This window comes from Lentzea roselyniae, assembly GCF_039537795.1.
GTDB lineage: Bacteria > Actinomycetota > Actinomycetes > Mycobacteriales > Pseudonocardiaceae > Lentzea > Lentzea atacamensis.
The window spans coordinates 281,951-338,472 of sequence record NZ_BAABBE010000007.1 but is presented as its reverse complement, the minus strand read 5'-3'; the positions used below and the strand labels follow the sequence as shown (position 1 = coordinate 338,472).

Sequence of the window (56,522 nt, the reverse complement as noted above, 5' to 3'; positions counted from 1 at the left end):
CAGGATTGCCTCAATGGTTCCGAACACGTCGCCGATACATTTTCGAGCACCGATTCCGAACGGGGTATATGCTCCGCGCGCAAACTGCTGGGCAAAGTTTGAGGCGAAGCGATCAGGCTCAAAGAGGTCGGGTTTGGGGAATAGATCGGCGCGTCGCTGCACTACGAGGGGACTGTACAAGATGACCGCACCTTGCGGCACCGGATGGCCACCGATAACAGACGGGACAGTAGTTACACGGGTATTCATCCATCCACCGGGGGTAGAGGCGGAGAGTCTCCTCAACAACGCAACGCGTCAGCTTGAGGCTCTCCAGATCCTCGTAGCAGGCGATGCGCCCACCCAGTACGGCGTCCACCTCGTTGTGTAGTCGTTCGCGGATATCTGGATGGATCGCAAGCAGGTACAACGCCCACGACAAGGTGTTAGCTACCGTCTCAATTCCGGCGACCAGGAAACTCACGAGATGGTCTGTTACCAGTTCATCCGAAAGCGCACTACCGTCATCGTCGCGCGCTGCCAGGAGCACGGACAAAAGATCTCCGCGATCGAAAACTTCGGCCCGGTACACGGCGATGAACCGCTCGGTCAGTGCGCGCAGTTCGGACTTGGCGCGGCGGAAGCGCCGGTTCGCGGGTGTGGGCAGCGTATCAGCTAGCCCACTCGGCAGGACAACGTGACGGGCCAGGCCGGCGGTGAACTGCTCAATACACCATTGAATCCGTGTTATATCCGAACGACGGAGCTGCGTCGCAAAGATGGTTCTCGCCGCGATCGTCGCTGCCATCCCATGCATCCGAGCAGGTACGTCCATGTGCTGGCCGTGCTCCCAGTGCGACATTTCTTCGGCGATCCGCGTGCCCATGATCCTTGCATATCCTGGCATCCGATCGCGTCGGAACGCCGGCTGGGTCAGGCGTCGCTGTCGACGGTGGTCCTGATGTGGGCACGACGCCAGTCGGTTTCCCACGGCCTGTCTCGCCTTATCCCAGAACGGGCCTCCTTTGTCAAAGGCGCGGTCGTCCAAGCCGACATCACGAATCAGGTCCGGATGGCACAGTACATAGGCGCACCAGGGCCCCAGCTTGATCTTCACGAGGTCTGCATACTGTGGGAGCGAGGCCAGGAAACGAACCGGGTCGCGGGCTAGGGCCAACGCGTGGCCGATAGCGACCAGCCGCCCTGGTGCCGTAGCCAACGTATAGGACCGAGCGGAATCCTGGAGAGAGGACCGGCCGTCGTTCATGACTCTCGCCATCCAACATAGCGCGCGGTGGCCTCCAGCGACCAATCGCGACAACCGCTCATCCAGTTCTCAAGGCTCTGCACGTGGACGCGTTGCGCCTTGGTCATTCGAGGCGAGATCTCGTCGCGGTGGCGGACGAATTCAGCGGCCTCCTCTGCCGCCTCGTTGGCAGTTCTGCGCAGCGCTTCTTCGGGGGTGGCGTCGGCTGCAACGTAGATGGCGGGCAGGTTCCAGAAGCTGCCTGGGTGCTTTCGTTCGGCGTGGTAAGAGAACACGTCGTTGTGCCATGCCACTACTTTGGCCGCCCTCAACCGAAGTACGGTCATGTCGGCGTCCCAGAACGTGTTCCAGTCCACGACCGCTCCTGCAGAGGCGTCTATGAGCACGATGCACGGGATCGAGCACACCGAATACCGACGCATCGTGCGGTAAACAGCGGCGGCTGGCGGCGTACCGTCGATCCGCATCGCGTTCTGCATCACCATCGAGGCGAACCACAAACGCATCTGGTCCGCCCACCGCGCCCACTGTTCGGGTAGCAGGACGCGGCGCAAAGAGTTCACAACCTCGGTGAAGGCAGCTTCCATCTGTGTACCGGCGAAGCCGCTAGGGCGGCGGAAGTCCAGTATGTCCAGGATGGAACAGACGGCCGGGATCGACGTAGGATCGTCGGCGGGCACATCATCAATGAAGACATCGTCGAACCAGAATCCCCAACTTAGAAACCGCGCGTATGCATTGATCAGGTCATCTGAGGCTTCGAAGTGGACAGTACGTGCGACGATCCGCCCAGGCCGAGCCCGCGCGACGTGCGCCACCATCCGTGGCTCGGCGAATTGTGCCAACCATTCGACGGCACGCTTTTCTATTTTGTCGATGTCAGGGTGACAGACAGCGCGGAACGGGAGCGACATATCCGGCAATACCGATTCTAGCACGTTGTCCTCTTGAAGTGCGCAGGAGAGCGAGGCGTCTTTAGCTGGTTTGACATCATCGGCTACAGAAAACTACTTGTTCTTCAGCGAAGAGGAGTGTCGCCGGTCCGAGATTTGTTTGCAGACGGTCGGCAGGTGGTCACGCGCCCAGGTACCGGCGGCGGTGATGCGCTGCAGGGTGGTGAGGTTTCAGAGCCGGGCGGGTGGCGTGAAGAGCGGCGGCGCTCAGTCCGTGTATGGCGGATAAGATAGTGGTGTCCCACATGCCGTAATGGAAGCCACGGTCGGGGGCCGGTGATCCCGACCCCGTCCGGAATGAGGGTGACCGGCATCTTGTGGTGGAGGGCAATGTCCATCCCACCTGATCGAACACTCGGCTCAGCAGCGCGGCATCCACGCCGAGGACCGGGTGCAGCCCGACCATGAGCGCGCCGTTGGAGGCGCAAACGGCGTGCTGTTCGGCGATCCCCAGATCCAACACCCGGTACGGGAACTGTGCGGCGAAGGTGTGAGACTGACCGGCTGCAGCATCACCGCGGTCATGCAAGCGGTGTCCGGGCCGTTCCACCCCGATCCTGACGATCTCGTCGCCGAACACGATCGTCGACGACGGTCTGCCGTGCGTCTGTGTTTTACCGGTGGCAGGATCAAAGTCGCCAATGCCGGCCATCCGGTCCGCGGGGTTGGCCTCGGCCCGGCTGGCAGCCTCGGCCTGGTCGTCGATGGCGTGTACCACGACCGGCTCGTGCGGGGCGGACGCCCGGCGCAGCGCCAGTTACAGCTCTTGCAGGTCGTGACCGTAAACGGGACCGATGCAGGCGAACCCGAGTTTGTCGATCATCGGCTTGCGCGCGATTGGGTACATGGCAGGTAGCGATGCCAGCTTGCGACGGCACCTCCCCCGCAGCCTTTCCAGACGCGCGGCCAGGCCGTCGACGGTCCGAGCGAAGCAGCGGCCGTTGTCGTTCAACGCGGTCAGGGTCTGGCGCCTGCCGTGGTTGAAACTCAGTCGTCGCAGCGTTTCGGCCAAGAGCGTCCAGCGCGCTCTTGCCCTTCGTCGTCGTCGCTACGGGTCCGCGGCGGTCTCCGCCAGTCGCACGAGCTGTGGTCCAGCTCCGGACAGCTTCGCGCCCTGACCGGCGAGGATCACCGGCTGTCGTGCGTCTCCGCAGTGCGTTGGCGAGGCCGTCGATCGCATCTGACGCAGGCGTGGCAGGACGTGGACATGCCCTGCCTGCGAGTTCGCGCAATGCAACGCCGTCCACGGCAGTAACCGAACGCATGAGCCGGCCCTCCTGACGCCGCAATCAAACTCGACGACGGTGTGTACAAATGCACACGTCCGTGGCATCGATTGGATCACCTTGCCCAGCACCTCGACAGGTCCAACCGCGCGAGGATCCGTCAAATCTCGAAATGATCTTGACGGCCGGATGCCGTAGCGAAGCGAACGACCTGAGTTCGCTCCGTTTCCGCCAAGTCATCGTATTTGGTACATCCGGGGTGAACCATTCCCCCGCAGGTACTACAGGAGGGTCCAGTAGAATGGGACCAGCGACACCGTGATTACGGCGAATCAACACTCCTTTTCGTGGAGGGATTCAGTGGGCGTCCGCACCCCCAACGTCCGACTGCGCGCCCTACTCCTGGAAGCCGGTTGCAGCGGAGCAGAACTCGCACGAGCGGTGAACGCGGTTGCGGCGGAAAGCGGGGAACGGACCGAATACACGCGGGCTTCGGTCGCCCAATGGCTCGCGGGTACGCGCCCCCGACAACCGGTTCCGCAGTACGTCGCGGAGGCTTTGTGCCGCCGCCTTGGGCGCACCGTAACGCTGAGCGAGGCAGGCTTCCCCGAGGACGACACATCCACCGTGTACAGCGTCTCGGCCCTGTCCGTGCCGGAGTGGCCGGAAGCGTGCGCAGCGCTCACCACGCGCCCGTCCGAGCGCGCACGCGCCATCAGGTTCGGCGAAGCTGAGAGCCGCGGCAGATCAGGCAGTCGTCCGACGGCTCGTGCCACTTGCTCATCGGCGCAGGCCGACGAGCAGCGCGAGCCCGGCCGACAGTGCGATCAACCCCGAGACGACGAGCTGGTTGAGCCAAACGACCCAAACACCATCATCGTCCGCACGCAACGCCACGATGAACAGCCACACGGCGAGAGCGATCGTGATCAGCCGCAGCAACGGCACGTCCAACGGCGCCATCGCCCGCACCATGCCGACCAGCATGACGACGACCGCCAGGCCCATCGACCACCAGTAGGGCCGGAAAGCGTGCAGCGACGCGCTGAAGTGCAGGACCGGTGGCGCGGCGATCAGCCACACACCGGCCAGAAAGGCGGTGACACCGGCCCTGCTCTCGGCAGTTCGTCCGTGTAGATCCCCCACGCGGCAATTCTCACCTTCGGACGACCGGGAGGGAACACCTCATTCGTCGCGGAACGCCTTCATGTTGCGCAGCAACAGATAGGTGTCCTGCAGTTGCGCTGAGTCGCCGAGCGACCGGTAGATGCCCCATTTCGGATGCGCCTGGTCACCGCCCAGCCACGTGTCGAAACCGGACCGCGACGCGTCCACCACCGTGGTCGCCCCGTCCTTCAACGTGAAGCGCAGGCGGCCGGAGTCGGCGACCTTGAGCTCGATCGCGACGTCGATCCACTTGTTGCGCAACGGCGCCAACGGGGTGCTGCCGAGTTTCGCCTGTCCCGCACCGAAGAGCCTCATCTCGACGGTCTCCGCGGAACCGGAACGGAACAACGACATCGTCACCACGGGCGAGGCGACGGCGGTGTGCTTGACCTGGAAGATGTGCGTGAAGCTGGTGGTGCCCTTCAACGAGCTGGGGATGTACATCTGGTAGGTGAAGCGCCAGGTCTCGCCCTTCTTCATGTCGTGGCGGGTGCCGCCGGTCTGGATCGCGCGGACCTCCTGGCGCTGCCGGTCCGATCCGTCCCTGTCGGACTTGTGCATCACGAACCGGTACTGGTCCTGGTCGGCGAAGATGTGCGTGGCGGACGGGTGCGAGTTGGCGCGGTCGTCCTCGATGCCGACGAACGCCTTCAGGCCGGCCGTCGCGGGGTTCGCCGCCCACTTCTGCACGAACGCCGTGGCCCCCACGTCAGCGGACGCTACACCTGCGGCGAACGGCGTGGCCGCGATGACGAGCGCTCCTCGCATCGCCGTGCGGCGGTTGAACAACTCCATCGGTTCCTCCTCGAACCCAGAAGTTCGAGGCGGCGGTACAGACCACTCTCGGCGACAGACCTCCGATGTGTCAAGGTCCCCACATTTGTGGAGGACCCGTGCAGATCCCGTGAAGGTGTTGCGGGAAACCGAAAACCGGCCGGTCGACCAGTTCTACGGTCCAGGCATGGACACCGTGGACGTACTCGTCGTCGGCGCGGGGCTGGCCGGGCTCAACACCGCCCGCCTGCTCGCGGAAGCAGGCCTCGACGTGGCCGTGTGTGAACGCAGGACGAGCCTGGAGACCGGCATCCGCACCACCGGGATCTTCGTCCGGCGCACCCTCACCGACTACCGGTTGCCGCACCTCGGCCCGGCCGTCCGGCGCGTGCTGCTCTACCCGCCGTCGCTGAACGAGCCGGTCGAGCTCGTGAGCGCGCGCGACGAGTTCCGGGTCGGTGACATGGCGGGCATCTACGCCCAGGCCGTCAAGGACGCCGAACGAGCGGGAGCGCAGGTCAACCTCAACGCCAGTTATCCGGCCAAGGCGACGAGGGCTCGCTTCACGATCGGCGCGGACGGTGCCCGTTCCACGGTCGCGAAGCAGCTCGGCCTGGACGTCAACCGGCAGCTGATCACCGGCATCGAGGAGCTCTACCCGATCAGGACCGGTTCGACGCCGACGTTCCACTGCGTTGTCGACCCGCGGCTCGCGCCGGGCTACATCGCGTGGGTCATCGACGACGGCGAACACGCGCACGTCGGCCTGGCCGGGCGCGCCGACCGGTTCACCGCGCCGCTCCCCCAGCTGCTCCAGCGCTTCCGCGACAGCTTCCCCACGCCGGAACCCGCCGGGCCGGTCCAGCGCCGCGGCGGGCCGATTCCCGTCGGTGGGCTGCTGCGCAGGATCGTGTCGCCGCAGGGGCTGCTCGTCGGTGACGCGGCGGGCGCGGTCTCCCCGCTCACCGCGGGCGGGCTCGACCCGTGCATGCGGATGTCCGAGCTCGCCGCCTCGGTGACGTCCGACTACCTGCGCAGCGGCAACAAGTACGTCCTGGAGCACTACGACGCCGCCGCGATGCGGCGCCGCTACCTCCTCCGGTCGACGATGCGGCGCGGTCTCTCACTGGTCCGCGGGCCGGGTCTGGCCGAGTTGGCGTTCACCGGACTGCGCACACCCGTCGGCAAGGCCGTGGCCAAGCGGATTCTGTTCACCTGAGCTCCAATCGGCGGAAGCCTGGTCGCTCACGGCCAGGAGGCGCCGATCCCGGCTTGCCCGGCCCGCGCGGCGGGCCGTCAGCCGGGACGCTTCTGCTGGTCGATGTACTCCTTGATGATTGACAAGGGCGCGCCTGCGCACGACCCGGCGAAGTAGGAGGGCGACCAGAAGTGCTCCCCACAGGTACCGGCGGATGTGCGCGGAGAATTACTGCCGCAGGCGTCGAGAGGAGACGCCTTTGAGACTGTTGACCAGTGTGGACAGGGCCAGGCTGGGCGGGTGGTGCACGTGGTCGGTCTCGCCGTTGAACTCGCGCAGTTCTGCGCCCAGGCCGACGCACACGTCCCGCATGATCTCCTCGCAGCGGCGCAGGATCTGATCGGTGAACGCGCCACGCCGGTACTTTGTGACGAGGACCAGGTGGACGTGAGGGTTGTAGATGACACTGCGTCCCCTGCGTATGTCGGGGTCGGGTTTCCACCGTGGTGACATAGGCCAACGCTATGGTGATCAACGTGAAACGGGGTCGTGCAGGTGCGGTTGCTACCGACGCCCGAGCAGGCGTCGGCGCTGGGCGATACCCTGCGCGCCTGCAACACGGCAGCTTCCTGGCTGTCTGAACGGATGTACACCGACCAGGTGTTCCGGAAGTTCGACGTGCAGAAACGCCTCTATACCGAGCTGCGGGAACGGTTCGGGCTGGCAGCCCAACCGGCGATCCGGTCATCGGCAAGACCGTGGACGCCTACACGACACTGCGGGCCAACCTCAACGCAGGCAACTACGGCCCCCTGGGTCGGACCGGCGCCGAAAGGTCGAGGACACCCCGATCAGGTTCCGCCCGCAAGCGGCGCAGCCGTTCGACGCTCGCTGTCTGTCCTGGCAACTCGGTGACGCGGGCCGCGACGGGACAGTGTCGATCTGGACGGTCGCTGGTCGACTCCGCACCGTGCGGATCGTCGGAAACCCCAGGCATCTCGCCCTGCTGCGCTCCCGACCGGCGATCGGGGAAACCGATCTGCTGCACCAGAACGGGGTGTGGCTGCTGCACGCGGTCGTCGACAGTCCCGAGGCCGCCCAGTCCGAACCGGCGAACGGGTTCCTCGGAGTCGACCTGGGCATCGTCAACATCGCGACCACCTCTGACGGTGACCGGTTCTGCGGGGCGCGCCTGAACCGCTACCGCGAACGCCAGAACCGAACCCGGAAACGGTTGCAGGTCAAGAAGACATCCTCCGCGAGACGGCTGCTCAAGAAGCGCCGCCGCGAGGAGGCACGGTTCGCGGCCGACGTGAACCACCGGATCAGCGAGAACATCGTGGCCGAGGCTGAACGCACCGGACGCGGGATCGCCGTCGAGGAACTGACGGGAATCCGCGCGCGGGTACGGCTTCGCAAGCCCCAACGGGCCACGTCGCACTCCTGGGCGTTCGCCCAGCTCGGTCAGTTCCTGACCTGCAAGGCCCAGCAGGCGGGTGTGGTGGTGGTGGTGCAGGTCGATCCGGCCTACACCTCGCAGACCTGCCACGCCTGCGGGCACGTCGACAAACGCAACCGCCGCAGTCAGGCGGTGTTCCATTGCGGCCGGTGTGACTTCGTTGGGCACGCCGACTACAACGCAGCGCACAACATCGCGGCTCGCGGTGTCGTGCGCTGGGGCGAAGTCATGCGCCCAGACGCAGCGCCCATCCTGGCAGCCAGCTAGGACGGCAGCAGCAAGCCTGGAACCGCCGCTCGCGGCGATTGGCAAGCTCGTTCCTTCAGGGACGAGTTCAAGACTTAGGACTCGGCGGCGCGCTTCAAGGCGGCGTTCTCGGCCTGCATGCCGTCGCGCATCGCCTTGCCCATGAAGTGATCCGTGCCGCCGGAGAGGATGCCGTCGATCAACAGCTCGTTGGACACGAGCACGGTTCCGTCGGGCTGGGTTGTGAGGGTGCGGCAGCGCTGGCCGTAGACGAACCAGGAGTTCCAGCCCGCGTCCTTCCAGCAGAACCGCTGACCGGGCACGCCGTTGAGCACGATGTGCTTCGCGGCCATCGTCCGCGAGCCCAGGATCACGTCGACCTTCACCTCGTCGCCCGGCGAGGTGCCGCCCGCGGCCCTGACGACCCACGGGTTCCAGCTCGCATAGCCGGGGAAGTCCGTGATCAGCCCGTAGACGCGCTCCTGGGACGCCGAGATCACCGTGTCGACGCGATAGACCACCGAGTGCTCGCCGGGTGCACGAGGATCGAGCGGGGAACCGCTCGCCAGCACCGCGAGCACGAGACCTGCTGCCAGCACGTGACCACCTCGAAAGATCCACCGGGACACAGACGTGAAGAAAGTACGCGTTTGCGTCCCGGTGGACAACGACCGATCAGGCAGTCAACAGCCGCAGCCCGTAAACACGCAGAATCTCGTTGACGGGCTGGAACCAGGTGCGGCCGCCGCTGGAGCAGTTGCCGTAGCCGCCGGACGTCACGCCCTGCGCCTGGTCACCGGTGATGAACGAGCCACCGGAGTCGCCGGGCTGCGCGCACACGCTGGTGCCGACCATCTCGTAGACCGGGCCCTGCTGGTAGTTGACGGTCTCGTTGCGGCCCTGGATCACGCCGCAGTGCCAGTGCGTGGTCGAGCCGGACCGGCACACCGAGGTGCCGGGCGGGGCCTCCCACGAGCCGCGCACCAGGGCGTCGCTCACCTGGCCCCAGCCGAGCACGACCGGCACGTTCCACCAGCCGCCGCCGGTGCGGACCCAGCCGTAGTCGTTGGTGGGGAACGAGGAACCGACGAACTCACCCTGCCACGAGCGGTCCCAGCCGTAGACGTTCCAGGCACCGACGTTGCAGTGCCCGGCGGTGACGTAGCCGCCGTGCACGGAGAAGCCGATCGAGCAGCGGACGTTGCCCGTGTAGAACGGGTCACCGCCCACGGTGCCGGCCGCGAACGGCTGCGGCCGCTGGACGCCCGCGGTGTTCACGACAACATCCTTCGGCAGCCCCGAGACATCGGCTCCCGGCAACGCGTCGACCACCACGGCACCGCGCTGGACGTCGACCCGCCACCCGACGACGTCCTTGGACACCGCCCCGGCCTTAGACAGTCTGTCGATGCCTTCCTTCACCGCGGTCAGCGAGGCGTAGGTCTTCGTCCGCAGCACGGGCTCGGCACCCTTGGCGCGCACGGCGTCGGCCTTCGCCGGGTCGGTCACCGCGACGACCAGCTTGCCGCCGTCGAACCAGCTGCCGCCGTACGCGCCGGCAGCGGCCTCCTGGGCGGCCGGCGCGATCTTCAGCGCGATCTTCTCCTGGCGGATCCTGGTCAGCGCCTGCGCAGTGGTGATCCCGAAGTCGCGGCTCATGGCGTCGACGACCTCGGCGGAAGCGGCTGCGGCAGGGATGGTGATCGTGCTCAGCACGATCGCGGTCACGGAAACTATGCGTAGCAGCATGTTTTCTCCTACGGTGCCCAAGGTGAGCCCACGGCCCAGCTCACGTCTTGGAGGTACGAGGCAGGGTTGTCGTACGTGTGTGCGCCGCCGTTGGAGGCGACCCAGACCTCCTCCTGGTAGTGCCGGATGTTGGTGCCGAGCTCGTTGACCGACTCCAGCCGCACGCCACCGTCGCCCTGCTGAGCGCAGAACGTCGCGTCGTGGCGGAAGAGATCGGTGTTGTCGTTGCCGCTCAGGCGGACGCGGAAGTCCGCGTGCCGCAGGTAGCTGTTCGGGAAGTTGCGCGACTCGAGGGAGTAGCAGGTCGGATCGGCGAGTCCGCGCCTGATCACGAACGTCGCGTCCGCCTTCAGCAGGGCGTCGCTCGTGCCGGTGACCACGTCGGTGCGTGCCAGGCTGTCGCGGTGCCGCAGGTAGCGGTCCGTGAAGCCGGGCGTGGTGACCCGGAACGACCTGGCCTGGTCGAGCGGCAGGTCGGCGCCGCTGCGCCACAGCGCGACGCTCACTGCCCACGTCGTGTCCGCGGCGAACGAGTTCGACGTGTCCCAGGGGTTGGGGCCACCGGACCGTGCCAAGTAGACGTTCTCGTTGAAGTGCCGGATGAAGGAGCCGCGCAGGTTGAACGACTCCAGCGCACTGCCTCCCGAACCTTCACGGGCGCAGAACGTGGCGTCGCCGGCGTTCGGGTTCGGCGCGATGCCGATGCGTGAAGCCGCGTGCCGCAGGAAGTGCCCGGGAAAGTTGCGCGCCTCGAACGACAGGCAGGACGCGTCCGCGAGGCCGGGACGCGCGAAGAACGTCGCGTCCAGGCGACCGAGATCCGAGCCGGGGACGTCGGTGCGGGCCAGGCTGTCCCGGTGGCGCAGATAGCGGTCGGTGTAGCCGGTCGTGGTGACACGCAACGACACCAGGTCGTCCGGTCCCACCGCGGTGCCTCGCGCGACGGCGAGCACCTTCTGGTTGATGTCCCGCACCCGTGCCTCGGTCATCTTCAGCACGCGGCGGTCGTAGGTGTAGAAGCCGTTGACCTCGTTCTCCACGTCGTACGGCTCGGTGTAGACCGACGCGGACAACCCGCGCGTGTGCACCAACCGTGCGACCTGCTTGGTGATCTCCTCGTACCGCTTGGTCAGCGACTGTTCGTCCGGATACAGGGCCCCGTAAGCGAATCCCTTGCCCGGCTCGTACTCGTGGCCCACGACCCGCCGTCCCAGGCCGCCGAACTCGCCCAGCACCGCGACTCTGGCGGCGTCGGGCGGCCGGTTGGCCGTGGTGATCTGGTAGGCGTGGTCGTCGATCACGTCGCCGTTGCCGGGGTCGGGATCCGAGACGCAGCAGTTGGAGCCGGAGTTGTGGTTGACCAGGCGGGTGTCGTCGATCGACCGGACCAGGTTCACGATGCGGCCGGCGTCGTACTCGCCCCAGCCCTCGTTGAACGGCACCCACTGCACGATCGACGTGATGCCCTTGAGCTGGTCGAGGATTCGCCTCAGCTCGGACTCGAAGTTCGCTCGCCCGTTCGGAACCTCGTCGACGGCGTCGAGCGACGGCATGTCCTGCCAGACCAGCAGCCCGAGCCGGTCGGCGTGGTAGAACCAGCGCGCCGGCTCGACCTTGATGTGCTTGCGGACCATGTTGAACCCCAGTGCTTTCTGGCGTTCGAGGTCCCAGCGCAGCGCCTCGTCGGTCGGCGCGGTGTAGATGCCGTCCGGCCAGTAGCCCTGGTCGAGCGTGCCGATCTGGAAGACGAACTTCCCGTTCAGCAGCGGCCGCATGACACCGCCGACCACCGCCTTGCCGAGCGAGCGCATGCCGAAGTAGCCGGTCACGACGTCACCGCCGGCGAGCGTCACCCGCAGGTCGTAGAGGAACGGGTCGTCCGGCGACCACAACCTCGCGTTCGGCACGGGAATCCGCAGATGACTCCCGGTCGTGCCGGTGCGCGAGCCGATGATCGTGTTGCCCGTGCGGACCTCGGCGGTGACGGACTGTCCCGCGGTGCCCTGGACGACGAGGTCGAGCAGGCCCGCCGCCACGTCCGGAGTGGTGTCGAGGCGCGTGATGTGAGCGCTGCGCACGGGTTCCAGCCACACCGTCTGCCAGATGCCGGACGCCGCGGTGTAGAAGATCCCGCTGGGATCGCGGCGCTGCTTGCCGATCGGGTAGCGGCTGCCGTCGATCGGCGAATGAACGCCCACCACGATCTCGTTGACCCCGGCTCTGAGCGCCGGCGTGATGTCGAACGAGAACGCGTCGAAGCCGCCGGTGTGGGTGCCGGCCTGGGTCCCGTTGACCCAGACCCGCGTCTCCCAGGTCACCGCGCCGAAGTTGAGCTTGACGCGACGACCGCTCCAGGTGGACGGAATCGTGAACGTGCGCCGGTAGAACATGTTGTCCTCGTGCCGTTTGATGCCCGACAGCGCTGACTCGATCGGGTAGGGCACGAGAACGCCTTCGGCCAGCGGCCTGCCGATGGGCGGGTTGTTCAGGTTCGGTGCTCCGGTGAACTCCCAGACGCCGTTGAGGTTCTGCCACTCGGTGCGGACGAGTTGCGGGCGCGGGTACTCGGGCAGGGCGTTGGTGGGCGACACCCGGGCCGTCCAGGGTGTCGTGAGCGGAGGAACTTTCGGTTGCCACTCCGCGGCTTGTGCACTTGTGGGGCTGATGGTGGCTGCGATCAGGATTCCGGCCAGTACGCCCAGGACGCGTCTGGTCACGGTGCCTCCCTATCTCCGGAGTATTCGTTGCAGGACGACGACGATGAGCAGGAACACACCGCTCACCACGGACTGGTAGTTGCTGTCGAGCGTGCCGATCTGGTTGATCACGTTCTGGATGACCTTGATCAGGCCCACACCGATCACGGTGCCGAGGACCGTGCCCATGCCGCCGGTCAGCAGGGTGCCGCCGATGACCACGACCGCGATGGCGTCGAGCTCGGTGCCGACACCGATGACCGTGACACCGCTTTGCAGATAGGCGGCGGTCAGGGCACCCGCGAGGCCGGCCAGCGTGCCGCTCATCGTGTAGACGAGGACCTTGGTCCTGGCGACGGGAACGCCCATCAGGATCGCGGACTGCTCGGCGCCACCGGTGGCGAACACGTTCTGGCCGAAGCCGGTGCGGTTCAGGATCGCACCACCCAGGACGCACAACGCGGCCGCGATGAAGATCGGGTAGCCGAAGCCGGCCACCGTGCCGCGGCCGAGCTCGACGAACGCGCTGTCCGGCACGACCTGGTAGGTGTTGGCGCCCTCGTCGGTGATCGCGAGGAGGAGGCCGCGGGCGAACAGCAGGGACGCCAGCGTGACGATGAACGGCGCCATGTTCGTGCGGGCGATCAGCAGGCCGTTGATCAGCCCGATGCCGCCGCACACCACGAGCGGCAGGAGCAGTGCGGTGAGGAACCCGTGCTGCGAGCCCCAGGCGGCGAGAACACCTCCCAGGGCGTAGAGGGAGCCGACGGACAGGTCGATGCCGCCGGTGATGATCACGAACGTCATGCCGAGCGCGATCACCGCGAGGAACGAGCCCTGCAGGGCGAGGTCGCGCAGGTTGTCGAGGCTGCCGAAGCGCGGGAAGGTCAGCCAGGACACCACGACCATCACGGCCAGCGCGACAGCCGCACCCTGACGTTGCAGGACCTTGGTTCTCGTTGCCGCGGTCAGGGTGGTCATCGGCGCTCCCGTGCCACGTACACGGCGGCGACGATGATCGCGGCCTGGATCATCTGAGCGATCGAGTCGGGCAGGTTGTGCTTGATCAGCGTGGCTCTGACGAGCTGCATCAGCACGACACCCATCACCGTGCCGAGCACGCGCACCTTGCCGCCGGTGAGCGGGGTTCCGCCGACGACGACCGCGGTGATCGCGGACAGTTCCATGAGCAGGCCCATGTCGGCTGGGTCGCTGGCGGCGAGCCTGGACGTCGCGAGGACTCCGGCGATCGCCGCGAGCACACCGCAGATGGCGTAGACGCCGACCAGCACCCGGTTGACCGGCAGGCCGGTCAGAGTGGCCGCCCTGCGGTTGCCGCCGACGGCGACGAGCTGGCGGCCGAACGTCGTCCTGTTGGTCAGCCCGGCGATCGTCAGCGCCAACAGGCCTGCGATCAGCACGCTGATCGGGATGCCGAGCACGTCGTCGGTGCCGAGTGCGAGGAACGCGGGGTCGTGCAGCGGCACGAGCTGGCCGTTCGCGATGACCAGTGCCAGTCCCCTGCCGCCGACCAGCAGGGCGAGGGTGGCGACGATCGGCTGGATGCCGACCCTGGCGACGAGGAAACCGTTGAACGCGCCCGCCGCCAGGCCCGCCACGAGGGCCATCAGGATCGCGGGCACCGGACCGGCACCCAGGTACAGCGGGATGATCGCGGCCGCCAGCGCCATGACCGCGCCGACGGACAGATCGACGCCTTCGGTGCCGATCACGAGCGCCATGCCGAGCGCGACGATCAGCACGGGTGCGGCCTGGACGAGCTGGGTGGTGAAGTTGCCCAGCGTCATGAAGTTGGCCGTGAACAGCGCGTTGAAGAGCAGCAGTGCCCCGACCGCGACGTAGACACCGTTGTCCTGGAGCCAGCGCGTTCTAGTGGCTGTCAGCGTCATCCATCACCTCCGCCGCGATCGCCGCGAGCACGTGCTCACGGGTGAGCTGGGCTCCCTCCAGCTCACCCGCGACCGCCCCGTCCCTGAGCACGACGAGCCGGTCCGCGCCGTCGAGCAGCTCGTCCAGCTCGGAACTGATCAGCATCACCGCCAGGCCTTCCCGCGCGAGCTCGTCGATGAGCGCCTGCACCTCCGCTTTGGCGCCGACGTCGATGCCGCGCGTGGGTTCGTCGAGCAGGAGGATCCTGGGTTCGGTGCACAGCCATCTGGCCAGCAGCACCTTCTGCTGGTTGCCGCCGGACAGCTCCGCAACCTTCTGTTCCGGGCTGGACACCTTGATGCGCAAGCGTTTGACGAACGTGTCGACGATCCGGTCCTGCTTCTTCCTGCTGATGACGCCGAACCTGCTCAGCCTCGGCAGCGCGGCCAGCACGATGTTCTCCCGCACCGACAGGTTCGGGATGATCCCCTCGGTCTTGCGGTCCTCCGCGAGCATGCTGATGCCTGCTCTGGTGGCCGCTTTGACGTTGCGCGGCACGGGTGTTCCCGCGACGAGCACCGTGCCGTCGTCGAGCGGCAGCGCGCCGATGATCGCTTTGGCGGTCTCCGTGCGTCCCGATCCGAGCAGCCCTGCCAGGCCCACGACCTCGCCCGGCCTGATCGTGACGTCGACGCCGTTGATGCGGGGTCTGCTGGTCAGGTTCCGCGCTTCCAGCACCGGCCGGGTGTCGGCGTGGTGGTCTTCACCGAACGCCGTCGTGCCGTGTTTCTGGATCTCGTTGACCGAGCGGCCGAGCATCAACGAGACCAGTTCGATGCGCGGCAGCTCCTTGAGTGGTCCACTGTGGACGTTCTTGCCGTCGCGGAGGACCGTGACGGTGTCGCAGATCCGGTAGAGCTCGTCCATCCGGTGGCTGACGTAGATGATCGCGATCCCCGCCTCGTGCAGCTTGTGCACGACCTCCAGCAGCGTCTCGACCTCGCGCGGTTCGAGTGACGACGTGGGCTCGTCCATGATCACGACGTCCGCGTCCGCCTCGACCGCCCTCGCCAGCGCGACCATCTGCTGCTCACCGACCGCGAGTGTCCCGAGCGGACTGCTCACGTCCGCGGTGATGCCGTAGCTCTTGAGCAGTTCGGCGGCCTCGGCGTCGCGGCGGGCGCGGTCGATCAGCCCGATCCGGTTGCGCGGTTCCCTGCCCAGGAACAGGTTCGCGGCCACGCTCATCAGCGGGACGAGGTTGACCTCCTGGTAGATGGTGGAGATGCGGCCGTTGCGCCGGATCCGGCCGCCGTCCGGGGTGTGGATGCCGGTCAGGACCTTGATCAGCGTGGACTTGCCGGCGCCGTTCTCGCCGACCAGCGCGTGGATCTCACCCCGGTGGAGCGTGAAGTCCACGTCGTCGAGTGCACGGACGCCGGCGAAGGTCTTGGTGACGCCGGCGACCTCGATCACCGGATCAGTAGGCATTGCCGAGCTTCTGCGCGGCGTTCGACGTGTCGTACTCGTCGTCGGAGATCACGATGCTCTGCGGGATCTCGTCACCCCTGGCGAACTTCTCCAGCGTCTCGAAAGCAAGCGGCCCGAACCGCGGGTTGGACTCGATCACCGCGGTGTAGCTGCCGTCCGCGACGAGCTGCACGGCGCTGCGCGTCCCGTCGACCGACACGATCTTGACGTCCTTGCCGGGCGTCTTGCCGGCGGCCTTGAGCGCCGTGACGGCACCGAGGCCCATCTCGTCGTTCTCGGCGTAGACGGCGGTGATGCCGGGGTTGCTCTGGATCAGCTGCTCCATCACGGCCTGCCCCTTGGACCTGTCGAACTCGGCGGTCTGCTCGGCGACCACCTGCAGGCCGGAGTTCGCGATCCCGTCCTTGAAGCCCTTGGTCCGGTCGACCGTGACGTTGTTGCCGGAGCTGCCGAGCAGGATCGCGACCTTGCCGCTGCCGCCGGTCGCCTTGATCATCTGCTGCGCGGCACGTTTGCCTTGTTCGACGAAGTCACTGCCGATGAACGTCAGGTAGTCCGTGCAGGGTTGCGAGGTCACCTTGCGGTCGATGGTGATCACCGGCACCTGCTTGGCCTTGGCGGCGTCGAACGCGGGCTGCAACCCGTCGGAGTTCAGCGGCGCCACGATCAGCAGCTTGGCCCCGCGGTCCAGCAACGACTTGATGTCGCTGATCTGCTTGTTCAGGTCGCTCTGCGCGTTCGTGACGAGCAGGTTCACGCCCTTCTTGGAGGCCTCGTCCCTGATCGACTGCGTCTCGGCGGTCCGGAACGGGTTGGCCTCCTTCTCCGACTGGGAGAAGCCGACCGTCGCACCTTTGACGTCGACCTGCGGATATCCCGTCCTGCTCCGCGTACACCCCGGACCGGCGCTCTGCTGCTGCGCGGCGGACGCGGCGGGCCCGCCGCTGGCGGCCGTCTGCGGACTCTCTCTGCTGGTACACGCGGTGACAAGCAGGGCGGTTGCGGCAATGAGCAGCATGCGAGACATCGTTGACTCCTACACGGGCTGTGCGTGGTCGCGCTCTCACCGCTAGATTTGCATCGTTGTTCCAACGATGTAAAGACCGTGACTTCCCGGTCCTTTTCCCGGTACTTCTCAGGAGGCTGCGTTGGCCACGCTCAAGGACGTCGCCCGGCTGGCGGGCGTCTCGGTGAAGACCGTCTCGAACGTGGTCAACGGCTACTCGTTCGTCAAACCCGACAACCGCCGCCGAGTCGAAGAGGCCCTCGAGGCCACCGGCTACCGCCCCAACCTGGGCGCCCGCAACCTGCGCCGAGGCCGCACCGGCTTCATCGCCCTGGTGCTCCCCGAACTCTCGATCCCGTACTTCGCGGAGCTGGCCGGCCTCGTCATCGCCGCCGCCCAGGAACACGAGTGGAACGTGCTCATCGAACAGACCTTCGGCACGCTGTCCGGCGAACGCCAGGCTCTGGCCTCACTGGGCCCGCACCTGGTGGACGCCGCGATCCTGAGCCCGGAAGCGTTGCAGGTGGAGGACTTCCAGCTGTCCGTGCCCGCCGTCCTGCTGGGCGAACACGACGTCGAGGTGCCGATCTCACGAGTGGGCATCGACAACGTGGCCGCCGCCATGACCGCCGTCCGCCACCTGATCTCGTTGGGCCGCACGCGAATCGCCGCGATCGGCGCCCACCCCCAGCGTGGCACCGCCGCCTTGCGCCTGGAGGGCTACCAGGCGGCTCTCGAGGAAGCCGGGCTGCCTTTCGTCTCGTCGCTCGTCGTTCCCGCCGTGAACTACCACCGCGCGGACGGCGCCGCCGCGATGAGGACCTTGCTGGACCTGCGAAACCCGCCTGACGCGGTGTTCTGCTTCAACGATCTGCTGGCCGTCGGCGCCATGCGGACCGCCGCCGAGCGTTTTGTGCGCGTGCCTCACGACCTCGCCATCGTGGGCTTCGACAACAACGACGAGAGCGCCTACAGCTCGCCTTCCTTGACGTCCGTCGCCCCCGACAAGGCCGCCATCGCGCGGGCAGCGGTCGACCTGCTGCGTCAGCGTGCCGACTCGCCCGACCTTGCTCTGGACGACGTGCAGACGCCGTTCTCGTTGCAGGTCCGGGAAAGCACGGTGGCCCGGTGAGCTACGGCCGCGCGTAAGCCTCGTACGCCGCCCGGTCGAACAGCACGAACCGCACCAGCTCGACCGGTGCGTCCGCCACCGCGGCCCGCGCGATCTCCGCGGCCGACTCCACCCGCCACCGGTAGATCCCCGTCGAGATCGCCGGGAACGCCACCGACTTCGCTCCGAGCTCGGCGGCGACTTTCAGCGAGTTGCGGTGGCAGTCGGCCAGCAGCTCCGACCGGTCCTCGGTGGCTGACCACACCGGGCCGACGGTGTGGACGACCCACCGCGCGGGCAGGCGCCCGGCGGTCGTGGCGACGGCCTGGCCGGTCTTGAGGCCGCCGCCGTAGTGGCCCGCCCGCAGCTTGCGGCACTCGGCGAGGATCTCCGGGCCGCCCTTGCGGTGGATCGCGCCGTCCACGCCACCGCCGCCGAGGAGGGACGAGTTGGCGGCGTTGACGATCACGTCGACGTGCTGCTCCGTGATGTCGCCCAGGACGTACTCGATGGTGGCCACGTCGTCGATTGGATCACGACAGCGGACAGGTGGCCACGTCGTTCGGCCTGGGCACCGTCGCCGACCTCGGCGGGTCAATGCCGTCCAGCCAGCCCTCCAACGCCACGAACGCGGAACGGTGGCACGGCGCGAGGGGCCTGAGCCGGTCCGGGTACGCGTCGACGAGCCCGTCAGTGTGGGTGCCCTGCTCGATCCGGTAGTACCGGTGCAGCCGATCGGGCGTCATCGCCGCGTACACGTCCGAGTCCTGGCTGATCGGCAGCAGCACGTCATAGGTCCCGTGCACCGTGAGCAGCGGCTTCTTCACCTTGCCCGTCAACGCAACGGGTGCGATCGACGGCCCGGCTATGCGACGTCGCGCGGCATACGAGTAGTCCGCGTCGCACGAAGGCGTTCCCGAGGCGCAGAACGGGATGCCGGCCTCCAGTTCGCCGTCGAAGCCCGGATCGAACTCCTCGCGGAGGATGCGTTGCGTGAGGTCCCAGTAGTAGCGGTAGTGGTAGTCCCACAGGAACTCCGTGCCCGCAGGGAAGCCTGCCGCGACCATCGCGGCGTGCGCCGAGGGGTCGCCGGCGAGGTAGGCCGGGTACGCGCGCAGCACCGGGGGCAGGAACGTCAGCGGGTTCGGGCCGGCGACCGTCCACAGTGTTCCCTCCCAGTCGACGCCGCCGTCGTAGAGGTGCGCGCGGTTCTCCAGCTGCCACCTCACCAGGTAGCCGCCGTTCGAGATGCCGGTGGCGATGGTGCGGCGTGGGGCGCGGCCGTAGCGTTGGGTGACGGCGGCGCGGGCCGCGATCGTGAGCTGGGTGAAGCGGTGGTTCCACTCCTCCATCGCGCGGCCGTCGCGGTAGAACTGGGCGCCGGTGTTGCCCTTGTCGGTGGCGGCGAAGGCGTAACCGCGGGAGAGGACCCAGTCGGAGATGGCCCGGTCGTTGGCGTACTGCTCGCGCACGCCGGGCGCGCCGGTGACGACCAGGCCGCCGTTCCAGCGGTCGGGCAGGCGGAGCACGAACTGGGAGTCGTGCCAGCCGTGGTTGGTGTTGGTGCGCGACGTGTCCGGGAAGTAGCCGTCGATCTGGATGCCCGGCACGGCCGCGGGCACGGGCAGGGCGGCGCTCGTGAGGCCCGCCCAGTCGGCAGGGTCGGTGTGGCCGGACACCGTGGTGCCGGTCGTGGTGAGGTCGGCGAGGCGGGCCAGTTGCTGATGTTCGGCGCCGGGGACCGTCACGGCGGCCGTGGGCGGGGTCAGCGCGAGTACGAGTACCAGCGGGAGCAACATAGCTGGTCAAGCTAGTGATCGTGGACTCTCGGCGACATGGTCGACTCCCACACAAGGCCCGCTTTGAAGGTGGTGAAGCCGAACAGGTCGAGCACTCGGCGCACCTGGGGCTGGGTGCGGTGCAGGTCGAACGACTTGCCGTTGTAGTGCGCGGCGCACAGCAGGAGCAGGAGGCTGCGCAGGCCGCTCGCGGACAGGAAGGTCACCTCGGCCAAGTCGATCGACACGCGGTTGACGGTGGTGTCGGTGATGCCGGGCAGCACGGCGGCGAAGAACAGGTCGCACGTCGTCACGTCCATCTCGCCGCGGCAGGTGGCCACGAAACGAGTGCCCGTGCGCTGCGTCCGCACGGCGAACGGGCTGGTCTCACAGGCGGTCATCGGGACCTCACATCGAAGAACGGAGCTCCACTTCACCGCACCGGGAGACCGAGCGATAGCACCGGAAGCGAAGGTCGCGAACCCGAAAACGAAGTGCCTCAGCCTGACCGCAGCGTCTGCGACGGCGAGACTCCGTAAGCGGCACGGTAGTGCGCGGCGAAAGCACTCGGACGGGCGTAACCCCAGCGGGCCGCGATCGTCGTCACAGAGCCGTCGCGCGCGCACAAATCGGCATGAGCGCACGAGATTCGCACGCGTCGGAGGTACGCCATCGGCGTTGTGTCGAGGTGGCGGCGGAACGCGAGTTGTGTCGCACGGATGGACACGCGTGCCGCACGGGCGATGTCGGCGGCGGTGATGTCCCGAGCGGCGTTGTCCTCGATGAACGCGATGGCGCGCCGCAAGGCCCGAGGGTGCGCATCACGACGATCGGCAGCCGTCGTACCAGCGAAGGTGGTGTTCGGGAAAGTGGCCAGTGTCGTGGCCACCAGCAGACGTGCCGCGTTCGCCACGACCAGCGAGTTGCCTTCGAACACCGGCAACAGTTCGTTCTCCAGATGTTCGCACGTCGACCGCCACGCGGCGGCAGCGTGAGGCGAGACAGGCCGGAAACCGTCGAAGCGGACGTTCTCTGCGACCTCGTCGACGGCGGCCTGGCTGAACACGACCATCGACGCCTGCGGATCTTCCGCCCCTGCCGTGTAGGGGCGGTCGGGAAGAGCGGTCAAAAACGCGTCACCGGCCGAGTAGAACCGGTCCCCGTCGCCCGAGTTGTACCAGGTCCGGCCGGAAGCCAGATACCCGAACAGGTAGGTGCCCATCGGCTCGCTGTCGACTTCGAGACCGAGGTGACCGCCGAGCTGGTCGAACCGGACGGACCCGACCGTCCTGCTGGCCATCCTCAGCGTGGATCGCTGTTCACCCGCGCTGAGCCGCATCCGGCCATATGCCGCGCTCAGCAACTCGTGCGCCGCGTCCAAGTCCATCGCCTCGACGACTTGTTCCACGGCAGCAGGATGCTCGCCCGCACCGGCGGTGTCCATCACCAGGACGGCCCCTTCCTCTGGCACCGTGGTCCGCATGCCGCTGCACACCGACGAGGCCACGTTGCGCTGGGCCGCCCAGGACTACGGCGACCTGGTCCACCACCGCCCGGGCCGCGGTCCTGCGCACCACCGACATCACCGAGATCAGCGCGCTGCTGCGAGAGAACGTCCTGGTGGTACCGCGCGGCGCCGGCCACTCCCTGGGCGGCCAGGCCCAGGCACCGGACGGCGTGGTGGTCGACATGACCGCACTCCACACCGTCCACGAGGTCCGTCCCGACCGGGTGATCGTCGACGCGGGCGCGAAGTGGAGCGACGTGCTGCGCGCGACCCTCCCCCTGGGCCTGACCCCACCTGTGCTCACCGACTACCTCGAACTCACCGTCGGCGGCACCCTGTCCGTCGGCGGGCTCGGCGGCGCCAGCCACCACCACGGGGCCCAGACCGACAACGTGCTCGCGCTCGACGTCCTGAGGCCGTCCGGTGAGCTCGTCACCTGTGGGCACACCGATGGGGCGCTGGCCGGGGAAGGGGCGTCACGGGATCGTCGTCAGGGCGACCCTGCGGCTCGTGCCGGCGCCCGAAACCGTGCAGTGGCACAAGCTTCGCTACAAATCGGCCTCGGAACTCGTCGCCGACCAGCGCGTCCTCGTCCAGGCAGGTTCGTTCGACTACGTGGAGGGGCAGCTCAAGATTCGCAACGGGCGCCGGGTCGCCGAGCTGGAGGCGGTCAGTTACCGGGGTGCGAGCCTTGACGGGCTGGAGTTCGAGGACGCTGACACGCGGATCACGAGCTACTGGGACTTCGTGAACCGGCTCGCGGTCGGTGAGCCGCTGCTCAGGGAGGCGGGGCTCTGGGACTCGCCGCATCCGTGGTGCAACCTGCTGGTGCCTGATCACGCTGTTGAAGAGGTGTTGCAGCACTTGGAGTGCGAAGGTCCGGAGTTGTACAGCGACTTCGGGCTGGTGCTCGCCTATCCGCTGCGGTCGGAGCTGATCCGCGCGGTGGAGCTTCCGGAGGGCGAGGTCGTCTTCCTCGTGGCGGCGCTCAGGTATGCGCGCGGGGACGATCCCACCGCGGTCAACGCCATGCAGGAGGCCAACGACGTGCTCACGGAACTGGCGCTGCGGGTGGGCGGAACGCTCTACCTCGCTCCCCTGTAGAGCGTTCCGCCGCGCGAACTCAGACCCGGACCAGCGTGGCCAGCGCGGCCTGCCCCTGCTGGTTCGGGTGGAACACCGCCTCCGGCCCCTCCTGCCCCGGCGCCAACGCGTCGAAGCCCCGCAGGTACGGCGTACCGGCCTCGCACAACGCGTGGCCCTCGAACCTCTCCGGGTACGCGAACGGGCTGGCGAAGGTGACGCGGGCCGCCCTGGCGGCGGACCTCAGCGTGGCGTCCAGACCGTCGGCCACCTTGTTGCCCTCACGGCGTTCCGCGGTGGTGAGGATGCCCTCGCCGCAGATCGGGTCGAGAGTGGCGCCGGGAGGGTTGTCCGAAGTGGACACCTGGCGGCCGTAGCCCACGAGGATGACGCGGGCGTACGGGCTGCGCTTGTGGATCTCGGTCAGCAGCGCGGTGACGTTGCGGCCCATCTGGGGCAGCTTGGCCAGGATCGCCTCGGTCGGGGCGCCGGTGCAGTCGGCCTGGACGCACATGCCGCCGTAGGCCGCGTAGTCGATGTCGTTGGTGCCCACGGTGAGCAGCACCAGGTTGGTGTCGCGGCGCAGTGCGTCGAGCTGGGCCGGGCGGTCCTTGAACGGGCGGGCCAGGTCGGCGGTGGCGGCGCCGCTGCAGCTGACGTTCGCGAACGAGCTGAGCCTGCCCTGGGCGCGCAGGCGGGCCGCCACCAGTTCGCCGTAGGAGTTGTTGCTGCGCCAGCAGTTGCCGGCGGTTCCGTCCTGATAGGAGCCGGCTCCGGTGCCGGAGGCGTAGGAGTCGCCGAGCACCACGAGGGAAGCCGGGCGGGCGGCGTTCGCGGCGGGCGCGAGGCCGAGGGCCGTCAGGACCGCGGTGAGGACGACGATGGTTCGTTTCACTGAACCCCCAAAGTTGATGTTGTGCCAACACCATTCTGCCGCAAACGAAAGCGGGATGAGACGGCTTCGCGAAGGAGGTGCCCGAACCCCGATGACAAAACGTCCTACGGGTGGCACGATCCGCCGGACAGTTCGTCTCCAGGGGGATCATTGAGATCATCTGGCAGACCCTGGCGTGGCGCCGGGGCACTCGTCGTCGCCCTCACCGCGAGCCTCGCGGTGGTTCCCGGCACCGCGCACGCCAAGCAGCAACTCAGCTGGGCCGACCTGAGCCCGGCGGAGTGGGTCACGACCGACTCCAAGCGGCCGTCCGAGCCGATCACCACGGGTGACGGTCGCTGTACGTCAACCAGCTCCGGCCATGGGTGGAGACCGATCCGTGGGACGGGCTCGTCGGGCAGAAGCGCACGATCACCGTGACTCCCAACAGGGACGGTGTGGTGTCCTATGTGTACAAGATCGGTGAGGACCCGGAGAAGCAGCTGCCCGCCACCGCGGACGGATCGCTGACCTTCGAGTACACGCCGACGACGGTGGGCTACCACGACGTCCTGGTGGCGAGCCTCGACGCGGCCGGTGTCCGCTCCGGCTGGGGAGACAGCACCGTTGCCGCCGAGGCTCCGGCACCGGACGTGACGAGCAGCGACTACAAGTACGAACCGGGCGGCGCTCCTGGCCAGACCGGCACGTTCACGTTCTCGTCGCCGCGCATCCCCGTCGTGTCGTACAAGTACAGGTTCAACGACGAGCAGTGGCAGACCACCACGGGCACGCAGGTCCAGTGGGCTCCCAAGAGGCCGGGCTACCACTACCTGTACGTGCGCGGCGTGACCGCGGAGGGTGTGGAGACCGACGAGCGGTCCTACATGTTCCAGGTGAAGCCGTTGCCGCCCACCGTGACCAGCCCGCAGTACCCGGACGGTGGCCCGATCTCCGCGCGGCCGGGTCAGCCGATCGAGTTCGTGGTGACGCCGGCGCTGCCCGGTTCGCACGAGGTCCTGTGGTACATCGCGTTCAACACGCCGCAGGTCGTGCCGGTCGGTGCGGACGGCAAGGCGCGGTTCACCTGCACCTCCGGTGGGTCGTTCGAGCTGACCGTGTCGAGCAGGACGCCGGACGGCATCGTGTCCGGTGACGTGCGGCGCACCTGCCAGGTGCCGCAGCAGTGAGTGAGGTGGCCCGCCGGCGACGACCGGCGGGCCACCTGCTCAGACTGCGGCCAGCACCGCGGAGATCTCCTCCAGCAACGAGGTCTTGCGCCTGCTCGGCAGGAACGAGGCCAGCACTGCGTTCTCGGCCAGCCGCGCGACCTCCGCGTGGCCGAGTTCCAACGCCGAAGCCACGGCCAGGTACTCGCCTTCCAGCGTGGCGCCGAAGAACGGCGGGTCGTCGGTGTTCACCGTGACGACCACCCCTGCCTCCAGCATCTGACGCACCGGGTGCGCTTCGATCGACGTCACCTGGCGGGTGCGAACGTTCGAGGTCGGGCAGACCTCCAGCGCAATCCCCTTCCGCGCAAGGTGTTCGACCAGCGCCGGGTCCTCCACGCAGCTCGTGCCGTGCCCGATCCGCTCGGCCTTCAGGTCCCGCAACGCCGACCAGATCGTCGCCGGTCCGCTGGTCTCCCCCGCGTGCGGCACGCTGTGCAGGCCCGCATCCCTTGCGGCGTCGAAGAAAGGCGCGAACTGGGCGCGGCCGATGCCTGCCTCCGGGCCGCCGAGACCGAAGGAGACCAGGCCCTCCGGCCGCTCGGCCAGCGCGAACGCCAGCGTCTCCCGCGCGGCGTGAACGCCCTTCTCACCCGGGATGTCGAAGCACCAGGCCAGCTCCACGCCCAGCTCCGCCGCCACCGCACGACCGGACGCGAGCCCGGCCAGCACGTCATCTCCGGAAACGCCGTCCAGCAGGTGGTTGTACGGCGTCACGGTCACCTCGGCGTACCGGACGTTCTGCCGCGCCAGGTCCCTGGCCAGGCCGACGACGAGCGCGTGGACGTCGTGGCGGTCCTTCAGCATCGACTGCACCGCCCAGTAGACCTTCAGGAAGTGGTCGAAGTCCCGGAACGTGTAGAAGCGCTCCAGCTCGTCGCGGTCGGCCGGCACGCCGGCCTCGGGGTGGCGGCGGGCGAGCTCCAGAACGGTGTCGACGCCGGCCGAGCCGACGAGGTGGACGTGCAGCTCCACTTTCGGCAGTGCGTGGATGAACGAGCGCATGGCAAAGCTCCCTGAGCGAGAAAGGTGAAGGGTGTCGGGACGAGCGCGGGGCGACTCAGGGAGCGAGGTCGCCTCGTTCGGTGTCGGCGCCGTAGAGCGGCAGCTTGAAGTCCGGCACGATCTTCAACGTAGCAGCTGATGTGGTGGGCCCGCTTACGCCATTTGCACCCATGACCGATCAGCAAGATCAATGGCAAGAGCCGCTCAAAAGGGCAAACTTTTCGAATCAGCTGCGATGTTCGCGGAACGCGTCGCGGTTCAGTTCTTTCCCAGTTCCCCCGGCTTAGAAGTCGCGCATCCCGCCATTTCACCGAAGAGGATCGCGATGACCTCGAAGCCGGACGCCGCCCTCGACGCCATGAGACCGGTTCTGCCCGCCGAGCTCATGGACCGCGCGAGCACGTTCGACCCGGCACCACGACTCGCCCGCCTGAGCGAAGCCGGGCCGATCCACCGCATCGAACACCACGACGAGCCGCTCTGGCTGGTCACGAGCCAGGACGCCGCCCGCAGGCTGCTGTCCGGGCTCGCGCCAACGAGCGACCTGTCCGACGACGAGATGGTCGGGCCGGCGAACCTGTTGCTGATCGCCGGCCACGAGACGACGACGAACATGCTGGGACTGGGCGTGCTCGCGTTGCTGGATCACCCGGAGCAGCTCGGCGAGCTGCGCGAGGATCCCGACGGCCTGATGGAGACCGCGGTCGAGGAGATGCTGCGGTATCTGTCCATTGTCGACACCGGGATCGTGCGCTATGCGTTGGAGGACGTGCGAATCGGCGACGTGACGATCTACGAGGCGACACGGTGATGTGCTCGGTGATCGCCACCAACCGCGATCCCGCCGAGTGCGAGCAGCCGGAGGAGTTCCGCATCGACCGGCCGCGCGGCAGGCACCTGTCGTTCGGCCACGGCGTGCACCGCGGCACGTCAGCGTGTACGAGGCCGCCGCGTGACGTCGGAGGAGGTGGCCGCGCTAGGCGTTGAACGCTTCCAGCGCCTCGGCCTTGATCTGGTCGAACTGCGCGGCCATCGCCTCCGACAACGCCTGGGCGGCGGAGAGCGGCCGCACCATCACGGTGAACTCGTCGATCAGCCCGTCCTCGTCGAGGTGGAGGAAGTCGCAGCCCTGGATCTCCTTGCCGCCCACCTCGGCGCGGAACACCAGCGCGTGGTTGGAACCGTCGATGATCTCGCGCTCGTAGCGGAAGTTCTCGAACACGCGCATCACGCCGCGCAGGATCGCGGCGGTCAGCGGCTTGCCGGGGTACGGAGAGAAGGCGACAGGGCTCGTGAACACCACGTCGTCCGCGAGGCAGGCCGCCATCGCGTCGGTGTCCCGTGCTTCCACTGCTTTCCGGAATGCGTTCACGTCGACGCCCCACATACTCAACTTGTTGACTAGGTTGCCCGACCGTAACCTGCTCGTATGTCGCTGCGCAACGCCGTGATGGCCGCCCTGCTCGACGGGGAGGCGTCCGGCTACGACCTGGCCAAGGCGTTCGACGCCTCCGTGGCCAACTTCTGGATGTGCACGCCCCAGCAGCTCTACCGCGAGCTGGATCGGATGGAGGCCGACGACCTCATCCGGGCCCGGACCGTCGAACAGGAACGCCGGCCGAACAAACGCCTGTTCTCGCTCACGGACAAGGGCCGGCGAGCGCTCGAGGCGTTCACCGCGGAACCGCACAGGCCCACCGCGATCCGCGACGAGTTGATGGTCGCGGTCATGGCGGCGGATGCCGGTGACGTCGAGAGGGTCAAGGCGTCACTCGTGGAACGCAGGCAGTGGGCCGAGGCGAAAATCGCGCGGTACGAACGCCTGAAGGCCAAACTGCTCGACGGCCGCACCGAGGAGGAGTTCCTGACCACCGCCGAACGTGTCGGACCGTACTTGACCTTGTTGCGCGGCTTGTCGTTCGAGCGGGACAACGCGCGGTGGTGTGCGCGCTGCCTCACGGTCCTGGAGCGGCGTGGTGCGCGGCTCGACGCGTCCACGTGAGGTTGAATCAGGTTCATGAACGGCATTTCGGTGTTGCAGGAGGCTCTCAGCGCACCCGCGGAAGAGGCGCGCAACCGGTTCGCGGGGCGGCTCAACGGATATCTCGACGGATCCGACGTCGTGCACGCCGTGCGGCTGCAGGGGTGGCTCGGGCTGGAGGTGCCCGGCCCGGGTTGCCACGTCGGCACGGGCAGCTGGGACTTCACCCGCTTCAAGCCCACGACCTCCCCGGTCTCGTGCGGGCGGTGCCGCAGTGCGGGACTGCTCACCAGCTCGTTCACAGGTGGCCCACATCAGCAAACCCTCGACCTGGAAGGGATCTGACGGCGGGCACGACCACCGAGTACCAGGGTGTGCAGGTGGAGCGGCCGAGGAACCGCTTCTGGCACGCCTCGACGGAGAAGCCGTAGGTGCGGTGGGGCTCGGCGTCACGCACGGTGTAGCGGCGGGCCGCGACCTCGACGCCCTTGCGCGGCCGGCTTCGTTCCTCCCACCACTGGACGTTGAACGCGTCGGCATCCGGATAGCTCCACACGACCGTGAGCGTGTCTTCGGTGCGTTCTACTGCCACCACACACGGCCGGTCCGTCATCGGACAGTCGCCGATCTTGCTCACCGGTTCGTAGCGGTGGCCGATGATCGCTCTCGTCGACCCGCTGCCGTGGGCGATGTGGCCGCGTTCGAAGTTCAGGAACCAGGTCTGAGCGTCCGGGTGCGGGAAGTCGATCGGAGCACCCAGATCCTTCAGCTGCGCGTGCCACGCACGGCCCATGTCATCTGGACTCACCAACGTGCCGAGGCCAGGTATCGCGTAGACGTGGTCGCACACGGTCCGATCGCCGATCGGTGTGTGGCGGAAGCCGGTGATGTCAACAGCCGTGTCAGCCAACGGGCACTCTGCGACGTCCTCCGTGTAGTTGAGCACGTCCTGATCGACGGTTACGGCCGGACACGGCACCCGCAGCTGCGACTCGACCACCGCGCCCGAACGATCAGCGTGATCAGAACACCAGCGGCAGCAACGAACGCAATCGCTTGCACGGCCATCCACGCGCGTAAACGCCGTGGTGGTGCCCCGGTCTGCACGACCAGCCTGCGCGCGCACCGCGTCTGCCACCACGCCGACGCCGCCAGCACCGGCAGGACCGTCAACAACGAGTAGTGCGCCATCACGCTCTCATCCTTGCCGTCAAGCGCAACAACGAGCACGGACGCACACCCCAGCACGGCCACAGCACCGAGCATCAGCACCCTCGTGAGGCGCCACCACCACGGCGCGGCGAGCACCTGATGCGACCACTCGCGGGCCACGACCATCACATCCGGCGCCGCCTGCTGCTTCAGCGCCGCGCGGTGGGCCCGGAAGCCGAGCTGCCACCACGCGACCTGCGCGCCGACGATCTGGCTCTGTCGCATGGCCGCGGGGAAGCGCTTCGGGCGGCCGTTCGTCCACTTTTGTTCCGTTGTAAGGAACTCTTCTTTCCGAACAGCCCGAATCGCCCGCACGATCAGGGGTGATGCGCGCGCAACACCCGGCTCCGCGAACGATTCCCGCAACCGTAGGATTCACGATCTCCGATCCTGCGGCGGGACGACGAGATCAGCCAGATCCGGTCGTGCCCACTCCGTTGTGGGTGCGTTCACCCACAGGCGTCGCGGTTGCGCAGGATCATGCCGGTCAGCGCCGTCATGCCGAGGCGCTCGTAGTACGGCTTCAGCGACTCGTCACAGACGAGGTCCACGGAGTACAGGTGCTCGGTCCCTGCAAGGATCCGGCGCATCAGCTCGGTGCCGATGCCCCGGCCCTGGAACTCCGGCCGCACCTCCAGCCACGGGATGAACGCGGTCAGCACCCCGTCGCTGATCATGTTCACGAAGCCGGCGACGCTGCCCTGCGAACGCGCGATCACGACGCGGTAGCTGCCTCGCAGCACGGCGAGGTGCTGGGCGGGAGAGGGTGACTTGGGCCACCCCGCGAAGAACCCGGTCAGATCGTCCTCTGCGAGGTGGCTGACGTCGCTCGTGTACGAGATCATCACCGCAGCATCTCACCAGCAGAATTGAACCGTTCGGCCAGATCTTTCGTGGGTGTGAATCCGCCTCACCCGGCGGTTAAGCTCCGCGCGTGACCCAGTCGACAGCTCCGCTGCGCCGTGCGCGCTGTGCCGCTGTCGGCGTCGTCACCGGGTCGCTCGCCGTTCTCGCGCACTCGAGCGCGGACGGCCACCTGCCCGACGCCGGTCTGGTCTTCTCGCTCGTCGCGCTGCTGACGTGGGCGTGCTCCGGCTTCGCCCGGCACGAGCTCACGCCCGGCAGGCTGCTGCTGCTGGTCGGCGGCGGCCAGCTGGCGATGCACCTCATGGTGTCGCTCGCCGCGTCCCGTCACGAGCACGAGACCAGCCCTGCACGCATGGTCGCCTCTCACGTCGTGGCCACCGTGCTGACCGTCGTCGTCCTCGCCGTCGCCGAACGCACGGTGCTGACGGTGGCCCGCGCCATCGCGTCGGTCCTCCCCCGCAGGCTCACTCCCCTGCCCGCGTCGGCCCCTCTGGTCGTCGCCACACCGCGGCTCGTTCCCGCCGTGGTCGTCTTCCTGGACGTGCTGTCGTGGCGCGGTCCTCCGGCTGAACAGGTCTGAATCCCCTTCACAGGGCCGTCTTCCGGCGGTCCCTGCACCTGTTCACGCCCATTGGAGCCGTGCCATGACCACCACAGCCGCTCCGCCGCGCACATCGTTCGCGTGGCGGGGACTCTTCCTGCGCCTGCACTTCTACGCCGGCGTCCTCGTCGGCCCGTTCGTGCTGATCGCCGCACTGACCGGCGTTCTCTACGCCCTGACCCCGCAACTGGAGTCGTGGGTCTACTCCGACCAGCTCCGCGTCCCCGTCTCCACCCAGCAACTCCCGCTCTCCCAGCAGGTCGACACCGCTCTCGCGACCGCACCGCAGGGGACGCTCGTGGCCGTCCGTCCCGCTCCCGAACCCGGTGACACGACCCGCGTGCTGTTCGCCGAGGAAGGCCTCGGCGAGTCCGAGCGCCGCGCCGTGTTCGTCGACCCCGGCACCGGGCGCGTCACCGGTGACCTCGTCGTCTACGGCACCAGCGGCGCGCTGCCGTTGCGGATGACGTTGAGCCAGCTGCACCGCAACCTGATGCTCGGCGAGCCGGGCCGCCTCTACAGCGAGCTCGCCGCGTCCTGGCTGTGGGTCGTCGCGCTCGGCGGTCTCGTCCTGTGGATCACCAGGCCGCGCAACAGCAAGCGCGTCCGCACGCACGGCCTGATCGGCGTGTGGGTGCTCGCCGGCGCGCTGTTCCTGTCCGCCACGGGCCTCACGTGGTCGGCCTACGCGGGTGAGAACGTCGCGACGCTGCGCCAGTCCCTCGGCTGGACCACGCCGTCGTTGAAGATCGCCGGCGGCAGCGGTGATCACGGCGACCACAGCGGGCACTCCTCGGCCGGCTCCGGTCACGGCGACGTCGACACGGTGCTCGGCACCGCCCGTGCCGCGGGCATCGACGCCAAGCCGCTCGAGATCGGCCTGCCCACCGCGCCCGGTGGCGCGTGGAAGGTCACCGAGATCGGCCGTGGCTGGCCCACGCAGGTCGACGCGGTGGCGATCCAGGACGGCGACGTGGTCAGCTCGGTGAAGTTCGCCGACTACCCGATCGCCGCGAAGCTGACCAGGTGGGGCATCGACGCGCACATGGGTGTGCTGTTCGGCTGGGTCAACCAGCTCGTGTTGCTGCTGCTCGGCGGCGGGATCGCGGCACTGGTCGTGCTCGGCTACCGGATGTGGTGGAAGCGAAGGCCGACTCAGGGCTTCGGCCGCCCTGCACCGCGCGGCCAGTGGCGCAAGGCTCCTCCGGCCGCGCTGGTCGGTCTTGGCGTCGGCGCGCTGGTGATCGGCTGGTTCGTGCCGTTGCTCGGCATCAGTCTCGTGATGTTCCTGGCGGTCGATGTCCTGCTCGGCAGGCGCGCGAAAACGGCCTGACACAACGGATCGGTGTGGCGCGCGGGCTCGGGCGCCACACCGTCCACAGTGGACAAGGCTTGCCTGACCTGGACATTTACGGCATATTTACGGGCAGGTGCGCCGGGAAGCCTGGTCGGCCCGCACGTCACACCTCGTGACGGCGGAGAGCTGACGAGGGGCGCGCCGATGACACTCATTCCCCACGCCATTCCTATGATCAACGATCCTCAGGTCGTGCACGCGCTGGCCGCCCGATGGCGCCGCACCAGGACGTTGCTGCTGCTCGCCGCCGGTGTTCTGCCCGTGGCGATCGGTCTCGTCTGCATCGTGCTCGCCGGCATGACCTCGGCCGGGCAGCGGATCATGCCGTGGTGGTCGGCGATTCCGGCCGTCGCCGCGGCAGCGTGCGCGTGGGCGTTGCTGACCTGGTTGCGCCGCAACGGGTTGAGCGACCCGCACTCGTGGTTGCCCGCCACCACGCTGATGACGGGCGCGCAGCTGGTGCTCGGCGTGCTGCCGGGCTCTGGCATCGCGTTGCGGCTCAGCCCCGGCGCGGCGCTGGCGGTGAAGGCGTTGTGCGCGGCCGGTGTGCTCGGCGCGGGCTCGGCGGGTGTGCTCGCCCGGCTGGCCAGGCGCTCGCTGCTCGGCGCTCCCGTGCTCGAACTGGGCTCCACCGCGTTCCCCCTCGTGCTGGTCGGCCGGGGTGCGCGCATGGTGATCGGCACCGACCGCGTCGACTGGACGACCCGGCAGGGCGGACGAGTCGACACCGGGGTGTCCTTCGCCCGGATCCAGCGCGTGACCACCGAGGCGAACGCCGTCGTGCTGCACACCGCGTCCGGAGCGTGGACCGTGCCGGTGTCCGATCCGGCGACCGCGCTCGCCTTGCTGCGCCGCCGGCTCGAGTGGTGGGAGGAGCGCCGCGTGGCCGCCGTCGAACGCGAGCGCCGCCGGTACGACGACCTGGTCCGGTTGCTCGTGGCGATCAGCGGCGAGGCGACGCGTGGCGGTGTCACGGTGACCGTGGACTCGAACGGCGTGACCACGGGCATCTCGCTCAGCCCGGCGGTGCGCGACCTCGACCCCGACGTGCTGGCGGCACACCTGATGGCGTGTGTCGAGCGAGCCCGGTCGGACGCGCGGCGGCAGGTGCAGGACCTCGTGCTCGGCCACGCCTCCTCCGACGACGAGCTGATCGAGGACGTCACCGTGATGTCGGCGGCCTGACCCCGCGAAAGCCAGCCACAAGTCGGTTGCCCGGACACACCCGTCCTGCCTACGTTCGCGGGGCTGGTACATCGGGAGATGGGGGACGACATGCGCAGACGTGACTTCCTCGCCGCGGCGGCAGGGGTCGCCGCCGTGGTGGCCAATCCCGCGAGCGCGCTCGCGGCGACCGAACAGAGACCGGGGGCGACGGGCCTGCCGGACCTGGACCTCGGCGACTTCCCCGTCGTGGCACGGGTCCGGGCCCGCAAGGCGCTGGAGCATCTGAAGGTGCTGAGCGACAGGATCGGGCCGCGGATCGGCGGTACCGCGTCCGAGCACCGGGCCCGCGACTACCTGGTGCGGGAGCTCAGGTCGCTGCGCTATCAGGTGTCGACGCAGCCGTTCACGGTGCCGGACAAGTACCTCGCCGAGATCAACTCGACCTGGCAGGCCGGCGCCTCGCGGTTCGGCTCTCTCGGCGTCACGGTGACGGCGCCGTTCGTCGAGGTGGTGGACGGCCAGCTGCCGGACCTGACGGGCAAGATCGCCTTCTACGTCAACGCTCCCGCCGGATCCGCGCCGACGCACGCGGCGATCGAACGGGGCGCGGTGGCGGTGATCCTCGGCCGGATCTCCTCGGGGACGGGCAAGTCCAGCGCGTTCTCGCCCACCCTCGACCGCAACGTCACGGTGCCCGTGATCGGGCTTGCCCAGGTGCACACGGAAAAGCTGCGCGCACAGGGCTCCGGCCAGCTGACGATCAGCACCACGCACCACCCGAACCTCACGTCCTACAACGTGATCGCTGAGCGGCCGTCAACGTTCCCGTGGCAGGACAACGGCGTTGTGATGGTCACCGCGCACTACGACAGCGTGCCGGGCTCACCGGGTGCCAACGACGACGGCAGCGGCACCGTGCTGTGCCTGGAGCTGGCACGCGTGCTGCGCTATCTGCCCACGCACAGGGCGATCCGGTTCGCGTTGTGGGGTTCGGAGGAACAGGGGCTGCTCGGGTCGCGGTACTACGTCTCGCAGCTCCCGCCGGAGGAGATCGCGCGGATCAAGGGCGTGTTCCAGAACGACATGGTCGCCACCAGCCACGACCCGGCGACGGCGTACTGGTTGCTGTCGGTGGACGGCGCGGACAACGCCACCACCAGCGCGGTGCGCGCGGCGGCCCAGCGACTCGGCTACGACCCGCGGGTGCACGGGCCGGTGGCACGCGGGTCGAGCGACCACGTGCCGTTCCACGAGAAGGGCATGGCGTCGGCGAACTTCAGCTGGCGCGGCGAGGGCGGGCCGGCGCAGCTGGAGCCGATCTACCACACGCCGGAGGACACGATCCGCGACAACATCAGCCTGGAGCGGTTGCAGGTCTCGCTGGAGCTGATCGGCGCGGCGGCCTACCGGCTCGCCTGCCAGCGGTAGACCTCGGCACCCGCGCGGTCAGCGGCTCACGTCGAGCACCGCGCGGGTGAACGCCTCCGGCGCCTCCTGCTGGACGTTGTGCCCGATGCCGTCGAGGATCCGGTGCTCGTAGCGTCCGGTGAACCTGTCGCGGTAACCGGCGCCGCTCTTGTTCGGGCCGTCGAAGTCGCTGGCGATCGTGATCGCCGGCACGCTGATCACGGGCCTGTTCTGGAGCTTGCGCTCGAACCCGTCGTAGCGGTGCTCGCCTTCCGCGAGCTGTGAACCCCGGCCGCGCTGACCGCGCCCACACCGAGCTGCTGCCGCTGATGTCCAAGTTGCGCAGGGCGAACCAGCTCGTCGGTCCGCTGCGCGAGGCGCTCGGAGACGTGCTGGGCAGAGGAGGGTGTCGGCGGCGTCGGGAGCCAGCGGTTCCACGGTGAGCGCCGGCACGCCCGCGAACATCGGGATGCGGGCGGCGGCGATGAGCGTGGCGCCGGACAACCGGCGGGCCACGAAGCCCAGGACGTCCTGGCTCGCCTGGTCGAGCCAGTGCGCGTCGTCGACCAGGACGACAGGCTTGGCCGTGCTCAGCAGGTCGAGCGCGGCGAGGCCGACCAGGTGGACGGGCGGTGCTGCGCCGTCGGAGAGACCGAAGACGACTTCGAGCGCGTCCCGCCGCGCACCGGACAAGGTGGACAGATCGAGGAACGGGTGCAGGACCTGGTGCAGACCGGAGTACGGCAGGTCCCGCTCGGCCTCGACACCGGTGACCAGATGACCGTCGAGCGGCCGCAACAACGCGGACTTGCCGACTCCGGGCTCGCCGACGACCAGCAGAGACCCGCCCGAGGCCCCCAGCGCGGCCAGCCGTTCCTGTTCCCGTTCACGTCCGACCAGCGACACCGGCCCCCGTTCGTTGCTCCGTGTGGACCAAGAGTGTCAGAAGGTCCAGGCGGCGTGCGCGCCCGGACCGACGACCAGCGTCGAGTTGCCGAGCCGCTGCACATGGCGCTCCGCCGCGTGGTTCAGCTCGAACTGCACCCGCTTGAGCCCGGTCTGCCCCAGCGCCACCTCGTCGAGCCGGATCGTCACCCCGCCGCGCGACGCCACGACACCACCCGGCTCCGTCCGCACGAAGAACCCGCCGGTCCGCAGCAGCGGCATGGTCGTGGCGAGATCCCGCGCGGTCACCGCGATCCGGATGAAACTGATGTTGCGCATCAGCTTGTCCCGGTAGCGCTCGGGGAGGTAGCGCTCGCGGGTCACGTCACCGGGGAAGCGCGCGGGACCCGTCTGGCTGCGCGGATCGGCGAAGTACTCGTCGCGGTACTCCATCGCCCAGGCGCCGAACCTCTCGTACCGCTCGACCGGCAACAGCGCGTCGAACCACGGCACCGGCTTGTGGTCGCCGAAGTCGCGCGTCTGCAGGAAGTCGATCGGCGTCACGCCGGAGGCGACGAGGCGGGCCTTCACCGTGTCGATGTCGCCGTCGCGTTCGGTCGAGAGAGCGAGGGCCGCCGAGCCCAGTTCACCGTCCTGGCCGGCGATGTCACCGACGCCGAAGATCTCCAGGTAGGTCTCCTGGCCGCGCAGGTAGCGGCCGGTCCACTTCTCACCGCCGGCGCCGGTCGTCGTGCGCACCTCGAAGTCCGCGAAGTCCCGCAGGTACGGGGAATGCTCGATGGCGTCCGCCGTGGCGCGGTCGAGCGTTCCCCGGGCGTGGTTGTAGTACAACAACTGCCGCTCCATCGCCTGCGCCGGCCCGGCACCGACCACGACCAGCAGGAGGGTCAGGATCATGCAGAACAAGCGTCGGTTCCCCATGGAACGATCCTAGGACAGGGGCACTCAAGCCAGGCTCAAGTCGCACGAGGGGGACTTTGTGTTCGACACCGCACGGTGGACGGTTCTCGCGCCGCTGCTGCAGGCCGCCGGCGCGGGCCGCGACCTGCTCGACGACACGATCCGCCGGCTCACCCCCGAAGCCGTGACGCAGGTGGTGCTGAACGAGATCGGCGAGCACGGCGTCCGGCTCGACCTGCACTTCGACGGACGCACCACGAGCCACCTGCGGACGGACGCCGACGTCGTGGTCTCGCTCAGCCTCACCGACGCCGTGCGCGGCCTGTACGGCACGGACGAACGGCCGTGGCCGAGTCTCGCCGTGCGGACCGCGTTCGCCGAGCTCGACGAACGCGGCCCCGGCGCGTGGTTCGCGGGCCGCAAGGGCATCGCGCGGGACGTCCAGAGCCTGCTGTCCGCGCTCAAGCCGGGCAGGCAGGACCTCGGCGAGCTGTCCGTGACGTTCGGCTCGGACAAGTGGGGCGACCTGCACTGGTACACCCAGCACTACGAACGGCACTTCGCCCGCCTGCGCGACGAACCGGTGCGGGTGCTGGAGATCGGCATCGGTGGCTACGCCGACCCCGACTCCGGCGGAGCCTCGCTGCGGATGTGGCAGCGGTACTTCCGGCGCGGACTCGTGCACGGCCTCGACATCGCGGAGAAGAACGTCACCGGCCCGCGGATCATGACCGTGCGGGGCGACCAGTCCGACGCGGAGTTCCTCGGCAGGCTGGGCGAGGAACTCGGCCCGTTCGACGTGGTCATCGACGACGGCAGCCACCTCAACGAGCACGTGCGGATCTCGTTCCACGCGCTGTTCCCGCACGTCCGGCCGGGCGGGCTCTATGTCGTCGAAGATCTGCAGACCGCGTACTGGCCGCGCTGGGGTGGCGACCCCGAGGCGGGTCCCGGCACCTCGATGAGCATGCTCAAGTCCTTTGTGGACGGACTGAACCGGGCGGAGGTGCGCGACCCGCAGGGCGAGGGTTCGCACCTGGAACGCGACATCAGCGGAATCTCGTTCCACCACAACATCGCGTTCGTCGAAAAAGGACTCAACGCCGAGGAGGGCGGGCCGGTCTTCCTGCGCACCCTCTTCTAGAGCGCCGCGGGCGACGTGGACCCGCTGGAACCCCGCCCCCGGGTCGAGGTCGACCTGGGAGCAGGGCGGAGTGACTCGGGTCAGGGCACCCAGTGGTTGCCGGTCACCGTGATCATCACCTGGAGCTGGATGCTCGACGCGAAGTAGTCGTCACCGCCGATCGGCGTCGCCAGCATCTTGTTCCACAACGCGTCCAGCCACGCCTGGCTGCCGGAATCGGTCGCGGCCGCCACCGCGAACGGCGCGGTGTACGCCGCCGAGACCTCGCTGGAGAGCTGCGTGCCGTTCAGCTGGTAGCCGACCCGGATGTTGCCGGGATTGCCGCCGGTCTTGGACTTCACCCACGAGTTGAGCTTGCGGGCCGCCGCGAGCGATGTGGAGTCACCGCTGGTCACGGCATCCGCGCCGATTCGCCACGGCACCCGGCAGGCGTTCCACCAGTACTTGCCGTCGCCCAGCTCGTCCTCCAGCACCTTGCCCGCCGGCGGGCGTGGCGTGGAGTTCGTGTTCTCCACGAAGTCCGGCAGCAGTCCGGTGCCCGGCGCGAAGTTCTGCTGCATCCTGGTGATCAGGTTCTGGTGGGCGCTGCGGATCGTGTCCCACGCCGAGTCGCCGGTCGCCTTGCGGAACGCGCGGAAGTGGTCGGCCATCCAGTCCGACGACCGGGTCACGTAGTAGCGCGGGTCCGAGCTGGTGGCCCAGTCGCCCGGCCGCAGCAGCTTCGTCGTCGGGTTGATCTCGCTGCGCTTGATGGCGTTGATGTGCCGGATCGCGAGCTCTTTGTAGTTGTACGTGCCCGCGCTGCCCCACTGGCGGTCGGCGAGCAGCAGCCCGTACGCGACGTCCATGTCGCCGTCCGTCGCGGCGTCATCGCCGTTGACGCTGACGCACCGGTCGTCCTGCTCGGCCGCCATCAGGTCGGGGTCGATCACCGACGGGTGGTCGATCTTCCACTTCACGAAGCCGTCGAAGATCCTCTTGGCGTCGGGGTCGGCACCCGCCATCGTGGCGACGATGACCATGCCGTAACCCTGCGCCTCGGCGACGTAGTCGTGGTCGGCGTCGGCCGCCAGCACCTGGGACCAGGCGCTGTTGCAGTTGTGCCTGAGGAACGCGGACTTCCAGCGCTGGTAGTAGTCGACCACGGCGGCGTCCAGAGTGGACGTGCTGCCGGACGGGCGCAGGATGCCGGCCGCGTAGGGCTGTTTCCTGCTGCCGAACGGGTAGCCGATGCCAGGCGTCGGTGGCGTGGTGGTGGTCGTCGTGGGCGGAGTCGTGCCGCCGGCCACGCCGTAGATCTCGAGCTCCCACAGCGAGTAGCCGTAGGGCGTTCCGCGTGCCGTGCCGTAGACCCGCACGTACCGGCCGGAACCGGACACGGTCAGGTCGTCGACCGCGCCGTCTCCGGTGGTGGTCGAGAAGATGTCACTCCACGCGGAGCCGTCAGGGGACGTCTGCACGCGGTACGCCCTGGCGTACGCGACCTCCCAGTTCAGCTTGACCCGGCTGATCGAGTGCGTCGAACCGAGATCGACCCGGAGCCACTCGGGATCGTGCCCTTCCACGGAGGCCCAGCGGGTCGACGTGCTGCCGTCGACCGCCTTGGCCGCCTCGAACCCGGAGCCCTCGATGGAGGACGCCAGGACCGCCTTGCCGCGGGAGACCAGTGGATCCGCCGCCGATGCACTGGTCATCCCTGCCACGACGAGGCCGAGCACGAGCCCGAACGCCGCTAACGCCCCTAAAGCCGATCTTCTGCCCACGATCGCCTCCGGCAATTGGTTAACAAACCATCCAATGCGAGTGGATGGCGACCGTAAGCGCGGGAGACGCCGCAGACAAGAGGTATTGACCAGTTACCACCTGCGAAAACGGTTACAAACAGCAGCACTGCTCGATCGGACAGCGGCTAGGCCCAAACGTCACGGACCGCCTCGGCGATCGAGGCGGCCTGCTTCCTGCCCGCCTCGGCGGCGGGCCTGCGCCTGGCCGGATCCAGCAGGTTCGGCCCGATCGCGGCCAGCGCGGCCCGGTCGGGGCTCACCACGACGGACGGCACGCCCAGCCGGGCGGCCTGCGCTCCCGGTGTCGCCGCCCGGCTGGCCGCACGGGTCAGCGGTGCCACGACCACGACCCGCGAGCACCCGGCGGCGAGATCGACGTTGGCCGCGGACCGCATGCCGCCGTCCATGTACCGGTGGCCGTCGATCGTCACGGGCGGCCACACCAGCGGCACCGCGCAGCTCGACGCCACGGCCTTCACCAGCGGTACCCCGCTGTCGCGGTCGAACGCGACGAACCTGCCGTCCGCGGTGTCGACGGCGGTGACCTTCAGCGGGCGGTCCGGCCAGTCCTGAATGGACAGCCGGTGCTTGAACACCTCCAGCCGCGACTCCTCCGACGGCGTGCGGGCCTTCACCGCGGCCCTGCCCAGCCGTGCCCGCTTCCGCGCGGGAGATCCGGGCATCACGTAGGACAGCGCGTAGCGGACCAGCATCCACGTGGTCAGGCGGGCCGGGATCTCCCCGTCGGGCGGCAACAGCTGACCCGCGTACAGGTCGGCGAGCGGGACACCGCCCGCCAACTGCGTGGCCACCACGGACCCGGCGGACGTCCCCACGAACAGGTCCGCATCTGTCAGGTCGACGCCCGCTTCTGCGAGTCCGTGCAGAATCCCTGTCTCCCAAGCGATTCCGGTGACACCACCGCCACCCAGCACCAACGCCCGTTTCCCGGTCACGGAGTCCATCCTAATAAGTGAGACGGCTTCCTGCCCCATGGTCGTCCTTGGTAGCCTTGAACGCGAGGCCGAGAAGCGCTGCAACGGGCCCTGGAGCCCGCCACGCTCGGCCTTGCACCACCACGAACAAGGGCGCTTCCGACTTTTCGGGAGCGCGCGTGGATGGTCTCAAGTCCCTGCTGAACCGGCGGATCGCCGTGCTCGACGGCGCCTGGGCCACGATGTTCCAGCAGGCGAAGCTCTCCCCCGCCGACTACCGCGGAACCGAGTTCGGCGAGCACCACATGGACGTCACCGGCGACCCGGACCTGCTCAACCTCACCCGCCCGGACGTGGTGCTCGACGTGCACCGGCAGTACCTCGCGGCGGGCGCGGACATCACGACCACCAACACGTTCACGGCCACGTCGATCGGCCAGGCCGACTACGGCCTGCAGGACCGCGTCCGCGACATGAACATCGCCGGCGCCCGGCTCGCCCGCCAGGCCGCCGACGAGTTCGGCGGGAGGTACGTGGCCGGCTCGGTCGGACCGCTCAACGTCACCCTCAGCCTGTCGCCCAAGGTCGACGACCCCGCGTTCCGCACGGTCACGTTCGACCAGGTCAAGGACTCCTACGCCGAGCAGATCGCCGCGCTGCACGCCGGCGGCGTCGACCTGCTGCTCATCGAGACGATCTTCGACACGCTCAACGCCAAGGCCGCCATCACCGCCGCCCGCGAGGTCGCCCCCGACCTGCCGCTGTGGATCTCCGTGACGATCGTCGACCTGTCCGGGCGCACGCTGTCCGGCCAGACCGTCGAGGCGTTCTGGAACTCGGTCGAGCACGCGAAGCCGCTCGTCGTCGGCGTGAACTGCTCGCTGGGAGCCGAGGAGATGCGCCCGCACGTCACCGAACTCGCGCGGCTCGCGGACACCTACGTCGCCTGTCACCCCAACGCCGGTCTGCCCAACGCGTTCGGCGGCTACGACCAGACGCCGGACGAGACCGCCGCGCTGCTGCGGGACTTCTCCGGCAAGGGCATCGTCAACATCGTCGGCGGCTGCTGCGGCACCACCCCCGCGCACATCAGGGCCATCGCGGAGGCGGTCAGGTCCGAGCAGCCGCGTGAAGTCGTGGAACCCCGCAACACCAGCAGGTTCAGCGGCCTGGAGACGTTCGAGATCGGTCCGGACACCGGCTTCGTGATGATCGGTGAGCGCACCAACGTCACGGGTTCGGCGAAGTTCCGCAGGCTGATCGAGGCCGACGACCACCAGGCGGCGCTCGCGGTGGCGCTGGAGCAGGTGCGCGGCGGCGCGAACCTGCTGGACGTCAACATGGACGCCGACCTGCTCGACGGCGAGCAGGCCATGACGACGTTCCTGAACCTGATCGCGACCGAGCCCGAGATCGCCCGCATCCCGGTGATGATCGACAGCTCCCGCTGGGGCGTGCTGCGGGCCGGCCTCAAGTGCGTGCAGGGCAAGGGCGTCGTCAACTCGATCAGCCTCAAGGAGGGCGAGGGCCCGTTCCTGGAGCAGGCGCGCACGATCCGCGACTACGGCGCCGGCGTCGTCGTGATGGCGTTCGACGAGCAGGGCCAGGCCGACACGACCGAGCGCAAGGTCGAGATCTGCGGCCGCGCCTACGACCTGCTGACGCAGCAAGCCGGATTCCCCGCCGAGGACATCATCTTCGACCCGAACGTGCTCGCGGTCGCCACCGGCATCGAGGAGCACAACGGCTACGCCAAGGCGTTCATCGACGCGTTGCCGCTGATCAAGCAGCGCTGTCCGGGTGCGCGCACCAGCGGCGGCATCTCGAACCTGTCCTTCTCGTTCCGCGGCAACGACGTCGTCCGCGAGGCGATGCACTCGGCGTTCCTGTTCCACGCCGTCAAGGCGGGCCTCGACATGGGCATCGTCAACGCCGGCCAGCTCGTGGTCTACCAGGACATCCAGGCCGAGCTGCTGGAACTGGTCGAGGACGTCATCTTCGACCGCCGCGAGGACGCCACCGACCGGCTCGTCGCACGCGCTGAGACGGTCAAGGGCCCCGGCCAGAAGCGCGTCGTGGACCTGTCGTGGCGCGAGGCCCCGGTCGCCAAGCGGCTGGAGCACGCGATCCTGCACGGCGTCGTCGACTTCATCGAAGAGGACACCGAGGAGGCCCGTCAGGCGCTGCCGCGTCCGCTGGACGTGATCGAGGGTCCGCTGATGGACGGCATGAAGGTCGTCGGCGACCTGTTCGGCGCCGGCAAGATGTTCCTGCCCCAGGTGGTGAAGAGCGCCCGCGTCATGAAGCGCGCGGTCGCGTACCTGGAGCCGTTCATGGACGCGGAGCCCAAGGCAACGGCCGGCGGCAACGGCAAAGTCGTGCTCGCCACGGTCAAGGGCGACGTGCACGACATCGGCAAGAACATCGTTGGCGTCGTCCTGGGCTGCAACAACTACGAGGTGATCGACCTCGGCGTGATGGTTCCGGCCGCGCGGATCCTCGACACCGCGATCCGCGAGCACGCCGACGTCATCGGGCTGTCCGGGCTCATCACACCGTCGCTGGACGAGATGGTCTCGGTCGCGGAGGAGATGCAGCGGCGCGGCATGAAACTGCCGCTGCTGATCGGCGGCGCCACCACGTCCCGCCAGCACACCGCCGTGAAGATCGCCCCGGTCTACGACGAGCCGGTCGTCCACGTGCTCGACGCGTCCCGGGTCGTCGGCGTCGTGTCCGACCTGCTGGACGACCGGCGCGGCCACGAGCTGAACATCGCGAACCGGGCAGAGCAGGCACGGCTGCGCCACCAGCACGAGAACCGCAAGCAGTTGCCGTTGCTGAGCCTGGAAGCCGCGCGCGCAAACGCGGAAAAGGTCGATTTCAGCGAATTGCCGACGCCCGCGTTCACCGGTACCCGCACGATGACTCCGGCACTGGCGGAACTGCGCGAGTTCATCGACTGGACGTTCCTGTTCCTCGCCTGGGAGCTCAAAGGCAAGTTCCCCGCGATCCTCGACCAGCCGGTGGCGCGCGAACTCTACGACGACGCCACCGCGTTGCTGGACGAAATCATCGCAAAGGACCTGTTCGAGGCAAAGGGCGTCTACGGCTTCTGGCCCGCGCATTCCGCCGGTGACGACATCCAGCTCGACAACGGTGTGCTCATCCCGATGCTGCGCCAGCAGACGCAAAAGCAGGTCTCACGCCCGAACCGCTCGCTGTCCGACTACGTGGCACCGGAAGGCGACCACATCGGCGGCTTCGCGGTGACGATCCTCGGCGCGGAGAAACTGGCCGCCGAGTACGAGGCCAGGCACGACGACTACCGCGCCATCATGGTGAAGGCGCTGGCAGACAGGCTCGCCGAGGCGTTCGCCGAATGGATTCACCTGCGGGCCCGCCGCGACTGGTTCGAGCCGGACGCCGAGCCGGTGGTGGCGGACCTGCACGCCGAACGGTTCCGCGGCATCCGGCCCGCGCTCGGCTACCCGGCCTGCCCGGACCACACGGTGAAGCGGGAACTGTTCGATCTGCTGGGCGCGGAGGAAATCGGGGTCGGCCTGACGGAGTCGTTCGCGATGAACCCGGCAGCGAGTGTGAGCGGGCTCATCTTCCAGCACCCGGACGCGAAGTACTTCACCGTCGGACGCCTCGGCCGCGACCAGGTCGAGGACTACGCGCGCCGGTACGGCAAGCCGCTGGCCGAAGTGGAGCAGTGGCTGCGGCCGAACCTCGGTTACGAACCTTCCTGATGTTCCCGTAACGTGAAAGCGCTTCCCGTTATTGGCAGGCGTCATCCCGATTTGGCACCGAGCGATGTAGCATCGGCCGCTCTGGAGAGATCACTCACCCGTCTTCTCGAGCGAGCCCGAGGTCATCCATGCGAGCTGCGGCGCTGGCGCTGAGTCTGGTGCTGTTATCCGGGTGCGGTGGCGCCGCGAAGTCCGACGCGCTGCCGCACGTGGGATTCGTCGTCAAGAGGACCGGTGGTTCCTTCGCCCAGGAGATGACCAGCGGGTTTCACGAGGGTGTCGGCCGCATCGGCGGTGTCAGCGCCACCGTGACCGGGCCGCCCGGCCAGGACGGGCACAAGGAAGTCGAGTTGTTCGCCGATTTGACGCTCGCCGCGAAAGGCGGAATCGCGGTCGCCACGTCCGAACCCGCGCTGATGGCGCCCGCCATCGGGGACGCGCTCGGCCAGCACGTCGCCGTGGTCGGCGTGGACATGCGACTCACCGCGAGTTCCGGCGTGAAACTGCACATCGGTAACGACAACTACGAACTCGGCGAAAAGCTGGCTGACGAGTTGATGCGCCGATTGCCCCCGGACGCGACCGGAACAGTGGTGCTGGGAAACACCTCGCCGGGACTCGCCGGGTTCGACGACCGGGCAGAAGGCATTCGGGGGCGATTTGCCGAGAAGCTACCGGGAGTATTGGTGCTGGGGCCGTTCGACACGCAACGTGACGATGAAGCGAATCGTGACGCGTGGCGCCGGCTCGTGGCCGCGAACCCGGACGCACTGGCGTTCGTTGGGACCGGTGACTGCGACGGGGTGAACCTCGCAGCGATCAAGACCGAGAAGTCGGCGAGGTGGCTGGTGGGCGGTTTCGGGGTCGACCCGAGAACGTTGCAGGCGGTGCGGGACGGGGCCATGGTGGCGACGATCTCGCCTGAGCACTACCTCAAGGGCGCTGTGGCGGGCTGGCTGCTCGCGCGGCACGCGACAGGTGCTGGGGGGTTACCCGAGGGCTGGGTCGAGACACCGGGGCTGACGGTGACCACCGCGAACCTCGAGCAGATCCTGCACCGGCAGGAGTCGGAGAAGGCGCGCAGGGCGTTCTTCCAGCCGCAGATCGACACCTTCGTCGAGGACCCGGCGAGCTGGGTGCGACCGTTGGAGCAGGCACGGTGAGGCTTTGGGAGGGCCGCGCCACCGCACGGGTGGCGACGGCAGGGCTGACGACCGGGCTGCTGGCCCTGGCGGGACTGGCGCTGTGGAGCAGCGTCAGCGCGCAGGCGACCACCGCACACGTGCGGCAGCTCAACGACTCCAGCGAGCGGTGGAGCCGCGTGCTGGAGCACATCGACATCGCCGACAACGCGTTGCGGGACCTGCAGGTCGCCCGCACACCGCAGACCGTCGAGCCGTTGCAGAACTCGGTCGGCTCCGCACGTGGTGAGCTGGAGTGGCTGCGCACTCAGGGCCAGCCCGACGACATCGCGGAAGCCACCAAGCTGCTGCCGCTGTACGACCAGACCTCGGACATGCTGCGCAAGGTGATCGCGGGCCAGGACCCGCTGCAGGCCGACCAGGCGAACCTCGCGCACTCGTCGTTGCGCCGCCAGATCTCCTCGACGATCGGCGACAAGCGCCTCGACACCACCGAGTACCTGCGGACCGCCGACGAGAAGAACTCGAGGCTGCGGGTCGCCCAGATCATCGCGTTCGTGCTGGACGCGTTCCTCGTGGCGCTGTTCGGCATGGTGCTGCTCGGCCATCGCCGCAAGATCCTGCGCCAGGCCGCCAAGAACGAGCACGAGGCCCACCACGACGCCCTGACCGGGCTGGCCAACCGGACGCTGCTCGCGCGCCGGATGGAACAGGCCGTCACCAAGGCGTGCAAGAAGAACGAGCCGCTTGCCCTGCTCATCGTGGACCTCGACCGGTTCAAGGAGGTCAACGACTCGCTCGGGCACCACTCCGGTGACCTGCTGCTGCGTCAGGTAGCCAACCGCCTGTCGTGGGCGGTGCGGGACACGGACCTGGTGGCGCGGCTGGGCGGCGACGAGTTCGCCGTGCTGCTGCCCGGCGTCGGCTCGGCGGACAACGCCCGCATGGTCGCGGACAAGATCCTCTCCGCGCTGGCCATGCCGGTCACGCTGGAGGGCCTGGAGCTGGAGATCGCGGGCAGCGTCGGTGTCGCCATGTGTCCCGTGGACTCGATGGACGGCCACGAGCTGTTGCGGCACGCGGACATCGCGATGTACGCGGCCAAGCGCGACAAGTCCGGTGTGGCCGTCTACGACGCACGCCTGCACGAGCGGGGCGCGTCCCAGCTCACCGCCGTCACGGAACTGCGCCACGCGATCGACCGCGGCGAGCTGTTCCTGCACTACCAGCCCAAGGCCCTGGCCGACACGGGCGCGGTGTGCGGCGTCGAGGCGCTGGCCCGCTGGCAGCACCCGACGCGCGGCCTCGTGCGCCCCGACGAGTTCATCCCGGTCGCCGAGGAGAACGGCCTCATCGAGCCGTTGACCCGCTACGTGATCGACGCCGCGCTACGCCAGTGCCGTGCCTGGCAGGACGCGGGCTGGGAGGTCCCGGTCTCGGTCAACGTGGGCGCGGCGTGCCTGCTGCACGCCGAGTTCCCCGGTGACGTCGCCGACCTGATCAAGCGCCACGGCCTGCCCGCTCGCCTGCTGACGCTGGAGATCACCGAGTCGGCGATCATCTCCGACCCGGACCGCGCGGTGGAGGTGCTGCGGGGCCTGACCGAGCTCGGGGTGCGGCTGTCCATCGACGACTTCGGCACCGGCTACTCGTCGATCTCCTACCTGCGCAGCATGCGCGTGCACGAGATGAAGCTCGACCGTTCGTTCGTCACGCACATGTGCACCGACGCTGGTGACAGCGCTATCGTGCACGCGCTGGTGGCTCTGGCCCGGAACTTCGGTCTGCAGGCCGTTGCCGAGGGTGTCGAGGACCAGGACACCTGGACGGCTTTGGCCGAGGCCGGCTGCGACGTCGTCCAGGGGTACTTCCTCAGCGAGCCGTTGCCCGCCGAGGAAGTCGTTTCCTGGCTGGGAGATCGGGCGGCGGCTCACGCGTAGTGCGGTGAGCACTAACCTTTGCCGCGTCTTTCGCCCCTCAGACGGGTGCATCGCGGTGCTGAGCGGTGAAAGGCGCGGTGAAGATCGTGGTCACCGCACGTAGGGTTCAGTGCCCCGCCACTGGTTGATGAACGGCTTCATGGACTCGACCATGGCGGGCAACTGGTCCGCGCACGACAGGTAGGCCATCACCCGGATCGCGCCGACCGCGTTGACGAACCTGAGGACGTCCTTGTCGAGCGGCCTCAGGCCGTTCTTCGCGGCACCGCGGTTGTAGGCGGCTTCGAGCTCGGGGCCGAGGCCGCCCAGGTCCCACTCGACCGGGCCCTTGGTGACGAGCTCGAAGTCGGAGAACAACGGCCCGTTCGTGCTCGCGAAGATGTTCGCCGGCGGCGAGTCGCCGTGGATGGGCTGCAGGTCGATGCCCGGAAATGCCTTCTGGAACTCGGTTTCGTCGCTGACGAGCGGTTCCAGCACCTGCCACTCCTGCTTGGCCCGCTGGAGATCCGCGGAGTCGACGACGTCCGGCTGGCTCTCGAGCCGGTCGAGCCCTTCCCGGACGAACCGCGGTTCGGCGGAGGACAGGAAGTCCAGCTCGCCGGGGTAGTCCCGCAGCGCCTTGTGCAGGTCGGCGGCGAGCTCGGAGTTCCTGACGTAGTCGGGTTCGCTGCTCTTGTCCTCGTCGGTGAACGGCCAGAACGTGATCGAGAAACCGTCCCGCTGCACGGGCTTGCGCGGCACGAGCGGGCTCGGCGCGATCACCGGTGTGCCCTGGTCGTGCAGCCACTGCGCGACATCCAGTTCCTGCTGCTGGCGCCTGGCAAGGTCTTCGAGGGTCGTCGTGTGCGGCAGGACCGTCGGGATGCGGGCCACCACCGGCGACGGCGCGAGGTGGACGACGACGGAGAACAGCTCGTAGAGCACCTTGCCCTCGGTGATCTCCAGGCCGAGCTCGCGACCTGCTGCCACAGCGGCTTCCTTGGCCGCGTTGCTGCGCTTGGCGATGTCTTCCGGGGTCGCGAAGTCTGTCATGGCACGATCGTGTCACGACCCCGCGGACGGACGCAGATCATTTGTCGAGGGCCTGCGGGAGCCGCCGCTCAGGTGGGGCTGCAGGTCAGTCTCGGTGCCGCCGCCGGACCGGTGGCCGCGAACCCGAAGGTGGTGCTGCCACCCGCGCCGATCGAGCCGTTCCACCCGGCATCCGCGGCGACCACGCCGGTACCGTTCTGCTTCAGGGCGGTGTTCCACGAGTTGGTGACCTGCTGGCCGGCCGGCCACGTCCAGCTGACCCGCCACCCGGCAATCGCGGTGCTGCGGTTGTTGGTCACCGTCACCGTCGCGACGTGTCCAGTGCCCCACTCGCCGTTGGTCTGCAGGCTCGCCGTGCACCCGGCCGGCGGCAGGACCAGCAGCGTGATCGAGTTCGCCGGATACGTCGCCTCGACACGGCCGTTGGTCACCTGGAGATCGCTGCCGCGCACGATCGCACCCAGGTTCGCCGGACCGTAGGTGAACCGCTGCGCCGCACCGGTGCTGTCGAACCCGGCCACCGACAGCGGTGAAGTCAGGTCGTCGCCGGTCTTGTTGACGACCATGACGGTCAGGGCGTTGTCGGACGAGCGCTGCGCCGCGTACACCGCCAGCTTGCCCTGGTCGCCGGAGTTCGCCGACACGCTGGTGTCACCGAACCGGCTGCCCGCGCCGTCGTAGTTGCGGTACATCCGGAACGCGTACGCACCCGGATCGGTCGGCTTGGGCTCGCCCCACATCGTGGCGAGGTCGAGGCCTTCACGTCCGAAGATGCCGAGAACGTCGGCCTGCGCCAGCGCGCCGTTGATGTCGTCCAGCGCGCCCCAGTTGTACTCGGTGATGGCGGTCTTGGTGCCGGGGTAGTACTGGTTGATCCACGACTTCATCGTGCGGATGAACTGCAGCGGCGGCGCGTTGACCCCGCCGGGGCCGATCCAGGACTCCTCGACGTACGTGGGGTCCCACAGCGACCGGGTGGACCGCAGCCGCCATGCGTTGGCCTCCGGGTCCTTGCCGCCGCTGATCTGCGGGTAGAAGTGCTGGTCGAAGTAGTCGAGGTAGCGCGTACCACCATGGGCGTCGCTGTAGTCCTTCATGTTCTTCAGGTACCACTGGGAGAGGTTGAGCCCGCCGTGCGCGGCCGAGTCGGCACCCGGCCCGCAACCGTCCACTCCGGACGCGACCCACTCGCAGTAGCCCCAGCCGGACGGGCCGAGGACCGCCGCGCTGGGATCGGCGGCCTTGATCGCGGCGGCGGTCGCCGTGCCCTTGCCGCCCAGTTCGTCGTACGAGACCAGCTCGGGGTGCACGTCACGATGCGTGTGGGCCCACAGCACCGGCTCGTTGTCGAGCTCGTAGATCGGCACGCCACCCTGCGCCGCCGTGCCGAACCTGTCGACGAGGTGAGACACCATCTCGCCGGCGAACGCCGCGTCCGCCCGGATCGAGGTGTCGGTGGGCACGCCGGTGAGGTTCTGCCCGTTCAGCTGGCCGTTGCCGCAGTTGGGGTCCCACTCGTCGAACCTGTCCTGCTGCGGGAACCGGGTCGCCGGGAACCCGCAGGCGAACGGGTGGGACGACGGCGAGTCCTTGGCCACCCAGCCGATCATGGGCACGGTGACGACCGGCTTGATGCCGCGGTCGAGGTTGGACCCGACCATTCCCTCGAGGGAGCGCGCCTCGTCGGCGACGATGTTCTCGAAGAACCAGTCACTGCCGGTGTTGTAGGTGCGGTTCTTGAAGTTGTAGCGGCTGGACGTGTTGCCACCCCAGCGCGCCACCGTCTGGCCGATCTCGGCGTTGAACGCCGGATCGCCGCCGTTCAGACCGTAGATGCCGGGGCTGATCGCGTGCCGCGCGGCGGACACGTCCACCGACAGCTCCGGCCCGGTCGCCGCCGCCGCGGTCGTGGCTGCGTGGACCGTGAACGTCGCTGCGACAAGAGACGCCACGAGACTCGTGGCCGTGACCGATCGCACCTTCTGCCATCGACGAATACCGGCCACAGACGCCCCCGACCCAGTGCGCGGATATTTGCCCACAGGACGCTCGCGGGAAGTGTGGAATGCGTCAAGCACTGGTAGTCGAATCGATGGCGTTCGAGTCGAAAAACGAGATTCACCACGGTGAAAATGACACGTTTTTCGTCGTGGCCAAGAATTTCCGCTCTGCGCCCAGCGCTCCGACCCGGAACCGCCGAGTCACGCGCTGCTTCCGGCACGGCTCAGGACGGGCGCAGCCGGTCGAGGTGGTGTGCCAGCAACCGCCGCACGAGCGTCTGCGGCATGTGTTCCGGCACGGTCACCGCGTGCAGGGCGATGCCGTCGAACAACGCCTGCAGCAGGCTGGTTTCGAGATCGAGGTCGGCGTCCGGGGCGATCTGCCCGGCGCCGGCCATTCCTTCGAGCAGCTCGCGGCACAGGCTGGTCACCTGGACGTGGGCTGCCGAGTTGAGCTCGCGGGCTTGAGCGTCGATCCGCACGAGAGAGAGGAACGCCACCCAGATCTCGGTGGCGACCCGTGAGTCCGCGTCCATCGGAAGCAGGCGTTCCAGCTGGGTCAGCGCCCGCTCGCGGGGGTCGGTAGGCGTGTCGGGAACGGCCAGGCGCAGCTCGGCGGCCTCCGAGATCGCCTTGAGCGCGAACAGCAACAGCTCCGCCTGGGTGGAGAAGTAGTACTGGACCGAGCTCGGTGACCAACCCGCCTCCCGTGCCACAGCACGGACGGACGCGCCTTGGACGCCTCGCTCGCGGATGACCGCCCACACCGCGCGGACCAGCTCCCACCGGCGTTGCTCATGATCGACGATCTTCGGCACGTCCACCTCCTCACCCGGTAGTTCTACTCCAGAGCTTGGTTTCTGTACAGTTGACCGAAATAAGACCGAGGGGGACTGATGGTCAACACCCAGTCGCAGAGACCGCTGAAGGAGCCGTCCCGGATCGCAGCCATCGCACGGGCCGTGGCGGGTGCTTGCGTCATGGCGGTGGCGCTCGGCACCGCGGGCGCGGTCGCCACCCGCACCGGGCTGAGCGGCACTCCGCGCCAGGCGCTGGCCGCCGTGATCTGTCTCGCGCTCGCCGTGTCGCTGATCGTGTTGCTGCGCAAGCGGATCGACCGCCGGCCGCTGTCCGGTCTCGGGCTCACCGGCGGTGCGGCGAGCCTGCGCGCGTTCGGGCTCGGCCTGCTGGTCACGGGCGGCGCGGCGGCGGTCGTGTTCGGCGCGGGCACGGCGGCAGGCTGGCTGTCCTGGGGGACGCTCGACCTGCCGAAGCTGGTGAGTTTTCTGGTCGTCAACGCGCTGATCGCCTTCGCACTGGAGGCGTTCCCGGAGGAGCTCGTCTTCCGCGGGTACGTCTACACCACGCTCGACGACGCGCTGCGCAGGTGGACGGCGTTCCTCACCACCGTGCTGCTGTTCACCTTCGCCGGCGCGGCCTCGTCCGTCGTGCACGCCGCAGTGGGCACCCTGCTGGGCGAGAACGTGCCGGCGCCCGGCTTCGCCCCGGCCGGCGAGGACCCGGTCGCGTACGCGGTGCTGTACCCCGTCTTCGGCGCGGCTCTGCTGGTCGCCAGGATCACCACCGGTTCACTCTGGGCGTCCATCGCCCTGCATCTGACCTACCTGACCGTCATCCGCGTCACAATCGACGGCGCGTCCCGCGACGCCGGTTGGTCGGCCACCCCGGCCGGGCCGGACGCCCTGTTGCTCGTGCCGGTGTTCCTGCTGGTCGCCATGGCGGCGTTCCTGGCGATCTCACGACTGCGCAGGTAGGTCAGTGGTCGCAGCAGACGTGCTCGGCCCACTCCGGTTCGTGCCACCACGGCTTGTGTTGCGCTGACGGCAACGGTTCCAGAGTGTCCGTTGTGGACATGGACTGGGCCTGTTGGTAGGGCTTCAGCAGATCCGCGATCTCGTGCACCCGGCCGCCGACCATGACCTGCCTGACGTTCGCCGCCGCCTTGATGTCGGCGAGCGGGTTGCCCTCGACGAACGAGATGTCCGCGGGCGCGCCCGGCTTGATCGCACCGAGCGGCAGGCCGAGCCAGCGGGCCGGGTTGCGGGTGGCGGTGACGAGGGCTTCGCGTGGGGTGAAGCCGTACTTCACCATCGCGCGCAGGTTCATGTGGGTGGCGGTGGCCGGGGCGTCGAGCGGTGCGTCCGTGCCGCAGATGACCAGGCCGCCGCCGCGGTGCACGGCGAGCGCGAACTCGACCCAGTTCCGCAGGATGTGGGCAGAGGAGGCCGCGCCGCCGCTGTTGGCGTCGGCGAGGTAGCGCTCGTACTCCCACGGCGGGAAGAGGACGCGGGTGCGTTCGTCGGTGGCCAGCGACTTGTCCTCGGCGAACAGCGCGCGATTGTGGAAGAGCGTTGGTGTCATGGACATGCCGGAGCTGGTGAAGAGCGACACCACGTCCTGGTAGGCCTTGCCCTGCCGCGTCACGGTGTGGGAGTAGCCGAGGCGGTTGGTGGCGCCGACGTGTTCCATGCCGTCCATGCCGAGGTTGGCGGCCGGGTAGAGGTAGTGCGAGGACAGCGGGACCTTCGAGCGCTGGACGGCGGCGCGTTGCAGTTCGACGGGCAGGCGGACGTAGGTCTTGATCATGTCGTAGCCGAGCTCGTGCGCGCGGCGCAGCTCCAGGTCGAGCTGGGCCTTGCTGAGCGTCGGGCGCATGAAGTTGTAGTAGACGCGGGAGCCGTCGATGGCCTCGCCGGTGGCGTAGAAGCGTGGCCCGGTCAGGGTTCCCGCCGCCAGGGCTTCGCGGGTTTCCACCATCTGGTAGACCGGGTCACCGGGTGAACGGACTGTCGTGATGCCGTACGCCAGCCACACGTTGCCCTGCCGCGCGCCCCACTGGCGGCCGCGGAGGTGCCAGTGGTTGTGGGCGTCGATCAGGCCGGGGATGGCGGTCAGCCCCGAGGCGTCGACGTCCGCGCGGCCATGGTGCGGGCGGACTTCCTTGACACAGCCGTTTTCCACGACGATGTCGACGTTCTGGCGGAGGTCCTGCGCTTCACCGTCCCAATAGGCGCCGACGCGGACGACCTTGCGCTCGGGGGCCCCGGGCTTCCTCCAGTCGAGGTTCACGCGGATCGTGGAGGCTTTGCCGTCCAGAGTGGACTTCCGGAGCCTGCCGTTGTTGAGATACACCAGGGCGTCGTTGCCGTGCCACGCGAGCGAGTCGGTGACCTCACGGGTGACTTGGCGCGGTTCGCCGAGGAAGTTCCCCTTGGCGTCGACGGGAACGACCCAGGCGACGCTTTCCACGACGAACGCGATGTGCTTGCCGTCCGGGGACCAGACGGGACCGTCGTCGCCGCGCGTGGCGATGGAGCGGAACGGCATGGGCTCGGTGTACTTGAGCTCGCCGCTCGCCAGGTCGACGCTCAGGATTTGGCTGGTTCCCTCGCGAAACCTGCGGGAGAACGGCTTCACCGCGGCCAGTGCGACGACCGTGCCGTCCGCGGACCACGTCGGCCTGCCCGGCTGGAAGAGCGTGGACGTGATCTGGCGGCGGCCGGCGGCGTCGGCGATCCAGACCTGGCCGTCGTGGTCCACGTAGGCGACCTTGGTGCCGTCCGGGGAGAAGCGCGGGGTGGTCTGGGCACCCGGTGCTGGTGCGAAGAGCTTGTCCTCGCCGGTCTTCAGGTCGCGGACCCAGAGCTGCGCGGCGCCGGTGCGGTCGCTGGCGTAGACGAGCTTCGTGCCGTCCGGGGAGAAGTCCGGGTCGGAGTCGAAGTACCTGCCGTCGGTCAGCTTCGTGGTCCTGCCGTTGCTGAGGAGGTAGAGCGCGTTGAGGGCCCGGAACGCGATCTTCCCGTCGCTGGAGACCACCGGCCCCGCGATGCCCTTGACCGGCCCGCCGCGGAGGTTTCTCGTGCGGTGCCGCTCGACCTTCCGCACCGGCACGGTGGCCTCGAACGGGATGTCTGTGACGGAACCGTTGGCGTACCAGCGAATCTTGCCGTCCGCGGTGTAGAGGACGCGGTCGCCGTCCCACACGGGTGCGAACCCGAAGACGTCCTGCCCGGTGACGACAGCGCTGGTGCCCAGCATCAGCTCGGCCTGACCGGGCCGCATCAGCGTGTAGCTGGGCTGGTCACCGGGACCGAACGCGGCCCCGAACAGCTGCATTCCCGTGGGCGCCGTGACGAGCCGTTCCCGCTTGCCGTCCAACGAAACCACGTCGACCGTGGTGTTGCCGGAGATGAAGATGATCCGCCGGCCGTCCCTGGACCACTGCGGCGCCGCGGCCTCGTCCGGCGCACCCGTCAGTTGCGTGATGGCTCCGGAAGCAACGTCCAGGACGTGGACGCCGTAGCTGCCGGCGCGGTCGCCGACGAACGCGATCTTCTTGCCGTCCGGCGAGAACGCGGGTTCGCGGTGGTCGTACCTGCCCCGCGTGAGCTGCCTCAGCCCCTTGCCGTCGAGACCGATGACGTGGAGGTGGTAGTTGCCGTCTCGATAGGACTGGAACGCGATCTGGTTGCCGGGACCGAACGACGGCAGCGTGGCGTCCTGCAGCTCGTCGGTCAGCTTCCGCGCCGTGCCACCCGCGGCCGGCAGCACCCAGATCGCCGTGACGAGGTCGATCGCCAGCCACTTGCCGTCGGCGGAACGGGAAACCGAGATGTTGGTGCCCTGCGTCAGCTTCACGCCCGGATCGGCCTGCGCCGTGCCGATCGTGAGCGTGGACGCGGCGGTGGCGACCGCGGCGGCCTGGCCGGTGCGGGTCAGCAGTTCACGGCGCGACAGTTCCATGGCGGCACTCCCCCGAGAGTCGATCCCCTAGGAGATCCACCCTGCCACCGGGCAGGCCGCACACATCGGCCATTCGGTCTAGCCCTCGAGGTTTTCCTTCAGACGCCGGAGATCCGCGGCGATGCTGCGCCGCACCTGCCACCGCATCAACGGTTCTGCCACCGCGAAGAACCCACCGGGCGACCCGGTCGCCCCGATCGCGACGTTCGTCCCCTCCGGCACGTCCGCCAGCTCGTACCGCACGATCATCGGGAACGGCTTGTCGACCTTCATCTCCACGAGCCGGTCCGGTTCGTGCGCGGTCACCACGTAGCCGTAGTCGAATGTGCGGCCGAGGAACTTCGCGGTGCGTACGACGGTCGCACCCTCGGCGAGCAGCCCCGGCTGCTCCGGCCTGCTCGCGGTGATCCCGCCCGTCCACGCGAGGTCGTTGGCGGGATCGAACATGTAGGCCGCGACCTCGGCCCGCGGCCTGCGCACGACGACAGTGGGCCGCACATCCACGCTCATGGCCGGAGGTTAGTCCCGTCGGAACGCTTCCGCAGGACGTCGGGGGCTCACCCGTGCCTGGCAGCGGGATGATGAGCCCTCACGTTCACCGCGGCCAGTTCGACGGTCTCGGTGATCCGCCGCTGCCGGGTCTCCGGCCTGCGCGCCTGCGCGACCCATTCCAGGATGAGCCTCCGCGAGGACGGCGGGAACGCGTCGAAGTTCTCGCGCGCCACGGGGTTGCCCGCGAAGGCCGCGTCGAGGTCGCCGGGGGCCTGGATCTCCCACGTGCCCGTGGCCCTGGCGTGGTCGACCAGCGCCTGGCCGCGCGGTGTCATCAGGCCCGCCGCGATCATCCGCGCGGCGCGCTCGCGGTTCACGGCGCTCCAGCCGCTGCCGGACCGGCGAGGGCTGAACCTGAGCGCCGAGCTGGTGTGGTCCTGCTTGCGGTGGTGGCTGTCGATCCAGCCGAAGCACAGCGCGTGCTCGATCGCTTCCGCGTAGCGGATCGTGCGCACGGGGCTGTCCTTGTGGTGGATGAGCAGCCACACCTCCTTCTCACTGCCGGAGTGCTGGGCGAGCCAGGAACGCCAGTCGTCGGCGGTGGCGGCGAGGAACGTGTTCATGAATCCAGGATCACGCCCAAAGTGCTCACCGAATGAGCACTTTTCCGCCTGTCTTTCAGAGGACGAGCGCGCCCTCGATGCGAGCCACCATCGCGTCCTCCGCGTCCACCACGACGCCGTCGGCCTCGGCGACCTCACGGCAGATCGCCAGCACCGAGCGCGGGAACGACACGGCGTCCTCCGGCGAACGGGCGGCGAGGATCTTCATCGAGCGGCGCAGAGCCTCCAGGACGACCGGCTCGATCTCCTCGTCGGTACCGGCGGGCACGGACGGGCGGGCGGCACCCATGACACCGCGCAGGTCGGGCGACAGGTTCTGGAGCGCGCGCAGGCCGGCGAACCGCTCCTCCAGCACGGGGCCGGGGTCGGCGTGGGAGACCAGCAGCATCGCGCCGTACACGGCGGTGCGCAGCGTCCGGCTCTCCTCGTCGGTGTAAAAGATCATGGGCCCTACTCCGCGTCGGCTTGTCGGTGAACGGTTGTGGCCGTTCCGGCACTTGTCCCGGAACGACGGCCGCCGGAAGCGTGACCTGCATGAAAACGTTTCGCAGGTCTGCGCTGGCGACGGCCGTGGTCTTGATATCAGGACTCGCGGTCGCCCCGGCGGTTGCCTCTCCAACGCAAACTGGGACCGTCCTCATCACCGGCGACCGGGTGAACGTCGTCACACGACCCGGCAAGCCACCGAACGTCGTCATCAAGCCCGCACCCGGACGCGAGCGGATCCCGTTCCTCAAGACCGTCGACGACGGGCGGGTGTCGGTCATCCCGTTCGACGCTCAGCAGCTCGTCATCAACGGCGTGCTGGACATGCGGCTGTTCGACGTC

54 protein-coding genes, 3 pseudogenes and 1 riboswitch (2 of these 58 running past the window's edge) are annotated in these 56,522 nt (G+C 68.5%); of the genes and pseudogenes, 21 read left to right on the top strand and 36 right to left on the bottom strand.

All coding sequences use genetic code 11. From position 1 onward, the window contains the following. From ABFX45_RS46465 to ABFX45_RS15610, 5 genes are all read right to left on the bottom strand, one after another. On the bottom strand, window positions 1-201 hold the 5' portion of the coding sequence (locus tag ABFX45_RS46465) for a cytochrome P450 (RefSeq protein WP_428834150.1). The gene continues 153 nt to the left of window position 1, outside the view; 201 of the gene's 354 nt are visible here — the first part of the coding sequence; its start codon is at window positions 199-201; the stop codon falls past the left edge of the window. Beyond that, window positions 119-1,246, bottom strand: coding sequence for a cytochrome P450 (locus ABFX45_RS15625; protein WP_346130583.1), 1,128 nt, complete (start codon window positions 1,244-1,246; stop codon window positions 119-121). The genes ABFX45_RS46465 and ABFX45_RS15625 overlap by 83 nt, the downstream gene beginning before the upstream one ends. Next, window positions 1,243-2,160: a terpene synthase family protein gene (locus ABFX45_RS15620; RefSeq protein WP_346130581.1), complete on the bottom strand. Its 918-nt coding sequence runs from the start codon at window positions 2,158-2,160 to the stop codon at window positions 1,243-1,245. Before ABFX45_RS15620 ends, ABFX45_RS15625 begins: the two co-directional genes overlap by 4 nt. A gap of 160 nt (window positions 2,161-2,320) precedes the next feature. After that, on the bottom strand, window positions 2,321-2,917 hold the full coding sequence (locus ABFX45_RS15615; RefSeq protein ID WP_346130579.1) for a hypothetical protein: 597 nt from the start codon (window positions 2,915-2,917) through the stop codon (window positions 2,321-2,323). A gap of 39 nt (window positions 2,918-2,956) precedes the next feature. Then, a complete protein-coding gene (locus tag ABFX45_RS15610) occupies window positions 2,957-3,211 on the bottom strand; it encodes a hypothetical protein (protein ID WP_346130577.1) in 255 nt (84 codons plus the stop codon). 532 nt (window positions 3,212-3,743) lie between these two features. On the opposite strand from ABFX45_RS15610, the pseudogene ABFX45_RS46850 reads away from it, so the two are divergent. Next, window positions 3,744-4,070, top strand: a pseudogene (locus ABFX45_RS46850) (NsdA family TPR-like regulatory protein); the annotation flags it as partial. 135 nt (window positions 4,071-4,205) lie between these two features. Here the strand turns inward: ABFX45_RS46850 and ABFX45_RS15605 are convergent. Together ABFX45_RS15605 and ABFX45_RS15600 are read right to left on the bottom strand one after the other, a co-directional pair. Beyond that, entirely contained in the window at window positions 4,206-4,571 is a 366-nt protein-coding gene (locus tag ABFX45_RS15605) for a hypothetical protein (RefSeq protein WP_146231514.1), read from the bottom strand. Between the two features lie 39 nt (window positions 4,572-4,610). Next, entirely contained in the window at window positions 4,611-5,387 is a 777-nt protein-coding gene (locus ABFX45_RS15600) for a Tat pathway signal sequence domain protein (protein WP_346130575.1), read from the bottom strand. Between the two features lie 166 nt (window positions 5,388-5,553). Between ABFX45_RS15600 and ABFX45_RS15595 the strand changes: the two genes are divergently transcribed. Then, the gene (locus ABFX45_RS15595; protein WP_346130573.1) at window positions 5,554-6,585 is read left to right on the top strand and encodes an FAD-dependent oxidoreductase; all 1,032 of its coding nucleotides are present in this window, start codon (window positions 5,554-5,556) and stop codon (window positions 6,583-6,585) included. A 77-nt stretch (window positions 6,586-6,662) separates the two neighbouring features. Here ABFX45_RS15595 and tnpA read toward each other — a convergent pair. Continuing rightward, window positions 6,663-7,077, bottom strand: a pseudogene (gene tnpA / locus ABFX45_RS15590) (IS200/IS605 family transposase). A gap of 457 nt (window positions 7,078-7,534) precedes the next feature. On the opposite strand from tnpA, the gene ABFX45_RS15585 reads away from it, so the two are divergent. Then, complete coding sequence (locus ABFX45_RS15585; RefSeq protein WP_346130571.1) at window positions 7,535-8,290, top strand: RNA-guided endonuclease InsQ/TnpB family protein; 756 nt, start codon at window positions 7,535-7,537, stop codon at window positions 8,288-8,290. Window positions 8,291-8,364: 74 nt separating this feature from the next. Here the strand turns inward: ABFX45_RS15585 and ABFX45_RS15580 are convergent, their stop codons facing one another. From ABFX45_RS15580 to ABFX45_RS15550, 7 genes are all read right to left on the bottom strand, one after another. After that, a complete protein-coding gene (locus ABFX45_RS15580; protein ID WP_170154905.1) occupies window positions 8,365-8,868 on the bottom strand; it encodes an SRPBCC domain-containing protein in 504 nt (167 codons plus the stop codon). Window positions 8,869-8,944: 76 nt separating this feature from the next. Then, window positions 8,945-10,018, bottom strand: coding sequence for a S1 family peptidase (locus ABFX45_RS15575; RefSeq protein ID WP_346130568.1), 1,074 nt, complete (start codon window positions 10,016-10,018; stop codon window positions 8,945-8,947). An 8-nt stretch (window positions 10,019-10,026) separates the two neighbouring features. Further along, window positions 10,027-12,735 (bottom strand): AbfB domain-containing protein, encoded by a 2,709-nt coding sequence (locus ABFX45_RS15570; protein WP_346130566.1) that lies wholly within the window; start codon window positions 12,733-12,735, stop codon window positions 10,027-10,029. Between the two features lie 9 nt (window positions 12,736-12,744). Next, window positions 12,745-13,695, bottom strand: a complete 951-nt coding sequence (locus ABFX45_RS15565; RefSeq protein WP_109636266.1) for an ABC transporter permease — start codon at window positions 13,693-13,695, stop codon at window positions 12,745-12,747. Further along, window positions 13,692-14,624, bottom strand: a complete 933-nt coding sequence (locus ABFX45_RS15560) for an ABC transporter permease (RefSeq protein ID WP_346130564.1) — start codon at window positions 14,622-14,624, stop codon at window positions 13,692-13,694. Before ABFX45_RS15560 ends, ABFX45_RS15565 begins: the two co-directional genes overlap by 4 nt. Then, on the bottom strand, window positions 14,605-16,095 hold the full coding sequence (locus tag ABFX45_RS15555) for a sugar ABC transporter ATP-binding protein (protein ID WP_346130562.1): 1,491 nt from the start codon (window positions 16,093-16,095) through the stop codon (window positions 14,605-14,607). The genes ABFX45_RS15560 and ABFX45_RS15555 overlap by 20 nt, the downstream gene beginning before the upstream one ends. Then, window positions 16,085-17,122: an ABC transporter substrate-binding protein gene (locus ABFX45_RS15550; RefSeq protein ID WP_109636263.1), complete on the bottom strand. Its 1,038-nt coding sequence runs from the start codon at window positions 17,120-17,122 to the stop codon at window positions 16,085-16,087. The genes ABFX45_RS15555 and ABFX45_RS15550 overlap by 11 nt, the downstream gene beginning before the upstream one ends. Before the next feature lie 121 nt (window positions 17,123-17,243). Between ABFX45_RS15550 and ABFX45_RS15545 the strand changes: the two genes are divergently transcribed. Further along, window positions 17,244-18,233, top strand: coding sequence for a LacI family DNA-binding transcriptional regulator (locus ABFX45_RS15545; RefSeq protein WP_346130559.1), 990 nt, complete (start codon window positions 17,244-17,246; stop codon window positions 18,231-18,233). Between the two features lies 1 nt (window position 18,234). Here the strand turns inward: ABFX45_RS15545 and ABFX45_RS15540 are convergent, their stop codons facing one another. The 4 genes from ABFX45_RS15540 to ABFX45_RS15525 form a co-directional block, all read right to left on the bottom strand. Continuing rightward, window positions 18,235-18,732, bottom strand: a complete 498-nt coding sequence (locus tag ABFX45_RS15540) for an O-acetyl-ADP-ribose deacetylase (protein ID WP_428834149.1) — start codon at window positions 18,730-18,732, stop codon at window positions 18,235-18,237. 13 nt (window positions 18,733-18,745) lie between these two features. Further along, complete coding sequence (locus ABFX45_RS15535) at window positions 18,746-20,011, bottom strand: prolyl oligopeptidase family serine peptidase (protein WP_346130557.1); 1,266 nt, start codon at window positions 20,009-20,011, stop codon at window positions 18,746-18,748. An 11-nt stretch (window positions 20,012-20,022) separates the two neighbouring features. Then, on the bottom strand, window positions 20,023-20,391 hold the full coding sequence (locus ABFX45_RS15530) for an STAS domain-containing protein (RefSeq protein ID WP_109636259.1): 369 nt from the start codon (window positions 20,389-20,391) through the stop codon (window positions 20,023-20,025). Window positions 20,392-20,489: 98 nt separating this feature from the next. Next, the gene (locus ABFX45_RS15525) at window positions 20,490-21,473 is read right to left on the bottom strand and encodes a helix-turn-helix transcriptional regulator (RefSeq protein ID WP_346130555.1); all 984 of its coding nucleotides are present in this window, start codon (window positions 21,471-21,473) and stop codon (window positions 20,490-20,492) included. Between ABFX45_RS15525 and ABFX45_RS46460 the strand changes: the two are divergent. Beyond that, window positions 21,455-21,928: pseudogene (locus ABFX45_RS46460) on the top strand (FAD-binding protein); the annotation flags it as partial. The gene ABFX45_RS15525 and the pseudogene ABFX45_RS46460 sit on opposite strands and share 19 nt — an antisense overlap. Before the next feature lie 79 nt (window positions 21,929-22,007). Beyond that, window positions 22,008-22,601 carry a hypothetical protein gene (locus tag ABFX45_RS15520; RefSeq protein WP_346130553.1) on the top strand — a complete coding sequence of 198 codons (594 nt, stop codon included), beginning with the start codon at window positions 22,008-22,010 and terminating at the stop codon, window positions 22,599-22,601. A 19-nt stretch (window positions 22,602-22,620) separates the two neighbouring features. Here ABFX45_RS15520 and ABFX45_RS15515 read toward each other — a convergent pair whose 3' ends face one another. Continuing rightward, entirely contained in the window at window positions 22,621-23,475 is an 855-nt protein-coding gene (locus tag ABFX45_RS15515) for an SGNH/GDSL hydrolase family protein (RefSeq protein WP_170154904.1), read from the bottom strand. A 365-nt stretch (window positions 23,476-23,840) separates the two neighbouring features. On the opposite strand from ABFX45_RS15515, the gene ABFX45_RS15510 reads away from it, so the two are divergent. Then, window positions 23,841-24,644: a hypothetical protein gene (locus ABFX45_RS15510; RefSeq protein WP_109636255.1), complete on the top strand. Its 804-nt coding sequence runs from the start codon at window positions 23,841-23,843 to the stop codon at window positions 24,642-24,644. A gap of 39 nt (window positions 24,645-24,683) precedes the next feature. Here the strand turns inward: ABFX45_RS15510 and add are convergent, their stop codons facing one another. Beyond that, a complete protein-coding gene (add, locus tag ABFX45_RS15505) occupies window positions 24,684-25,688 on the bottom strand; it encodes an adenosine deaminase (RefSeq protein WP_346130549.1) in 1,005 nt (334 codons plus the stop codon). Between the two features lie 325 nt (window positions 25,689-26,013). On the opposite strand from add, the gene ABFX45_RS15500 reads away from it, so the two are divergent. Then, a complete protein-coding gene (locus ABFX45_RS15500; RefSeq protein WP_346130547.1) occupies window positions 26,014-26,499 on the top strand; it encodes a cytochrome P450 in 486 nt (161 codons plus the stop codon). Window positions 26,500-26,507: 8 nt separating this feature from the next. Next, window positions 26,508-26,675, top strand: a complete 168-nt coding sequence (locus ABFX45_RS15495) for a hypothetical protein (protein ID WP_346130545.1) — start codon at window positions 26,508-26,510, stop codon at window positions 26,673-26,675. On the opposite strand, the gene ABFX45_RS15490 is transcribed toward ABFX45_RS15495, so the two are convergent. Then, a complete protein-coding gene (locus ABFX45_RS15490; RefSeq protein ID WP_109636483.1) occupies window positions 26,665-27,060 on the bottom strand; it encodes a nuclear transport factor 2 family protein in 396 nt (131 codons plus the stop codon). The genes ABFX45_RS15495 and ABFX45_RS15490 overlap by 11 nt on opposite strands. A 57-nt stretch (window positions 27,061-27,117) precedes the next feature. Between ABFX45_RS15490 and ABFX45_RS15485 the strand changes: the two genes are divergently transcribed. Further along, window positions 27,118-27,690, top strand: a complete 573-nt coding sequence (locus ABFX45_RS15485) for a PadR family transcriptional regulator (protein ID WP_346130542.1) — start codon at window positions 27,118-27,120, stop codon at window positions 27,688-27,690. 15 nt (window positions 27,691-27,705) lie between these two features. Next, the gene (locus ABFX45_RS15480) at window positions 27,706-28,014 is read left to right on the top strand and encodes a hypothetical protein (RefSeq protein WP_051783962.1); all 309 of its coding nucleotides are present in this window, start codon (window positions 27,706-27,708) and stop codon (window positions 28,012-28,014) included. Here the strand turns inward: ABFX45_RS15480 and ABFX45_RS15475 are convergent. The 3 genes from ABFX45_RS15475 to ABFX45_RS15465 form a co-directional block, all read right to left on the bottom strand. After that, window positions 27,968-28,615 (bottom strand): fibronectin type III domain-containing protein, encoded by a 648-nt coding sequence (locus tag ABFX45_RS15475; protein ID WP_346130539.1) that lies wholly within the window; start codon window positions 28,613-28,615, stop codon window positions 27,968-27,970. The two genes, ABFX45_RS15480 and ABFX45_RS15475, sit on opposite strands and share 47 nt — an antisense overlap. A 14-nt stretch (window positions 28,616-28,629) precedes the next feature. Continuing rightward, window positions 28,630-29,106 (bottom strand): hypothetical protein, encoded by a 477-nt coding sequence (locus ABFX45_RS15470; protein WP_346130537.1) that lies wholly within the window; start codon window positions 29,104-29,106, stop codon window positions 28,630-28,632. Window positions 29,107-29,330: 224 nt separating this feature from the next. Further along, window positions 29,331-29,726 (bottom strand): GNAT family N-acetyltransferase, encoded by a 396-nt coding sequence (locus ABFX45_RS15465; RefSeq protein ID WP_109636482.1) that lies wholly within the window; start codon window positions 29,724-29,726, stop codon window positions 29,331-29,333. An 89-nt stretch (window positions 29,727-29,815) separates the two neighbouring features. Between ABFX45_RS15465 and ABFX45_RS15460 the strand changes: the two genes are divergently transcribed. The 4 genes from ABFX45_RS15460 (at window position 29,816) to ABFX45_RS15445 (ending at window position 34,301) form a co-directional block, all read left to right on the top strand. Beyond that, window positions 29,816-30,328 carry a hypothetical protein gene (locus tag ABFX45_RS15460; protein ID WP_346130534.1) on the top strand — a complete coding sequence of 171 codons (513 nt, stop codon included), beginning with the start codon at window positions 29,816-29,818 and terminating at the stop codon, window positions 30,326-30,328. A gap of 64 nt (window positions 30,329-30,392) precedes the next feature. After that, window positions 30,393-31,682 (top strand): PepSY-associated TM helix domain-containing protein, encoded by a 1,290-nt coding sequence (locus ABFX45_RS15455; protein ID WP_109636243.1) that lies wholly within the window; start codon window positions 30,393-30,395, stop codon window positions 31,680-31,682. A gap of 195 nt (window positions 31,683-31,877) precedes the next feature. After that, entirely contained in the window at window positions 31,878-32,891 is a 1,014-nt protein-coding gene (locus ABFX45_RS15450) for a YbaB/EbfC family nucleoid-associated protein (protein ID WP_170154901.1), read from the top strand. 90 nt (window positions 32,892-32,981) lie between these two features. Then, window positions 32,982-34,301 (top strand): M28 family peptidase, encoded by a 1,320-nt coding sequence (locus ABFX45_RS15445; protein WP_346130530.1) that lies wholly within the window; start codon window positions 32,982-32,984, stop codon window positions 34,299-34,301. 18 nt (window positions 34,302-34,319) lie between these two features. On the opposite strand, the gene ABFX45_RS15440 is transcribed toward ABFX45_RS15445, so the two are convergent. Then, the gene (locus tag ABFX45_RS15440) at window positions 34,320-35,186 is read right to left on the bottom strand and encodes an ATP-binding protein (protein ID WP_346130528.1); all 867 of its coding nucleotides are present in this window, start codon (window positions 35,184-35,186) and stop codon (window positions 34,320-34,322) included. Window positions 35,187-35,222: 36 nt separating this feature from the next. Continuing rightward, the gene (locus ABFX45_RS15435) at window positions 35,223-36,107 is read right to left on the bottom strand and encodes a DUF5829 family protein (RefSeq protein ID WP_346130526.1); all 885 of its coding nucleotides are present in this window, start codon (window positions 36,105-36,107) and stop codon (window positions 35,223-35,225) included. A 58-nt stretch (window positions 36,108-36,165) separates the two neighbouring features. Here ABFX45_RS15435 and ABFX45_RS15430 point away from each other — a divergent pair, with 58 nt between their 5' ends. Further along, a complete protein-coding gene (locus ABFX45_RS15430) occupies window positions 36,166-37,230 on the top strand; it encodes a class I SAM-dependent methyltransferase (RefSeq protein ID WP_346130524.1) in 1,065 nt (354 codons plus the stop codon). 80 nt (window positions 37,231-37,310) lie between these two features. On the opposite strand, the gene ABFX45_RS15425 is transcribed toward ABFX45_RS15430, so the two are convergent. Beyond that, complete coding sequence (locus tag ABFX45_RS15425; RefSeq protein WP_346130522.1) at window positions 37,311-38,924, bottom strand: glycosyl hydrolase family 8; 1,614 nt, start codon at window positions 38,922-38,924, stop codon at window positions 37,311-37,313. 215 nt (window positions 38,925-39,139) lie between these two features. Then, window positions 39,140-39,970: a patatin-like phospholipase family protein gene (locus ABFX45_RS15420; protein ID WP_346130520.1), complete on the bottom strand. Its 831-nt coding sequence runs from the start codon at window positions 39,968-39,970 to the stop codon at window positions 39,140-39,142. Between the two features lie 64 nt (window positions 39,971-40,034). After that, window positions 40,035-40,115: riboswitch (S-adenosyl-L-homocysteine riboswitch) on the top strand. Between the two features lie 13 nt (window positions 40,116-40,128). Here ABFX45_RS15420 and metH point away from each other — a divergent pair. From metH to ABFX45_RS15405, 3 genes are all read left to right on the top strand, one after another. Beyond that, a complete protein-coding gene (gene metH, locus ABFX45_RS15415) occupies window positions 40,129-43,701 on the top strand; it encodes a methionine synthase (protein ID WP_346130518.1) in 3,573 nt (1,190 codons plus the stop codon). Window positions 43,702-43,829: 128 nt separating this feature from the next. Beyond that, a complete protein-coding gene (locus tag ABFX45_RS15410; protein ID WP_346130516.1) occupies window positions 43,830-44,864 on the top strand; it encodes a sugar ABC transporter substrate-binding protein in 1,035 nt (344 codons plus the stop codon). Beyond that, window positions 44,861-46,783 carry a putative bifunctional diguanylate cyclase/phosphodiesterase gene (locus ABFX45_RS15405; protein WP_146231511.1) on the top strand — a complete coding sequence of 641 codons (1,923 nt, stop codon included), beginning with the start codon at window positions 44,861-44,863 and terminating at the stop codon, window positions 46,781-46,783. Before ABFX45_RS15410 ends, ABFX45_RS15405 begins: the two co-directional genes overlap by 4 nt. A gap of 90 nt (window positions 46,784-46,873) precedes the next feature. Here the strand turns inward: ABFX45_RS15405 and ABFX45_RS15400 are convergent, their stop codons facing one another. The 3 genes from ABFX45_RS15400 to ABFX45_RS15390 form a co-directional block, all read right to left on the bottom strand. Then, on the bottom strand, window positions 46,874-47,815 hold the full coding sequence (locus ABFX45_RS15400; protein WP_346130514.1) for a phosphotransferase: 942 nt from the start codon (window positions 47,813-47,815) through the stop codon (window positions 46,874-46,876). A gap of 68 nt (window positions 47,816-47,883) precedes the next feature. Then, a complete protein-coding gene (locus tag ABFX45_RS15395; protein ID WP_346130512.1) occupies window positions 47,884-49,767 on the bottom strand; it encodes a glycoside hydrolase family 44 protein in 1,884 nt (627 codons plus the stop codon). Window positions 49,768-50,039: 272 nt separating this feature from the next. Next, complete coding sequence (locus ABFX45_RS15390; RefSeq protein ID WP_170154900.1) at window positions 50,040-50,633, bottom strand: TetR/AcrR family transcriptional regulator; 594 nt, start codon at window positions 50,631-50,633, stop codon at window positions 50,040-50,042. A 78-nt stretch (window positions 50,634-50,711) separates the two neighbouring features. Here ABFX45_RS15390 and ABFX45_RS15385 point away from each other — a divergent pair, with 78 nt between their 5' ends. Continuing rightward, complete coding sequence (locus tag ABFX45_RS15385) at window positions 50,712-51,590, top strand: CPBP family intramembrane glutamic endopeptidase (protein ID WP_346130509.1); 879 nt, start codon at window positions 50,712-50,714, stop codon at window positions 51,588-51,590. 1 nt (window position 51,591) lies between these two features. On the opposite strand, the gene ABFX45_RS15380 is transcribed toward ABFX45_RS15385, so the two are convergent. The 4 genes from ABFX45_RS15380 to ABFX45_RS15365 form a co-directional block, all read right to left on the bottom strand. Then, window positions 51,592-54,579 carry an amidohydrolase family protein gene (locus ABFX45_RS15380; protein WP_112225911.1) on the bottom strand — a complete coding sequence of 996 codons (2,988 nt, stop codon included), beginning with the start codon at window positions 54,577-54,579 and terminating at the stop codon, window positions 51,592-51,594. Between the two features lie 78 nt (window positions 54,580-54,657). Beyond that, window positions 54,658-55,089: an SRPBCC family protein gene (locus ABFX45_RS15375; RefSeq protein ID WP_112225912.1), complete on the bottom strand. Its 432-nt coding sequence runs from the start codon at window positions 55,087-55,089 to the stop codon at window positions 54,658-54,660. Window positions 55,090-55,136: 47 nt separating this feature from the next. After that, window positions 55,137-55,694 carry a YdeI/OmpD-associated family protein gene (locus ABFX45_RS15370; protein ID WP_346130506.1) on the bottom strand — a complete coding sequence of 186 codons (558 nt, stop codon included), beginning with the start codon at window positions 55,692-55,694 and terminating at the stop codon, window positions 55,137-55,139. 55 nt (window positions 55,695-55,749) lie between these two features. After that, the gene (locus tag ABFX45_RS15365; protein WP_112225913.1) at window positions 55,750-56,139 is read right to left on the bottom strand and encodes a hypothetical protein; all 390 of its coding nucleotides are present in this window, start codon (window positions 56,137-56,139) and stop codon (window positions 55,750-55,752) included. A 209-nt stretch (window positions 56,140-56,348) separates the two neighbouring features. On the opposite strand from ABFX45_RS15365, the gene ABFX45_RS15360 reads away from it, so the two are divergent. Then, window positions 56,349-56,522, top strand: the start of a protein-coding gene (locus ABFX45_RS15360; RefSeq protein WP_346130503.1) for a S8 family serine peptidase. The gene runs 2,655 nt beyond the window's last position; 174 of the gene's 2,829 nt are visible here — the first part of the coding sequence; its start codon is at window positions 56,349-56,351; its stop codon lies off the right edge, out of view.

Bases quoted from the DNA above. Each gene is read 5' to 3' on its own strand.
- ABFX45_RS15485 (WP_346130542.1), top strand. From the start codon at position 27,118: ATGTCGCTGCGCAACGCCGTGATGGCCGCCCTGCTCGACGGGGAGGCG.
- ABFX45_RS15550 (WP_109636263.1), bottom strand. From the start codon at position 17,122: ATGTCTCGCATGCTGCTCATTGCCGCAACCGCCCTGCTTGTCACCGCG.
- ABFX45_RS15620 (WP_346130581.1), bottom strand. From the start codon at position 2,160: ATGTCGCTCCCGTTCCGCGCTGTCTGTCACCCTGACATCGACAAAATA.
- ABFX45_RS15410 (WP_346130516.1), top strand. From the start codon at position 43,830: ATGCGAGCTGCGGCGCTGGCGCTGAGTCTGGTGCTGTTATCCGGGTGC.
- ABFX45_RS15365 (WP_112225913.1), bottom strand. From the start codon at position 56,139: ATGATCTTTTACACCGACGAGGAGAGCCGGACGCTGCGCACCGCCGTG.
- ABFX45_RS15450 (WP_170154901.1), top strand. From the start codon at position 31,878: ATGATCAACGATCCTCAGGTCGTGCACGCGCTGGCCGCCCGATGGCGC.
- ABFX45_RS15455 (WP_109636243.1), top strand. From the start codon at position 30,393: ATGACCACCACAGCCGCTCCGCCGCGCACATCGTTCGCGTGGCGGGGA.
- ABFX45_RS15480 (WP_051783962.1), top strand. From the start codon at position 27,706: ATGAACGGCATTTCGGTGTTGCAGGAGGCTCTCAGCGCACCCGCGGAA.
- ABFX45_RS15625 (WP_346130583.1), bottom strand. From the start codon at position 1,246: ATGAACGACGGCCGGTCCTCTCTCCAGGATTCCGCTCGGTCCTATACG.
- add (WP_346130549.1), bottom strand. From the start codon at position 25,688: ATGCGCTCGTTCATCCACGCACTGCCGAAAGTGGAGCTGCACGTCCAC.
- ABFX45_RS15425 (WP_346130522.1), bottom strand. From the start codon at position 38,924: ATGACCAGTGCATCGGCGGCGGATCCACTGGTCTCCCGCGGCAAGGCG.
- ABFX45_RS15565 (WP_109636266.1), bottom strand. From the start codon at position 13,695: ATGACCACCCTGACCGCGGCAACGAGAACCAAGGTCCTGCAACGTCAG.
- ABFX45_RS15375 (WP_112225912.1), bottom strand. From the start codon at position 55,089: ATGAGCGTGGATGTGCGGCCCACTGTCGTCGTGCGCAGGCCGCGGGCC.
- ABFX45_RS15500 (WP_346130547.1), top strand. From the start codon at position 26,014: ATGACCTCGAAGCCGGACGCCGCCCTCGACGCCATGAGACCGGTTCTG.
- ABFX45_RS15370 (WP_346130506.1), bottom strand. From the start codon at position 55,694: ATGAACACGTTCCTCGCCGCCACCGCCGACGACTGGCGTTCCTGGCTC.
- ABFX45_RS15445 (WP_346130530.1), top strand. From the start codon at position 32,982: ATGCGCAGACGTGACTTCCTCGCCGCGGCGGCAGGGGTCGCCGCCGTG.
- ABFX45_RS15470 (WP_346130537.1), bottom strand. From the start codon at position 29,106: ATGCGACAGAGCCAGATCGTCGGCGCGCAGGTCGCGTGGTGGCAGCTC.
- ABFX45_RS15385 (WP_346130509.1), top strand. From the start codon at position 50,712: ATGGTCAACACCCAGTCGCAGAGACCGCTGAAGGAGCCGTCCCGGATC.
- ABFX45_RS15400 (WP_346130514.1), bottom strand. From the start codon at position 47,815: ATGACAGACTTCGCGACCCCGGAAGACATCGCCAAGCGCAGCAACGCG.
- ABFX45_RS15600 (WP_346130575.1), bottom strand. From the start codon at position 5,387: ATGGAGTTGTTCAACCGCCGCACGGCGATGCGAGGAGCGCTCGTCATC.
- ABFX45_RS15555 (WP_346130562.1), bottom strand. From the start codon at position 16,095: ATGCCTACTGATCCGGTGATCGAGGTCGCCGGCGTCACCAAGACCTTC.
- ABFX45_RS15525 (WP_346130555.1), bottom strand. From the start codon at position 21,473: ATGCGGACCACGGTGCCAGAGGAAGGGGCCGTCCTGGTGATGGACACC.
- ABFX45_RS15380 (WP_112225911.1), bottom strand. From the start codon at position 54,579: ATGGAACTGTCGCGCCGTGAACTGCTGACCCGCACCGGCCAGGCCGCC.
- ABFX45_RS15465 (WP_109636482.1), bottom strand. From the start codon at position 29,726: ATGATCTCGTACACGAGCGACGTCAGCCACCTCGCAGAGGACGATCTG.
- ABFX45_RS15435 (WP_346130526.1), bottom strand. From the start codon at position 36,107: ATGGGGAACCGACGCTTGTTCTGCATGATCCTGACCCTCCTGCTGGTC.
- ABFX45_RS15560 (WP_346130564.1), bottom strand. From the start codon at position 14,624: ATGACGCTGACAGCCACTAGAACGCGCTGGCTCCAGGACAACGGTGTC.
- ABFX45_RS15575 (WP_346130568.1), bottom strand. From the start codon at position 10,018: ATGCTGCTACGCATAGTTTCCGTGACCGCGATCGTGCTGAGCACGATC.
- ABFX45_RS15535 (WP_346130557.1), bottom strand. From the start codon at position 20,011: ATGTTGCTCCCGCTGGTACTCGTACTCGCGCTGACCCCGCCCACGGCC.
- ABFX45_RS15530 (WP_109636259.1), bottom strand. From the start codon at position 20,391: ATGACCGCCTGTGAGACCAGCCCGTTCGCCGTGCGGACGCAGCGCACG.
- ABFX45_RS15595 (WP_346130573.1), top strand. From the start codon at position 5,554: ATGGACACCGTGGACGTACTCGTCGTCGGCGCGGGGCTGGCCGGGCTC.